The 57,671-nt window shown below is 61.1% G+C and carries 51 protein-coding genes and 5 tRNA genes (1 of these 56 running past the window's edge); 23 read left to right on the top strand and 33 right to left on the bottom strand.

Annotated elements, in window-relative coordinates:
• Nucleotides 1-1,918: DNA polymerase III subunit gamma and tau (locus GBB14_RS06805; RefSeq protein WP_151588407.1), on the bottom strand; the 1,918-nt coding region annotated here is incomplete at its 3' end.
• A gap of 147 nt (nt 1,919-2,065) precedes the next feature.
• Between GBB14_RS06805 and GBB14_RS06810 the strand changes: the two genes are divergently transcribed.
• Nucleotides 2,066-2,779 (top strand): aldose epimerase, encoded by a 714-nt coding sequence (locus GBB14_RS06810; protein WP_225976627.1) that lies wholly within the window; start codon nt 2,066-2,068, stop codon nt 2,777-2,779.
• An 88-nt stretch (nt 2,780-2,867) separates the two neighbouring features.
• Here the strand turns inward: GBB14_RS06810 and GBB14_RS06815 are convergent, their stop codons facing one another.
• On the bottom strand, nt 2,868-3,899 hold the full coding sequence (locus GBB14_RS06815) for an aspartate-semialdehyde dehydrogenase (RefSeq protein WP_151530411.1): 1,032 nt from the start codon (nt 3,897-3,899) through the stop codon (nt 2,868-2,870).
• 131 nt (nt 3,900-4,030) lie between these two features.
• Entirely contained in the window at nt 4,031-4,960 is a 930-nt protein-coding gene (locus GBB14_RS06820) for a LysR family transcriptional regulator (protein ID WP_151530410.1), read from the bottom strand.
• A 92-nt stretch (nt 4,961-5,052) separates the two neighbouring features.
• On the opposite strand from GBB14_RS06820, the gene GBB14_RS06825 reads away from it, so the two are divergent.
• The 5 genes from GBB14_RS06825 to GBB14_RS06845 all read left to right on the top strand — a co-directional run bounded on the left by GBB14_RS06825 (nt 5,053) and on the right by GBB14_RS06845 (nt 11,140).
• The gene (locus GBB14_RS06825) at nt 5,053-6,312 is read left to right on the top strand and encodes an MFS transporter (protein ID WP_151530409.1); all 1,260 of its coding nucleotides are present in this window, start codon (nt 5,053-5,055) and stop codon (nt 6,310-6,312) included.
• A 48-nt stretch (nt 6,313-6,360) separates the two neighbouring features.
• A complete protein-coding gene (locus tag GBB14_RS06830) occupies nt 6,361-8,970 on the top strand; it encodes a multicopper oxidase domain-containing protein (protein WP_151530408.1) in 2,610 nt (869 codons plus the stop codon).
• A 157-nt stretch (nt 8,971-9,127) separates the two neighbouring features.
• Nucleotides 9,128-9,760, top strand: coding sequence for a DUF6474 family protein (locus tag GBB14_RS06835; RefSeq protein WP_151530407.1), 633 nt, complete (start codon nt 9,128-9,130; stop codon nt 9,758-9,760).
• Between the two features lie 320 nt (nt 9,761-10,080).
• Nucleotides 10,081-10,428: an Lsr2 family protein gene (locus tag GBB14_RS06840; protein WP_151530406.1), complete on the top strand. Its 348-nt coding sequence runs from the start codon at nt 10,081-10,083 to the stop codon at nt 10,426-10,428.
• A gap of 115 nt (nt 10,429-10,543) precedes the next feature.
• Complete coding sequence (locus tag GBB14_RS06845; RefSeq protein ID WP_225976628.1) at nt 10,544-11,140, top strand: DUF2020 domain-containing protein; 597 nt, start codon at nt 10,544-10,546, stop codon at nt 11,138-11,140.
• A 3-nt stretch (nt 11,141-11,143) separates the two neighbouring features.
• Here GBB14_RS06845 and GBB14_RS10610 read toward each other — a convergent pair whose 3' ends face one another.
• Both GBB14_RS10610 and GBB14_RS06850 read right to left on the bottom strand, forming a co-directional pair.
• A complete protein-coding gene (locus GBB14_RS10610; RefSeq protein WP_192796170.1) occupies nt 11,144-11,296 on the bottom strand; it encodes a hypothetical protein in 153 nt (50 codons plus the stop codon).
• A complete protein-coding gene (locus GBB14_RS06850; RefSeq protein ID WP_151530404.1) occupies nt 11,297-12,130 on the bottom strand; it encodes a class E sortase in 834 nt (277 codons plus the stop codon).
• A gap of 204 nt (nt 12,131-12,334) precedes the next feature.
• Between GBB14_RS06850 and yidC the strand changes: the two genes are divergently transcribed.
• On the top strand, nt 12,335-13,915 hold the full coding sequence (gene yidC, locus GBB14_RS06855; protein ID WP_151530403.1) for a membrane protein insertase YidC: 1,581 nt from the start codon (nt 12,335-12,337) through the stop codon (nt 13,913-13,915).
• A 13-nt stretch (nt 13,916-13,928) separates the two neighbouring features.
• Here the strand turns inward: yidC and GBB14_RS06860 are convergent, their stop codons facing one another.
• From GBB14_RS06860 to GBB14_RS06870, 3 genes are all read right to left on the bottom strand, one after another.
• Nucleotides 13,929-14,567, bottom strand: a complete 639-nt coding sequence (locus GBB14_RS06860; RefSeq protein ID WP_151530402.1) for a TetR/AcrR family transcriptional regulator — start codon at nt 14,565-14,567, stop codon at nt 13,929-13,931.
• A 300-nt stretch (nt 14,568-14,867) separates the two neighbouring features.
• Nucleotides 14,868-15,125, bottom strand: coding sequence for a GlsB/YeaQ/YmgE family stress response membrane protein (locus GBB14_RS06865; protein ID WP_151530401.1), 258 nt, complete (start codon nt 15,123-15,125; stop codon nt 14,868-14,870).
• 167 nt (nt 15,126-15,292) lie between these two features.
• On the bottom strand, nt 15,293-16,195 hold the full coding sequence (locus GBB14_RS06870) for a universal stress protein (protein ID WP_151530400.1): 903 nt from the start codon (nt 16,193-16,195) through the stop codon (nt 15,293-15,295).
• A 394-nt stretch (nt 16,196-16,589) separates the two neighbouring features.
• Here GBB14_RS06870 and GBB14_RS06875 point away from each other — a divergent pair, with 394 nt between their 5' ends.
• A complete protein-coding gene (locus GBB14_RS06875; protein ID WP_151550528.1) occupies nt 16,590-17,255 on the top strand; it encodes a hypothetical protein in 666 nt (221 codons plus the stop codon).
• A gap of 336 nt (nt 17,256-17,591) precedes the next feature.
• Here GBB14_RS06875 and GBB14_RS06880 read toward each other — a convergent pair.
• From GBB14_RS06880 to GBB14_RS06895, 4 genes are all read right to left on the bottom strand, one after another.
• A tRNA-Ser gene (locus GBB14_RS06880) sits at nt 17,592-17,682 on the bottom strand.
• Nucleotides 17,683-17,814: 132 nt separating this feature from the next.
• Complete coding sequence (locus GBB14_RS06885) at nt 17,815-18,012, bottom strand: CsbD family protein (protein WP_151530398.1); 198 nt, start codon at nt 18,010-18,012, stop codon at nt 17,815-17,817.
• A gap of 94 nt (nt 18,013-18,106) precedes the next feature.
• Nucleotides 18,107-18,619: a nucleoside deaminase gene (locus GBB14_RS06890; RefSeq protein WP_151530397.1), complete on the bottom strand. Its 513-nt coding sequence runs from the start codon at nt 18,617-18,619 to the stop codon at nt 18,107-18,109.
• The gene (locus GBB14_RS06895) at nt 18,594-19,088 is read right to left on the bottom strand and encodes a tRNA adenosine deaminase-associated protein (RefSeq protein ID WP_151530396.1); all 495 of its coding nucleotides are present in this window, start codon (nt 19,086-19,088) and stop codon (nt 18,594-18,596) included. Before GBB14_RS06895 ends, GBB14_RS06890 begins: the two co-directional genes overlap by 26 nt.
• A gap of 38 nt (nt 19,089-19,126) precedes the next feature.
• Between GBB14_RS06895 and GBB14_RS06900 the strand changes: the two genes are divergently transcribed.
• Nucleotides 19,127-20,170, top strand: a complete 1,044-nt coding sequence (locus GBB14_RS06900; RefSeq protein WP_151530395.1) for a prephenate dehydrogenase — start codon at nt 19,127-19,129, stop codon at nt 20,168-20,170.
• 118 nt (nt 20,171-20,288) lie between these two features.
• On the opposite strand, the gene GBB14_RS06905 is transcribed toward GBB14_RS06900, so the two are convergent.
• From GBB14_RS06905 to GBB14_RS06945, 9 genes are all read right to left on the bottom strand, one after another.
• Nucleotides 20,289-20,364: transfer RNA gene (locus tag GBB14_RS06905), tRNA-Arg, on the bottom strand.
• 180 nt (nt 20,365-20,544) lie between these two features.
• The gene (locus GBB14_RS06910) at nt 20,545-22,131 is read right to left on the bottom strand and encodes a DASS family sodium-coupled anion symporter (protein WP_151530394.1); all 1,587 of its coding nucleotides are present in this window, start codon (nt 22,129-22,131) and stop codon (nt 20,545-20,547) included.
• Nucleotides 22,132-22,531: 400 nt separating this feature from the next.
• The gene (locus GBB14_RS06915; protein WP_151530393.1) at nt 22,532-23,011 is read right to left on the bottom strand and encodes a PTS glucose transporter subunit IIA; all 480 of its coding nucleotides are present in this window, start codon (nt 23,009-23,011) and stop codon (nt 22,532-22,534) included.
• A gap of 143 nt (nt 23,012-23,154) precedes the next feature.
• Entirely contained in the window at nt 23,155-24,747 is a 1,593-nt protein-coding gene (gene nagE / locus GBB14_RS06920) for an N-acetylglucosamine-specific PTS transporter subunit IIBC (protein WP_151530392.1), read from the bottom strand.
• A complete protein-coding gene (locus tag GBB14_RS06925) occupies nt 24,740-25,666 on the bottom strand; it encodes a PRD domain-containing protein (protein WP_151530391.1) in 927 nt (308 codons plus the stop codon). The genes nagE and GBB14_RS06925 overlap by 8 nt, the downstream gene beginning before the upstream one ends.
• 300 nt (nt 25,667-25,966) lie before the next feature.
• Nucleotides 25,967-27,031 carry a glycerophosphodiester phosphodiesterase family protein gene (locus GBB14_RS06930; protein WP_151530390.1) on the bottom strand — a complete coding sequence of 355 codons (1,065 nt, stop codon included), beginning with the start codon at nt 27,029-27,031 and terminating at the stop codon, nt 25,967-25,969.
• Nucleotides 27,032-27,183: 152 nt separating this feature from the next.
• A complete protein-coding gene (locus GBB14_RS06935) occupies nt 27,184-28,380 on the bottom strand; it encodes an MFS transporter (protein ID WP_225976629.1) in 1,197 nt (398 codons plus the stop codon).
• 216 nt (nt 28,381-28,596) lie between these two features.
• Nucleotides 28,597-28,672: transfer RNA gene (locus GBB14_RS06940), tRNA-Arg, on the bottom strand.
• A gap of 30 nt (nt 28,673-28,702) precedes the next feature.
• Nucleotides 28,703-28,791, bottom strand: a tRNA-Ser gene (locus GBB14_RS06945).
• Between the two features lie 95 nt (nt 28,792-28,886).
• On the opposite strand from GBB14_RS06945, the gene hisC reads away from it, so the two are divergent.
• The gene (hisC, locus tag GBB14_RS06950) at nt 28,887-29,909 is read left to right on the top strand and encodes a histidinol-phosphate transaminase (protein WP_151530389.1); all 1,023 of its coding nucleotides are present in this window, start codon (nt 28,887-28,889) and stop codon (nt 29,907-29,909) included.
• A gap of 109 nt (nt 29,910-30,018) precedes the next feature.
• Here hisC and GBB14_RS06955 read toward each other — a convergent pair.
• Nucleotides 30,019-30,105, bottom strand: a tRNA-Ser gene (locus GBB14_RS06955).
• A gap of 119 nt (nt 30,106-30,224) precedes the next feature.
• Between GBB14_RS06955 and GBB14_RS06960 the strand changes: the two genes are divergently transcribed.
• On the top strand, nt 30,225-31,190 hold the full coding sequence (locus GBB14_RS06960) for an NAD(P)H-quinone oxidoreductase (RefSeq protein ID WP_151530415.1): 966 nt from the start codon (nt 30,225-30,227) through the stop codon (nt 31,188-31,190).
• 186 nt (nt 31,191-31,376) lie between these two features.
• Here GBB14_RS06960 and GBB14_RS06965 read toward each other — a convergent pair whose 3' ends face one another.
• Nucleotides 31,377-32,573, bottom strand: a complete 1,197-nt coding sequence (locus tag GBB14_RS06965) for an aminotransferase class V-fold PLP-dependent enzyme (RefSeq protein ID WP_151530388.1) — start codon at nt 32,571-32,573, stop codon at nt 31,377-31,379.
• Nucleotides 32,574-32,933: 360 nt separating this feature from the next.
• Between GBB14_RS06965 and GBB14_RS06970 the strand changes: the two genes are divergently transcribed.
• The 3 genes from GBB14_RS06970 to GBB14_RS06980 all read left to right on the top strand — a co-directional run bounded on the left by GBB14_RS06970 (nt 32,934) and on the right by GBB14_RS06980 (nt 35,654).
• Nucleotides 32,934-33,827: an ABC transporter permease gene (locus tag GBB14_RS06970; protein WP_151530387.1), complete on the top strand. Its 894-nt coding sequence runs from the start codon at nt 32,934-32,936 to the stop codon at nt 33,825-33,827.
• A gap of 63 nt (nt 33,828-33,890) precedes the next feature.
• Entirely contained in the window at nt 33,891-34,691 is an 801-nt protein-coding gene (locus GBB14_RS06975; protein WP_151530386.1) for an ABC transporter ATP-binding protein, read from the top strand.
• Between the two features lie 60 nt (nt 34,692-34,751).
• Nucleotides 34,752-35,654, top strand: coding sequence for a glycosyltransferase (locus GBB14_RS06980; RefSeq protein WP_151530385.1), 903 nt, complete (start codon nt 34,752-34,754; stop codon nt 35,652-35,654).
• Between the two features lie 7 nt (nt 35,655-35,661).
• Here GBB14_RS06980 and GBB14_RS06985 read toward each other — a convergent pair whose 3' ends face one another.
• The 4 genes from GBB14_RS06985 to GBB14_RS07000 all read right to left on the bottom strand — a co-directional run bounded on the left by GBB14_RS06985 (nt 35,662) and on the right by GBB14_RS07000 (nt 38,243).
• Nucleotides 35,662-36,075, bottom strand: a complete 414-nt coding sequence (locus GBB14_RS06985) for a GtrA family protein (protein WP_151530414.1) — start codon at nt 36,073-36,075, stop codon at nt 35,662-35,664.
• A 120-nt stretch (nt 36,076-36,195) separates the two neighbouring features.
• Nucleotides 36,196-37,239, bottom strand: a complete 1,044-nt coding sequence (locus tag GBB14_RS06990; RefSeq protein ID WP_151530384.1) for a hypothetical protein — start codon at nt 37,237-37,239, stop codon at nt 36,196-36,198.
• A gap of 45 nt (nt 37,240-37,284) precedes the next feature.
• Nucleotides 37,285-37,734: a hypothetical protein gene (locus GBB14_RS06995; RefSeq protein ID WP_151530383.1), complete on the bottom strand. Its 450-nt coding sequence runs from the start codon at nt 37,732-37,734 to the stop codon at nt 37,285-37,287.
• Between the two features lie 5 nt (nt 37,735-37,739).
• A complete protein-coding gene (locus GBB14_RS07000) occupies nt 37,740-38,243 on the bottom strand; it encodes a hypothetical protein (protein WP_151530382.1) in 504 nt (167 codons plus the stop codon).
• Between the two features lie 113 nt (nt 38,244-38,356).
• Between GBB14_RS07000 and GBB14_RS10615 the strand changes: the two genes are divergently transcribed.
• Complete coding sequence (locus GBB14_RS10615; protein WP_192796172.1) at nt 38,357-38,506, top strand: hypothetical protein; 150 nt, start codon at nt 38,357-38,359, stop codon at nt 38,504-38,506.
• Between the two features lie 43 nt (nt 38,507-38,549).
• Entirely contained in the window at nt 38,550-38,795 is a 246-nt protein-coding gene (locus GBB14_RS07005; protein ID WP_151530381.1) for a hypothetical protein, read from the top strand.
• 56 nt (nt 38,796-38,851) lie between these two features.
• Here GBB14_RS07005 and GBB14_RS07010 read toward each other — a convergent pair whose 3' ends face one another.
• From GBB14_RS07010 to GBB14_RS07030, 5 genes are all read right to left on the bottom strand, one after another.
• Entirely contained in the window at nt 38,852-39,058 is a 207-nt protein-coding gene (locus GBB14_RS07010; RefSeq protein ID WP_151530380.1) for a DUF2892 domain-containing protein, read from the bottom strand.
• Between the two features lie 240 nt (nt 39,059-39,298).
• The gene (gene nagA / locus GBB14_RS07015; RefSeq protein ID WP_192796173.1) at nt 39,299-40,456 is read right to left on the bottom strand and encodes an N-acetylglucosamine-6-phosphate deacetylase; all 1,158 of its coding nucleotides are present in this window, start codon (nt 40,454-40,456) and stop codon (nt 39,299-39,301) included.
• Between the two features lie 631 nt (nt 40,457-41,087).
• Nucleotides 41,088-41,945 (bottom strand): class II fructose-bisphosphate aldolase, encoded by an 858-nt coding sequence (locus GBB14_RS07020; RefSeq protein WP_151530378.1) that lies wholly within the window; start codon nt 41,943-41,945, stop codon nt 41,088-41,090.
• Between the two features lie 56 nt (nt 41,946-42,001).
• Entirely contained in the window at nt 42,002-42,949 is a 948-nt protein-coding gene (locus GBB14_RS07025) for a 1-phosphofructokinase family hexose kinase (protein WP_151530377.1), read from the bottom strand.
• A gap of 11 nt (nt 42,950-42,960) precedes the next feature.
• Complete coding sequence (locus tag GBB14_RS07030) at nt 42,961-43,860, bottom strand: SIS domain-containing protein (RefSeq protein WP_225976630.1); 900 nt, start codon at nt 43,858-43,860, stop codon at nt 42,961-42,963.
• A gap of 441 nt (nt 43,861-44,301) precedes the next feature.
• Here GBB14_RS07030 and GBB14_RS07035 point away from each other — a divergent pair, with 441 nt between their 5' ends.
• The 5 genes from GBB14_RS07035 (at nt 44,302) to fbaA (ending at nt 48,967) form a co-directional block, all read left to right on the top strand.
• Nucleotides 44,302-44,730 (top strand): PTS sugar transporter subunit IIA, encoded by a 429-nt coding sequence (locus GBB14_RS07035; RefSeq protein WP_151530376.1) that lies wholly within the window; start codon nt 44,302-44,304, stop codon nt 44,728-44,730.
• A 55-nt stretch (nt 44,731-44,785) separates the two neighbouring features.
• The gene (locus GBB14_RS07040) at nt 44,786-45,070 is read left to right on the top strand and encodes a PTS sugar transporter subunit IIB (RefSeq protein WP_151530375.1); all 285 of its coding nucleotides are present in this window, start codon (nt 44,786-44,788) and stop codon (nt 45,068-45,070) included.
• A gap of 33 nt (nt 45,071-45,103) precedes the next feature.
• Nucleotides 45,104-46,441, top strand: coding sequence for a PTS ascorbate transporter subunit IIC (locus GBB14_RS07045; RefSeq protein ID WP_151530374.1), 1,338 nt, complete (start codon nt 45,104-45,106; stop codon nt 46,439-46,441).
• A gap of 38 nt (nt 46,442-46,479) precedes the next feature.
• Nucleotides 46,480-47,229 carry a sugar isomerase domain-containing protein gene (locus GBB14_RS07050; RefSeq protein WP_151530373.1) on the top strand — a complete coding sequence of 250 codons (750 nt, stop codon included), beginning with the start codon at nt 46,480-46,482 and terminating at the stop codon, nt 47,227-47,229.
• 703 nt (nt 47,230-47,932) lie between these two features.
• Nucleotides 47,933-48,967: a class II fructose-bisphosphate aldolase gene (gene fbaA, locus GBB14_RS07055; protein WP_151530480.1), complete on the top strand. Its 1,035-nt coding sequence runs from the start codon at nt 47,933-47,935 to the stop codon at nt 48,965-48,967.
• A 78-nt stretch (nt 48,968-49,045) separates the two neighbouring features.
• Here fbaA and GBB14_RS07060 read toward each other — a convergent pair whose 3' ends face one another.
• Entirely contained in the window at nt 49,046-49,840 is a 795-nt protein-coding gene (locus GBB14_RS07060) for a DeoR/GlpR family DNA-binding transcription regulator (protein ID WP_151529614.1), read from the bottom strand.
• Nucleotides 49,841-50,955: 1,115 nt separating this feature from the next.
• On the opposite strand from GBB14_RS07060, the gene GBB14_RS07065 reads away from it, so the two are divergent.
• Nucleotides 50,956-53,949, top strand: a complete 2,994-nt coding sequence (locus GBB14_RS07065) for a DEAD/DEAH box helicase (protein WP_151529615.1) — start codon at nt 50,956-50,958, stop codon at nt 53,947-53,949.
• Between the two features lie 14 nt (nt 53,950-53,963).
• Nucleotides 53,964-57,671: the 5' portion of a DNA methyltransferase gene (locus GBB14_RS07070; protein WP_151529616.1), read on the top strand. 876 nt of this gene lie beyond the right edge of the window; only the first 3,708 of its 4,584 coding nucleotides appear in the window; the start codon lies at nt 53,964-53,966; the stop codon falls past the right edge of the window.

Genomic DNA, 57,671 nt, shown 5'->3' on the forward strand with positions numbered 1-57,671 from the left:
TTTCCTGCCAGCGTCGCCGCGGCGGAGCTTCCTTCTTCTTCTTTTCCGGTTCCGGTTCGCGCTCCGGGGCGGAGGTGCCGGGCTCGGGAGGTAGCTGCGGGGGCACCCAGCCACCGGGCGCACGTCGGGCGGGGCGGGCCGGTTCCTCCTCGTCAGCGTCGCTGTCCTCGGACTCGGTGGGCGTGGCCGCAGGGGCCGGCGCGCGCGTCCCGATCACGCAGCTGACCGTCACCGTCGCGCCCGTCACCTGCTCGACGGCCTGGGCAATCACCGCGGCGTGCTCGGGCGCGGAGAGCCGCGCCGCCAGCGCTCCCGTGTGGTGGCCGAGCTGCAGCGTCTCTGGGGTCTCCTCCAGTACTTGGGCTTCGGCGATCATCACGCCCGTACGCGCATTGGCGCTGAAGATCGCGCTGCGAATCTCCGGCCACTGCTGGGCAATGCTCTGCTGTGTGTCCGCAGCGCTTGTCGACGCCTCCTCGCGGCGCTCCTCCCGCTCCGGCGTGGCAGTGGGCTCGGCGGCGGCTTCAGCGGCGGGCGTGGGCTCAGCGGCGGGTTCCGGTGCAGCAGGCGTGGGCTCGGGCTGCTGCGGGGCCGCAGCGGGCGCGGCTTTCTGCTGCTCTGCTTTCTGCTGCGCTTGCTGTTCGCGTTCCCGCTGCTCGCGTTCCCGTTGTTCCCGCTGCTCGCGCACGGATTTCCGCTCAAAACGCCGGGATGGCTTTTTCTCCTCACCCTCGCTCTGGCCGCCGCGCGGCATGGCAGCGGCCCCAGCCGCAGCTGTGGCCCCGCCGGCGGTGCCGAGGGCAGTTCCGGCGCTTCCTGCGGTGGCAGCAGGCAGCATGAGCTTGGCGCACATGACCTCTAGCAGGAGCCGGGCGGAGGTGGCGCCGCGCATATCGCTGAGCCCCTCGTTGGTCAGCGCGGCCATGCGGGCCAGCTGTTCCGGGCTGAAGCGTTCGGCCTGTTCGGCCAGCACCTCTTCGCGGCCAGTGGGCACATCCACCAGCCCGTGGTTCATGGCGTCGTGCACGGTGCGCACCACCATGAGATCGCGCAGGCGGTTGAGCAGGTCGAGGGCGAATTGGCGGGGCTCGAAGCCACCTTCGATCACGTCGTCGACAGTGGCAAACATGGCGGAATAATCTTCGCTGGCTAGGGCCTCCACGGCGGCGTCGAGAAGCGAATCATTGGTCACTCCTAGCAGCAGCACGGCCTGCTCATAGCTCAGTCCCTCCGGCCCGGCGCCGGCGAGTAGCTGGTCCAGGATGGACAGCGAATCGCGCGGGGAACCGCCGCCCGAGCGGATCACCAGCGGATACACGGCATCATCTACCTGGGCGTTCTCGGCCGCCACGGTGCGTTCCAGCAGCCCGCGCATCGCCATGGGGGTGAGCAGGCGGAAAGGATAGTGGTGGGTACGCGAGCGGATGGTGCTGATCACCTTTTCCGGCTCGGTGGTGGCGAAGATGAAAATGAGGTGCTCTGGCGGCTCCTCCACGATTTTCAGCAGCGCATTGGAGCCCTCGGTGGTGATCATGTGCGCCTCGTCGATGATGAACACCCGATAGCGCGACTCCGCCGGTGCGTAGTAGGCGCGATCGCGCAGCTCGCGCATATCGTCCACGCCGCGGTGGCTGGCGGCGTCGAGTTCGGTGACATCGAGGTTGCCGGGCCCACCCGGGGCCAGGGACACGCACGAAGGGCACACCCCACACGGAGTGGAGGTGGGGCCGTTTACGCAGTTTAAGGAGCGCGCCATGATGCGCGCGGAGGAGGTTTTACCGCAGCCCCGCGGCCCCGAGAACAAATAGGCATGGTTAATGCGGCCAGAGTCGAGCGCCACCGACAGCGGTTGGGTGACGTGCTCTTGGCCGACAACTTCTGCGAAGGACGCGGGACGGTACTTGCGATAGAGAGCCACGGTACGGAAGTGTACCCGTTCACCTTCTTTCCTCCCCCGCTGTGTGGCTACTCGCCGTGCGCTCGGCGCGGGCAGCTCAGGCGCTGCAGCCGCAGTGGGCGTCGGCACGCATCGGCCATGCTGGGATGGGGGCTAAACTGAGGGGTTATGAGCCTTCAGACGAGTCTGTCCATGCCGGCCGGGCACGGCCATCTTGAGTCCGCGCGTCACTCCAGCGGGGAACTGCTGTTCATGTCAGAGCTGGCGGATTTCAGCGAGAATAGTTCGATTCGGGGCGGGGTTCCGGTGATCGCGCCGTGGTTTTCGAAGGATCTGGGCCACGATGAGCTGCAGCACGGCTGGGCGCGGCGCATCCAGTGGGAGGTGCAGGACACCACCGGCGGCATCGATGCCCGCTGTACCCACGATGGCTGGGATCTGCGTTTTTCCGCGCAGCACACCGAGCAGGGTTTCGCGCTGATGCTGCGGGCGCACAATCTCACGGAGTATCGCCGCCTCATCCAGCTGGCGTTTCACCCCTATTTTTTGGTCGATGATGTCACCGGCACGGAGGTCGCAGGCGCAGAGCGCCGCTGGCTTTTCGACGGCACCGCCACGGACGAGCGCGTCGCCACCGAGCAGTATTCTCCCTTCACCATCAGCGATGGTGCGCGCACGCTGACCATCACCTCCCAGGGCACCGATCACGTGGTGGTGTGGAATCCGGGGGCGGCCGCCGATGAGAACATCGGGGATCTGCAGCAGGGCGATTGGAAGCGCTTTGTGTGCGTGGAGCCGGCGCTGCTGGGGCCGGACTCGGCGGGGCATTCGGTGGGGCCGGAGGATTGGGCCGCCATCGGTATGACGGTGAAGGTGAGCTAGCCCAGCTTTCCTACCCGCTGATACGCCACAGCCACCGACTGCCCTAGGGGCGAGTCGGTGGCTGAGCTATGCGCGGCTCTGTGGGTGTTTAGACCAACAGTTCGGCGATCTGGATGGTATTCAGTGCTGCGCCCTTGCGCAGGTTATCGCCGGAGACCACGAGGATCAGGCCCTTGTTATCGTCCACGGTCTGGTCCTGGCGGATACGACCCACGAGCGAGGGGTCGGTGCCGGCGGCGGCCAGCGGGGTGGGCACGTCTACTAGCTCCACACCGGGGGCATCGGCCAGCAGCTGCTTGGCTTCCTCCACGCTGAGAGAGTTCTCAAACTGGGCATGGATGGTCAGGGTGTGGCCGGTAAAGACGGGGATGCGCACGCAGGTGCCGGAGACGCGCAGCTCGGGGATGCCGAGGATCTTGCGGGACTCGTTGCGCAGCTTCTGCTCCTCATCGGTTTCGAGGGAGCCATCGTCGACCATATTGCCGGCCAGCGGCACGGCGTTGAAGGCGATCGGGGCCACATAGGGGCCGAGATCGGTGGGATTGAGCACGGAGCCGTCGAGAGCGAGCTGCTCGGCGGAGGCCTCCACTGCTCGGGTTTGCTCGGCCAGCGCCTGCACCCCGGCCAAGCCGGAGCCGGACACAGCCTGGTAGGAGGAGACGTGCAGCACCTTCAGCCCGGCCTTGTCATGCAGCGGCTTGAGCACCGGCATCGCGGCCATGGTGGTGCAGTTCGGGTTGGCGATGATGCCCTTGGGCACCTCGTCCTTGGCCTCCGGGTTCACCTCGGAGACGATCAGCGGCACCTCCTCGTCCTTGCGCCATGCGGAGGAGTTATCCACCACGGTGGCACCGGCCTCGGCGAAGAGCGGGGCGTACTGCTTGGAGGTGGAGCCGCCCGCAGAGAACAAGGCGATGTCGATGCCCTGCAGCGATTCCACGGTGGCCTCGGCGAGGTCCTCGACCTCCACGTCCTTACCGTCGTAGGTGAGGGTGGTGCCGGCGGAGCGCTTGGAGGCGAAGAAGCGGATAGCGTCGAGCGGGAAGTTGCGCTCTTCGAGCAGGGTGCGCATCACGCGACCGACCTGGCCGGTGGCGCCAACTACTGCGACAGTCGTCATGGGGAATCAGCCGCCCTTTCTGAAGACGGTAGAGGACATACAGTGGCTACTTATGCTACGCGCGCCCTAGCTAAGGGCCAATGAAGGGCCCGTTATTCGGGTGAAATCTCACATCCCGCCGCGGCGCTGGGCTACTCGGGCTGGCCAGCGGGCGGAATTTTCTCCAGCACCCAGCGTCGAAACTGCTCCGCCGCGGGGGTGAGTTCCCCCGTGGCGCGCCACACGAGGCCGAGCTCGCGGTAGCAGGCCGGGCGCAGCGGGCGCAGCACGAATCCCTGTTGGGCTGTCCCGCCGGTCAGATAAGGATCGTTCATCGGCAGCAGCGCCACTCCCAGCCCCGCGCTCACCAGCCCGGCCACGGTGGACAGCTCCATGGAGTCGAAGGCCACCGGCGCGGTAATCCCGGAGGCGGCCACGAGATCATCGAGCAATTGGCGGGTGCCATAGCCCAGTTTGGTGGCGATAAAGGGCTGACCGTCCACCTCCTGCATGGTGATCGGCGCCGAGCCAGGCGCGGCCAAGCGATGGCCGATGGGGCAGGCCACAGCCAAGGGCTGCCGGTAGAGCTGACGCCAGTGCAGAGCGTCGGCGGCAACCCCGCGGGGTTGCGGCCCGACCAGGGCCAGGTCGGCCTCATCGGCGTGCACCCGCTCGATCAGTCCCGAGGCGGGGCCTTGGTGCAGGGCGAAGTGCACCCCTGGGTGGGCGCGGCGATAGTCGCGGATGAGATCCGGCACCATCCACGTGCCCAGCGAGTGCATGAAGTCGAGGCGGATGGTGCCATGTTCGGGATCGAGCAGCCGTGAAATATCCAGCTGGGTGGCATCGAAGCGGGCGATGATGCTCTCCGCGGCGCGGCGCAGCGTCTCGCCGCGGGTATTGATCACGAGGGTGCGGCCGCGGCGCTCGAAGAGTTCGGCTCCCACCTCGCGTTCGACGCGCTGCAGCACGCGCGTCACGGTGGGTTGGGCCATGCCGAGTTCATCAGCGGTGGCGGTGATGTGCTGATTGCGGGCGATGGCCACAAATACCCGCAGGTCCTCGATGCTCACAGAGCTCATATGCCCTCCCCGAGGCTATATACCGAAAATGCATGGAACTTCTCTTTTTTCTACATTTTACTAATCATCGCCGTTAGCGCACCATGGTGTGCATGTCCGTCACACCTCCGAGCCGCCCCGCATCTGCGGACGGCACCAGCAGTGCCGACGCCGCCACGCTGCCGCCTGGCCTCGAGCGCACCGACCCCGACTATCGCCGCGTCTTGGGAGCGACCCTCGCGGCGGGTCTCGCGGCCTTCAACACGCTCTATTGCACGCAGGCGATGCTGCCGCGGCTGACCACCGCCTTCGAGATCACCCCCACGATCAGCGCGCTCACGGTCTCCGCGACCACCGGTGCGCTCGCGCTGTGCGTCGTACCGGCCTCGATCCTCTCGGAGCGCTTTGGGCGGGGGCGGATCATGACGATCTCGTTGATCGCCAGCATCCTCATCGGACTGCTCCTCCCCTTCTCCCCGACGGCCACCTGGCTGATTATTGGCCGCGGCCTCCAAGGGGCGATGATCGCCGGCGTGCCCGCAGTGGCCATGGCGCTGCTCTCGGAGGAACTCGCCCCCGCCGCGCTCGCGAAGGCGATCGGTGTCTATATCGCCGGTACCTCCCTCGGCGGGCTCTCCGGCCGCCTCATCCCCGCCGGCGTCCTCGAACTGTCCACGTGGCGCTGGGCGCTCGGGGCCAATCTGCTCTTCGCCGGCATCTGCGCGATCATTGCGATCATCGCTCTGCCCCCGCAGCGCCGCTTCCAACCCAAAAAGCTCCGCTTCCGCGGCGAGCTGCAGGCCATGGCCGGGCACTGGAAAAACCCGCGGCTTGCGGGGCTCTTCCTCATCGCTGGGCTGGCCATGGGCGTATTCGTCTCGCTCTATAACTATGTGGGCTTCGTCCTCATCAACGATTTCGGGCTCAGCGAGGCGCTGGTCGGCGTGGTCTTCCTCCTCTACCTAGCGGGCACCTGGTCCTCGGCCCGGGCCGGGGTGTGGAGCAGCAAATATGGCCCCGGCATCACCCTGGTGTGCGGCGCCGGCACGTCCCTGATCGCGCTATTGGTGTGCCTCGCCCCGCAATTGGGCGTGCTTCTCGCGGCGATCCTGGTCTTTACCGCCGCCTTCTTCGTCGTCCACTCCACGGCCTCGGCCTGGGTGGGCCACACCGCCGTCGAGAACCGCGCCGAAGCCTCCAGCACGTACGTGGCCTGCTACTACTTGGGTTCTTCCGTGTTCGGCTGGCTATCTGGATTGCTTTTCGATGCCACCAGCTGGACCGGGCTGATCCTCGGCTTGGCCGCGGTGAGCACACTCACCCTCGGCATTGGCGGAGCGCTCTTTCTCGCTTCACGACGCTTCTATCCATAAGCCCTCCCCTAATTGGAGGCCGCATTTTCCACGGATAAACTCGTGACTATGAATGCTGGTGTGCTCCCCCTGCCCACTCCGTCGACCCACGCCGATACTCGTAGCCGCCGCGGGCGGCAGCGAGCACTGCCCGCTACAGTGTGGCTGATCGCGCTTGTCCTGATCTCAGTGGCGCATCCCTTCATCCCCCATAACCAGTGGGTGCTCACTCACACCTTCACCCTAGGCGTGCTGAGCAACTCCATTCTCATCTGGTCCTGCCAGTTCAGCGACCAGCTGCTGCACCTGCGCCCCACACCGGCCGTCTTCCGCACTCGGGCGTGGATCATCGGTGGGTTAAACCTCGGCATCGTGGGCGTGCTGCTCGGCCAGCTGCTCACCCCGGCACTGGACTGGGACGCCCCCGCCCTAAGTCTTGGCGCCACGATCGTCGCCCTCAGTGTGCTGGCTAATGCCCTCCACCTCATCCTGCTGCGTTGCAGCACCCGCCGCCCGCAGCGCTTTCGCCCCTCCCTGTGGCTATTTGTACTGGCCCATGGCGTCTTTGCTTATGACGTGCTCGATACCGCCCTCGCGCAGTTCAGCACGATCAGCGCCAAAACTGGCTCCACTGCGATCCTCGGGCACGTGATCACCAATGTCTTTGGCTTCGTCGGCCTGACCGCGGCCGGCGCAGCCGCACTGCTTTTCCCCACCATCTGGCGCGCCCAAGGCTCCTTTCGTTTCGATGGGCCCATCGCCGGTGCCCTCGGTAGCGGTATCGTGGTTGCCCTCTGTGGTCTGCGCCTGCAGCTTCTGCCGCTCGTCGGCGTGGGCCTGACCATCTACACCCTCGGCTGGCTGGGGCGTTGGCTCAGCTGGATTCCCGTGATGCGCGCAGTCCTCGCCGCCCCGCGCGATCGCATTACCTTCTCCTCACTGGCATTGGCCACCGCTCCCCTCTGGCTCATCGGCTCCACTGGCCTCCTCAGCGCCACTCTGCTGCGCGACCAGTCCCCCGACCTGCCCGTTCTAGCACTCCTGGTGGGCTTCGCCGCCCAGTTGCTGATCGGTACCCTCTCCTTCCTGCTTCCCAGCATGCTGGGCGGCGGCCCAGCCGCAGTCCGCGCTGGGCTGTATCGCCTCCAGACCGCGGGGCTGCTGCGCTGGACCATGCTCAATGGCGGCCTGCTGATCTGGCTGCTGCCGCTGGGCTCTAGCTGGTTGAAGGTGGCGGCCTCCATCCTGGCCACCGGTGCTCTCGCGGCCTTTTTGCCGCTGCTGCTGAGTTCCCGGCGCGCCCAACGGGCGGTGCTGGCCGGCACCCGCGAGGGCCCGACCCCACGCACCCACACCCCGGTGCACCAGATCACGGCGGGAATCGCCGTGCTGGCACTGCTGTGCAGCCTCTTCGCGCTCTCCTCCGCGGCAACGCCCGCACCGCCGTCCGGTATGGGCGCCACCGAGCAGAGCGGCACCACTGAGCTCACCGTGGAGGCACACGATATGCGCTTTAGCCCAGCGACACTCGCGGTACCGCGCGGACACCGCCTACTCCTGACGGTGCACAACACCGATAGCTCCCAGGTCCACGATCTGGTGCTCGCCACCGGGCAGGCCACCGGCCGCATCCCAGCGGGCGAGTCGGTACAGCTGGACGCTGGGGTGATCACGGGGCCGGTGGAAGGCTGGTGCTCGATCGCTGGACATAGGTTGCAGGGCATGACCCTACAGATCACCGTCGACGGCGATGCGCTCCCCGACGACGCTCCCACACCCCAGGCCGCCCCGTCGTCGGCGGCGGCGGTCACCCCGCCGGAGAAGATCGACCCCGCCATGGTTGCCGACCCAGAACTCGCCCCTGCGCCGTCCTCCACGGTGCACCGCCACACCATCGAGGTCAGCGAAACAGAGTTCCGCATTAATGACCGCACCCGCGGGCGCTGGACGTTCGATGGCGGGCTGAGCGGGCCAACTCTGCGCGGCCGTGTCGGCGACATCTTCGAAATCACCCTGATTAACAACGGCTCGATGAGCCACTCTGTGGACTTTCATGCCGGCATGGTCAGCCCCGATGAGGTGATGCGCGATATCGCCCCAGGAGAACAGCTGCTCTACCGTTTCCGCGCCGAACACGCGGGGGCGTGGCTCTATCACTGCGGTACCGCGCCGATGTCGCTGCATCTTGCGGCCGGAATGTTCGGCGCCGTCATCATCGACCCACCCGATCTAGCGCCCGTGGATCACGAGTACATTCTGGTCCAGTCCGAGGTCTATGGCCTCGACACCACCGCGGAGCATCCGGTAGACGAGGCCGCACTCCGCGACCTGCGGCCCGACGCCACGGTGTTTAATGGCCTCGAGTTCGGATATATGGCCGCGCCCTTGACCATGCGCCCCGGCCAGACTGCGCGCTTCTGGGTGGTTAATGCGGGGCCAAATATCGCCAGTAGCTTCCATATTGTGGGCACTCAGTTTCACACGATGTACAAGGAAGGCGCCTACCAGCTGCGCGACGCCGCGGGCAGTGGCGGCGGCCAGGCGCTCGGGCTCTTGGCCGCCCAAGGTGGATTTGTGGAGGCCCGCTTCCCAGAGGCCGGAACCTATACTTTTGTGAATCACCAGTTCATCGACGCAGAGCGCGGCGCCAAGGGGCGCATTATCGTCAGCGATCGCTAAGCAGGGGCGCATCCGCGCCCACCTGCCGCCGGCACCGTTCGAGGAATCTGAGAATCCACACTGTAGACTTGGGCGCAGAATAGAGAGACACGGTATTCTCAACCGGCAGAAGACAACGCCCCACACCTGTGGGGCTCAATGCAGCAAGGAGTGCAGCATGGGTTTGTTTCGCAAAATCCGAAAGGCACGCTTAAAGTCCAAGGCCGAAATCAAGGCCGCTAAGGCGCGCGCCAAGAAGGAAGCCAAGGAGGCCGCAAAGCTGGAGTACAAGCGCAATAAGCTCCTCGCTAAGCAGGAAAAGAACCTGCTCAAGGCGGATCATAAGGGCATGAAGAACAAGCGCAAGCACGAGCGTAAGCGCGCCCAACAAGAGCTGGATAAGATCAAGGCCGGCAAGTTCAATAAAAAGAACGCGAAGCGTTATGCTGGTTTCGCCCGCACCTTGGCGCCACTTTTGCTGCCGCTGGTCTATCGGGGTATCACTTGGGTCAAGGAACAGCGCATTCAGCGGCGCTCCCGCAAGCTCGGAGTCGCGCCGGATCAGCTGGCACAGTTCAACGGCCACGGCGCAGCCGTCAAGGCCCGTATCGCGGGTATCAGCGCCAACATGGAGAAGTCCTCGTTGCCCCGTGGTTTTGTGATGGATGTCGAGGATCGGCTAAAGGAGCTGGACGCCGCCGTGGATAACGCGGAATTTATGACCGTCGAGCAGCGCCGTCGCTCCCACTCCTCCATTAATCGCGATCTCGACCAGATCATGCACGAGATCAATTCCAAGCTGAAGTCTTAACCGCCCGTCTCGCGGCTCCTCACCTCCCCGTAGACCGCCCACTCTGCCTCCCCCACACCGAGGAGTGCCAGCGTGGGCGATTTTTTCGCCCGGACAATTGCAGGGCCTTTAGGTTTTGCTCAGTAATTATGGATAGCGTTCTCATATAAAATATATACGCAAAGTGTTTTCCCGGCGAAATTAATTGCAGAAAGCAATTCTTCTTGTATTATTGTCTTTAGGTAGCACGCGGTGTCAGATATGCCCTATACATAGTGCACCGCACACAGCTACAACAAAGACAGCGAACGAAGAATCGTTTGAGGAGAGGTAGAAACATCATGGCCCGTAGAGAAGTCACCCAGTATTTTGATGATCTCGATCAGACCCCGCTGGAAGAGGACGCCGTCCATATCGTCCACTTCGCCGTCGAGGGTCGCGAGTATGTGCTGGATTTGTCGGCAGAAAACGCCGCCAAGTTCCGCCAGGACATGCAGCCGTACATGACTGCCGGCCGCGCCGTGAGCACCGCAGGTCGCGGCCGCCGCAAGGCCGCTGCTGCGACCGGGCGGAATAACCAGTCCCGCGAAATCCGCAAGTGGGCGCAAGACAATGGTTACAAGGTCGCCGCGCGCGGAAAAATCCCCCAAGAGGTCTACGACGCCTACTATGAGGCCCATGCCAAGTAGAGTTTAAGGTGGATTTTCCTCTCTGAGCCCAACTCAGCCCCCTCACCGTACTGATCCCAGTAATGTGGAGGGCTGAGTTTTTTTATTCGCACTCTCTAGTCGAAGGATGGACCCCGTGACTATTCGCCGCCTCCGCCAGCTCCCGCTACTTTTCGGCACCGTTGTGGCCCTTGGTCTGGCAGGATGCACCGACTCCTCCCCCGCCCCGAGCCCAGAAACCGACGCGGCGGAAGATAGCAGCGAGGAGGCGTCGACAAGCGATGTGCAGCCCGCCCTAGCAGTGGACACCATCCCCGAGGCGCCCCGTGGTACTGGCGAGCAATGCCCCTATCTGGATACGCAATTTGTGGCCAATACCAATGGCCAGCGCGTGCTCGACCAGGGCCTAGATACCCGTTTTGATCCCCCGGCCTGCGTTTTTTGGTCCTATGGGGATAATCCGCAGATGCTGGTGAGTGTGCGCCATAACGAAAATGAGGCCATCGCCCGCCAGGTGGTGGATTGGGCGGCGCCAGTGGGCTCCACCGAGCCAGCCGAACGGCCCGCCGGTTTTCAGGGCGGGCGCGGCAGCCTCGGCTCATCCGGGCTGGAGGGCTACTCGGTGTACGCGGTAGCGAAGGGCACCACCAGCGTGGTGGTGTTCAGCGATCAGGAACAAACCATCAAGCCCGAGTCGATCGCGGAGGATGTCATCTCCAACCTCGGGCTCTAGGGCCTAGACGGATACGTCGTTATAGGGCAGCAGCGGCGAGATCATTGGGAACACCAGGTCCATCAAGAGGAAGAACACGCCGACCAAAAGAGCGATGAGCAAAATGAGCTTCACCGGCCACGGGCCGGGCAGCAAGCGCCAGATCCATCCATACATTTAGCGTTCCTCCAGCTCCGGCGGGGTGAATCCGCCCTGTTTATCGTAGTGGGCCACCTGCATGGCGTGAATAATCATGCGCTCCGCATTAGAGAATTGCGGGTGGCAGGTGGTCATGGTCATCAGCGCCTCAGCGTTGAGGGCAGCTGGGTCATCATCCGTCACCCCGGGGATGGTCTCCAGAACGGAGACGTTCGTCGGCGTCGTGATGGTGCGGCCATAGACCGAGTGATAGTCGCCCGAGGCGATGCGCTGGCGCTGCTCCGGGGTGAAGCAGTCGGTGCGCTGATCGCCGTCATCCATCGGCAGCACCCGATAGATCTCCCAGGTGTCCTGGGTCTCCACCACCACGGCATCACAGGTATTGAGCTTGCCGAGATCATTAAAGGGCGCGCCCTTACCCACGCGGTGGCCCGCGATGGCGAAGTTACCGGCCTCACCGGGCATCTCGGTCTCGGTATAGCGGCCAGGCCCCGAGAGCAGCGTGTGATCGTCGGTGCCCTCCAGAATGGCGAAATGATAGTCCGAGCCGAAACTCGGCACATACATGCGCGCGAAGGCATCGCCCAGCTCGGGCACCTTCTTCTGACGCGGATTCGACCACTGGTGATCGAGCTCTTCATTGGCAGCGGCCTGCTTCTTGCCCGCCTCGAGATTCGTCCAATAGGCCTCGTAGTAGGCAAAGAGCAGGATCAGGACACCGATGGTCAGTAGCAGCTCACCAAGGATCTGCACGACACCGGGGCCATGAGAGCTCGGGGCACGGTGACAACCAGGGCGGGGCCGGCGGGAAGCCCGCACCGGCCTTCCAGATTTAGGGACAGGGGCACTCATAGATGGACATTTTAAGCCAGAGTGTCAAGGAGAGCACTATTCATACCGCGCCTCTCTGAGTGGTAGAGGCCGGCTGAGCAGCAGACATGGGATGTGTTTTCAGACAACTCATCGGCCTCAGCCGCAGCCCAGGGGTGGGAACACGCGGGCAAACCTATAGAGTTATGGGGGAGATTTTATACTTATTATCAGTAGGAGAATTCGATGGTTGATGCTCTCGTATTCCCCGTCTCTGGGGTAATGAAGCTCTGGCATATCCTGCTTCATGATGGGCTCGGGTTGAACGAATCCCGCGCCTGGCTATTCACCATCTTCGGTCTGATTATCACCGTCCGACTCTCCATCTTCCCCTTCTTCTGGAAACAACAGAAGAACAGCCGCATGTCCTATAAGCTGCGCCCCCAGCTCGCGGCGCTGCGCAAGGAATACGGTCTGGTAACCGACCCCGTCACACTCAAAGAGCAGAAACGCAAACGCAAGCAGCTCTACAAGGAGAATCAGTACTCGGCCACGGCCGGTTGCGTGCCGGCGCTCATCCAGATCCCCGTATTCATTGGTCTCTACCGGCTCATGCTGCGCATGGCGCGGCCCTCCGATGGCATCGAATCCGCCCACCACCCGCCTATCGGCATGCTTAGCTCCGAGGAGATGGCGAGCTTTTTGCAGGTGCGCATCCGCGATGTGCCAATCGCCTCCTACGTGGCTATGTCTGATGAGCAGTTTTCCCTGCTCAACACCAGCCACGACCAAGTGTTTCGCTTTGTTCTGCCGCTGGTGATCTGCGCCTCCGTGTTCACCACGATCAACATGGTCACCGCCTCGATCCGCAACTACTTCACCTTGGACTTCAACTCCCCGAGCGCGGTGAAGATGCAGAAGCTCATGCTGCCCTTCATGTTTATGGCGGCCATCTTCCCCATCTACTTCGGACTGCTCGGCCCCTTCCCCGTGGCCATCGCCATCTACTGGTTTGGCAATAACCTGTGGACGCTCACCCAGTCCATGACCACCATGGCGATCATGCACTACCGCTACCCGCTGAGCGAGGAGTTCATCGCCCACCGCGACCAGGGGCGCGAGAACTATCGCAAGAAGAAAGCCTTCTTCCGGCAGCGGAAATGGGGCGTGCGACGACGCCGCCTGCAGTGCATCACCGCCGGTGCATCCAAGCGGGAGCAGCTCCGCAAAGAGATCGCCATGATCGAAGAGCGGGGAAAAGCCTATGACGAGGCGGTAGCCAAAGCCAAGGCCCAAGCCAAGCAGGCCTCCAAGGCGCTGCGCACCGCGAAGAAAGAACACAAGCGGGCCCTCAAGCGCGGCGAGCCGCTACCCCAGCCGGCAACCACCACCGCAGACGCTGGACAGCAGGAGCAGGAGAAGCAGAAGCCGGCTCCCACCCAGAAGCCGAAGCCCCGAATGATCACGCTGCGGCTCGACGAGGAAACGATGGGCGCCCCCACTGCCAGCACGCGCCGGCAGACCCCGCGCACAGTACCCGCCATGGCGGAGATCACCCGCGCTGCGGATACGCCCGCACAGTCCGCGGCACCGCAGCCGGCACAGCCAGCACGGGCGCCGCAGCAGGCGCAGCAGCAGCGAAACACTAGCACCCCGGCACAGCCGGCGCAGCGCCCCACGCGGCGCACAGAGCCCTCCTCGCATGTGCTGCGGCGTAAGGATACGGCCACCGGCCCCAAGCAGCGCGTGATGCGGCACCTGAAGCCCCACCACGGGCGGCACCGTATGGCTGATGTGAATAAGCCGCGGCGACCGCGGCAGAGCTAGGCGTCGATAAGCGCTAAATGGCGTAGTCGGCGGGCGGTGCGCCGAGCAATTGCTTCGCTAGGTCGCGGGCGGTGAGCAGCGGCGCAATATCGTGGGTGAGCTTCGCCCCGGCGAGGCCGCCGTCGAGGAAGATGAGCAATTGATTGGCCAAGGACTCGCTGGGGTAGCCGTTTTTCTCGGTCAATAGCGCCGTCATGGTTTCATGCATCCATGCCCGATGGGTTAGAGCGGCGTTGATGATGCCCTGCTCGGATTCGTTTTCGGGGCGGGGATACTCGCTGGCGGCGTTTTGAAAGTGGGAGCCGCGGAAGTCTTTTTCCGGTTCATCCTCGATGGCCTTGGTGAAGAATGCGAGGATTTTCTTCTCGGGGTCCTCGTAATCGGCGACGCGCTCTTCCCAATCATTCCGCCAGTCCTGGTCCAGGGCCTCGAGATAAGCGATCACGAGGGCGTCTTTAGAGCCGAAAAGTGAATAAAGACTTGCCTTGGCCACATCGGCTTCACGGAGGACGCGATCAATGCCGATGACGCGGATACCCTCGGTGGTGAACAGCGCGGTGGCGCTGGCGAGGAGCCGCTCCCGTGGGCTCGGGCGATTCTTGCGTCGTGCCCGACCAGGCTTCTTGGTTCCTGCACCCTTTGCTGCTGCCATCGCTTTCTCCGCTCACCCTTCCTTACTGTGTGCCACACCAGAGGTTCTAGTGCGCTGAGCGCCACCCCTGCGCGATATAGACGCACCGGTCTGTTTTATGTCTCTCCTAGCAGCATATCGTGTTTGCGGCGGGCCGTGGTAGCGAATCGGCGCCAGCGTGAATCCACCCCGCGCCGGGCGCGCTCTACGGCGTGTATCTTCAACCTTCAGCGCATGAAAAAGCCGCCGGGTTCTTCCCCGACGGCTTTAAACATGATCTCGCTGTCACATCCTCAGGAAGGAGGCTGTAAGAGGGATCAACTAGTTCTTCTTGACCTTGCCCACAACCCACAGGAGGAGCACAGCGCCCAGCAAGCAGGTGATAAAGCTGCCCCACTTACCAGCTGGCTCAGCGCCTAGAATAAGACGGAGAATCAACCCGCCGATGAAACCGCCGGCAACACCGACGAGGATGTTCATGCCGATGCCCATCTGAGCATCGGTGCCCATGATCTTAGAGGCAATCCAGCCTGCGAGGCCACCGATAATGATCCATCCAATGAATCCAAGTTCGAGCATGTTATGTCCTTTCTTAGCGATGCCCGCCTTGTGCGAACATCAATACTTTTTAGTCATACATGGGTTGTATGGTGCTCCTACCCGTTTTACAGAGCAGAAACTCTAAAAGCTAGCCACAGGACATTCCGCACTCAAATCGTGTCCAAACCTTAATCTTAGGTTTGGCTTTATTCAGGATCGGAATCCGGGCGGACCACCATCATCGGGCACGGGGCGGACTGCAGCAGGGCTCGCGAGGTGGAGCCGAGCAGCATGCCCTTGAAGCCGCCGCGGCCATGGGAGCCCACTACGAGCAGCTGGGCGCCTTCGGCGGCGTCCACCAGCGCGCGTACCGGGCGATCGCGGGTGACGATCTTGTTCACCTTCACGTTCGGGTAGCGCTCGATGAAGGGAGCCAGACGCTCGTCCAGCATTTCTGCCTGCTCTCGCTCCACGCTCGCCCACTGCTGCTGAGCAGCGGCGAGTCCAGCAAGGGAGGTTTGCACCTGCATATCCATCCAAGTGTGCACCGCGTTCAGCTCAGCGCCGCGGGCATCCGCCTCAGCGAAAGCGTAGGCGGTGGCCTTTTCTGAAACTCCCGAGCCGTCCACACCGACGACCACGGGGCCGTACTTGGTGGAATCCAGCACCTGGCTGTCCTCACGGACCACCACGACCGGGTTATAGGAGTGGCTGACCACCGCGGCAGAGACCGAACCCATCACCATGCCGGACAGCCCACCCAAGCCGCGGGAACCCATGACGATCATGGTGACGTCCTTGGACATCTCCAGCAGCATGTCAATGGGCGAACCCTCAGCGATGGTGTGCCCGATCTTGATATCAGGTGCTACCTCGTGCGCGATCGCGCGGGCTTCTTCGATCTTCTCGAGAGTTTCCTTTTGCAGGTCGTCGAAAAGCTCCTGCGGCGGCACCATACCCTCTGCGTAGAGGAACTGAGGCATGGCATAGCTTGCGGCCAAACGAAGGGGCTCGCCGCGCTTCATAGCGGTGTTAGCGGCCCAGCGCACGGCGGTCTTGGAGGCCTCCGAGCCATCTACGGCAGCAACAATAATTTGCTCTTTGCTCATCGTGTATCGCCTTCCCAATCACGTGGCTTAATGTCACCTTCCAGCCTACCTGGATATAGCCCGTGGGGATAGTGTTTATAACCAGTTAGAGCCGGGTGGGGCCAATATCACCCACACACGGGCGTTAAGCGATCCACCCCGCCTTCCAAGCTGCCACCGGCCACCCTCAGCAGCGCCGTGGCACCCGCTTCGAGCGAATGCGTGGCGAGAGAGAATAGCTCCCGAACTCTCGAGCGAAGTCTGAGACTCACTACTATGCAGCGTTCTGAGATAGGAGCCATGGGCAGCGCGCTCGAAGTGGACCCCCTCCCCAACCTCCCCTCAGCCTTCAATGGAAGCCCCCCCCACAGCGCTCCGCCGCAACCACACACCTCAACCAGCTAGATTCACAAACATGAGCTGCAAACCAACACGTTCCCCAATCAGCGACATTGACCGCATCTTGCTATTCGAATGGCACGCTGCGCACTTGGAATCTTGGTACGAGACTATGTTTCCCAAAGAGTCCTCGATCAAATTTCCGGCTGGTATGAACACCAAAGAATTCCATGAGGTTTCGATGCTTTTTGCCCTGCTCAGAAAGTTCTACGGCGGAGACGACGCGGTCCGCATTGGAGCTGTCATCGAATCCATGTTGAAGGAGTTGCCAGGTAGCGAGCACACGCTCAGATCCAACTTGAAAAGGAAGCAGCACGAGTACCGGGAGTATATCGAGTTGTCAGCGGTAGACGTTGATCCGTCGACTCGAAGGCCCGAGGACATCATGTACGACATCACCTACGGGCTTTTAATCCACTCCGACCCCGAGCGCCAAGCAAGCCTGCTCAAGTCGCAGCGCGCCTATGTACATCTGGTAGCTGTGCTGAACAAGGGAAACGAACCCGTTATTGAGCTCCTGCGGACCATCCAACGGGCGCGAAAGGAGGGCACGCTCAAGCTTCCAGCCCCACATGAAGCCATTTGGGAACCATCCACGCCGACTCTGTATACGGCAGAAGAAATCGACGAGATTATCATGGGTACAGCGACCAGAGAGGTACAAGACCCTACGGAGAAATAATCCGACTCTCATACGTCTAACCACAAGGGCCACCGATGCCACCAACTATTCACGCAGCAATGCGATCTAGGACGTGGATGGCCGTCGAGAACCTGGTACACGATCAGGAGAGGCACTTCGTCGCAGCTACTGGGCAGGCCCCAAGCCGTGGGCTGCCCCTACGTACGCTGCATTACATAGATTCGCGATAAAGCGAACCAATGAAGGTACTGGTGCCTGACCTTGCCTAGCGATCTGAGACGCGTGTGAGCGCGACATAGGCAAAAGCAAGGATTCTACAACTAATCCTCACATAGAAAAGTCCCCCTACCCTGAAATAACAGGTAGGGGGACAGCTGGCGGTGGCGGAGGGATTTGAACCCTCGGTAGGGGATTACCCTACACTCGCTTTCGAGGCGAGCACCTTCGGCCGCTCGGACACGCCACCGCGTAATAGGTTACGGGCGGGTGCGTAGATACACCAAATCCGCTGGCGCAGCACCGTTGTGCAGTGGCCGCGCGCAGCGGATCTAGCTGATCATCATGGCGCTACTGATTCAGTGGCGCCGGTGCGATCTTTTTAGTTCTTGAACTTACCGAAAACCTCGTTGGCCTTGTCCTTGATGGCCTCGCCGGCTTCCTCAACCTTGTCCTTGACCTCGGACTTGACCTGATCGGCCTTGCCCTCGTTCTTGACATCATCGTTGCCGGTAGCCTCGCCGAAGCCTTCCTTGGCCTTGCCTACGAGGTCGTCCTTTGCGTTTTCAAAATCAGACATAGAGTCTCCTTCCGTCGGTGAACGTTTATCAATCACCGACAATAGGTGTGAAACCCCCTCCGCGCCACGTCGGGTTGCTTTTGAGACCCAATTGTTACCCACCACTGCGTAGGTTACGGAAAAACCCCTGCATAAGCCCCTCGCATTCTTCTCGCAAGACGCCGCCAATAAGCTCCGGATGGTGCACGGTGAGCGGATCTAAAGGGATGTCATAGACGGATCCGCAGGCCCCGGTTTTGGGCTCATAGGCCCCGAAGATAATGCGCCCCACCCTGGCGCCGATGGCCGCGCCGGCGCACATGGCACAGGGCTCAAGAGTGACGACGAGGGTGCAGTCCTCGAGCCGCCAGCCATCGCCGAGCTGCTGTACGGCGGCGCGGATAGCGAGCACCTCGGCGTGGGCAGTGGGATCGGCATCGGCTTCTCGACGATTCGTTGCCCGCGCCACCTCGCGGCCCCGCGGATCGACAATCACCGCACCCACGGGTACGTCCCCGGCGGGTGTATCCGCTGCCACCGCGAGGGCGCGGCGCATGAGCGCGCGGGCCTGCTCAAGGTACTGCGGCTCGGGCAGCACGCCCTTAGGAGAGCTCGAGGCCGGTGGCATCGGCGAGTTGTTCCTCGAAACCGAGCTCTTCTGCGATCTTCATCACCGCTTCGGAGGGCCAGAGCTCATCATCGTCGAGGATCACGTCCATCACCTGCTCGGACAGGCCGACATCCTCCAAAATGGTGAAGTCGCCTTCGGCCCATGGGTCGACGTCATCGAGCTCGTCCTCGTCCAGATCAGGCAGGTCGATGCCGAGCTCATTGAGCACGTCCTCGGCAAGGTCATCGTCGAGGGCGTAGGTGGCGTCGGACAGCAGGGCGAACACTCGCGACGGAGTGGGCCGGACGATGATGAAATAATCATCCTCGCTGCACAGCAGGGCGAAGGCTGGGCCTTCCGCGCGGAGGCTGCGCACGGCGGCGATGGAGGTGTCTAGGCTTTCAAAGTCATCTTTGTAGCGCTGCACCTGCCATTGGCCGTTGTTGAGGGTAACCACCACAGAAAAGTCGACGCGATCGGCACTCATACCACGTAACCGTAGTCGTTTTGTGCCACACTTGTCGGATGATCCCGCATAACATTTCTCGTCCCGTCTGCATTCTCGGGCTCGGGCTGATTGGCGGCTCCTTGCTGCGCGATCTGCACCGCGCCGGCCACGCCTGCTTTGGCTTTAACCGCTCCCCCTCCGCCGTGTCTACGGCCCAAGATGAGGGCTATGACGTCTCCTCGCAGCTCGAGCCCACTCTTGAGCGCGCGGAACAGGAAGGCGCCTTGATTGTGTTGGCGGTGCCGATGCCGGCGATCGGCACCATGCTCGATGCCATCGCCAGCTATGCCCCGTCCTGCGGCATCACCGATGTGGTGAGTGTGAAATCGGCGGTACTCGCCGAGGTGCGCGCCCGCGGCATGGAGGGCCGCTATGTCGGCGGGCACCCCATGGCTGGGACCGCCGATTCCGGCTGGTCGGCCGCCCTCGATGACCTCTTCAAGGGGGCCGCGTGGGTGATTACCTTCGACTACGCAGCAGAGCACCCCGAGGCTGTGGATGAGGATTGGCTGCGGCTGTGGGTGGATTGCGTGCGCATGGCCAGCAAGGTGGGGGCGGAGGTGATCCCGGCGCGGAGCGATCACCACGATTCCGCGGTGGCACGCATCTCGCATGTGCCCCACCTACTCGCCGAGGCCCTCGCCGTGGTCGGCGATAATGGCGGCCCGCTCGCCCTATCGCTGGCCGCCGGCTCCTTCCGCGATGGCACCCGTGTGGCCAGCTCGGCGCCCTCGCTGGTGCGCGCCATGTGCGAGACCAACCACGAGGCGGTACTCACCGCCTTGGATGAGGCGCTGGAGTTGCTTAACGACGCCCGCACGCATCTCACCACCTCCGCGCCGAATATTGGCGAGCTAGTGGATTTCGGGTATCGCTCCCGCGTCCGCTTTGAGGCGCGCAGCAATTCCTCCCCGAATAACTCCACGCAGATTAGTTCCCGCCCAGTGCTGCGCGTCCAGCCGGGTAGCGCCGCTTGGGTGCAGCAGCTCATTCATGCCGAAAACCTCGGTGCCCGCATCGAGCTGCTCGAGGCCCCCGCACCGCTGCCGAGCGAGGACTAGCGGCCATGGCGGGGCCCATAGGACACTGTGGGCCCGCCGGGCCCGCGATGCGCTCACCCGCGACCGCCCTGAAACGCCAGAAAACCCAGTCCATCAAGTGGATGAACTGGGTTTCCGTTGGTGCGCCCGAAGGGATTCGAACCCCTAACCTTCTGATCCGTAGTCAGATGCTCTATCCGTTGAGCTACGGGCGCAATCCACGTCACAGAGATTTCTCTCGGTGCTGTGCAACGAGAAAATACATTACACTCCCAGCAAAGAAACCGGCAAGTTACCTGCTCATGAGGCTTTTTGCCGGTTTCTTTCTGGCTAATGGGCGCGCTGCACGGGGCATCCAACGCTGTGCAGCCGCAGCCGTGGACTATCCCCGCTAGCTAGGGCAGCACGAGGTTGAACACGGGCACCGCGAGGAGATACACGGTGGCGGTGATCAGGAAGAGACCAATGATGTTCAGCCCGATACCACCCTTGACCATCTCGCCGATGCGCACATAGCCGGAACCGAAGGCGATAGCGTTCGGCGGGGTCGCCACCGGCAGCATGAAGGCACAGGTGGCGGCCAGTGCCACCGGGATGGTGAGCAGCAGGACGTTCTCTTCGCCGCCGAGGCTGGTGAGGCCGATACCCACGGCCACACCGCCCAGGATGGGCAGGAAGGCCGCAGCGGTAGCGGTGTTCGAGGTGAACTCGGTGAGGATGAGCACCACGGCGGCAATGACGAAGATGAACAGGATGGTGGGCAGCACATCGAGGCCGCGGGCGAGCTCACCAATCCACAGCGACAGTCCGGAGACGGAGAACATCTTGGACAGTGCGAGGCCACCGCCGAAGAGCAGCAGCACATCCCAGGGGAGTTCCTTGGCGGTCTCCCAGTCGATGAGGCGCACGCCGGTTTTTGCATTGGCGGGGATGATGAACAGTAGAAGCGCTGCGGTCATGCCGATGGCGGCGTCGGCAATGTTGAGCGCGGAGCCGCTGATGCGGATGATGATGGGGATGAAGATCCAGGACAGGGCGGTCAGCAGGAAGATCAGGCCCACATACTTTTCGCCGCGGCACATCGGGCCCATGGCTTTGATCTCGTCACGGATCAGCTCACGCCCGCCGGGAATGTCCTTGATCTCCGGCTTGAACACGCTGATGAGCACGAACCAAGCGATGGCCGAGAACACGGCGGCCAGCGGCACGCCGACCATCATCCACTGCCCGAAGCCGATGTGCACGTCGTGGTTATCGGACATGTAGCCGACCAGCAGAGCGTTCGGCGGGGTGCCGATGATGGTGCCCAAGGAACCAATCGAAGCCGAGTAGGCGATGGCGAGCATCAGCGCCGTCGCGAACTTCTTCTGCTTGTCTTGGCCGCCGACCTGTTCGGCGGTAAGCGCCAGCACGGATACACCGATGGGCAACATCACCACGGCGGTGGCGGTATTGGACACCCACATGGAGAGGAAGCCGGTGGCGATCATGAAGCCGGCGATGAGCTGCTTGGGCTTGGTGCCCACCAGCAGCACCACGCTGAGCGCGAGGCGCCGGTGCAAATTCCAGCGCTGCATGCCGAGCGCCAGGATGAATCCACCCATAAACAGGAAGATGGTGGGGTTGCCGTATTGGCCGGAGACATCACCGAAGTCCACCAGCTGCGCCAGGGGGAACAGCGCGAGCGGCACCAAAGCGGTGGCGGCCAGCGGGATGGCTTCCGTCATCCACCATGCACCCATGAGCACGGCACCAGCAGCGGTCGTGCGGAGCGCCTGGTAGGTGTAGGGCTCCTCGGTGTCCGGATAGGCCTTGTTCACGGTATCGGCCGCGGATTCCGGGAAGAGATAATAAACGATTAGCGCAAGCACGACGCCCAAAATGAGGCCGAAGGCCTGGCGGCGCCATGCTGAGGCGGGGGGAGCCTCGGCGTCGGCTGCCGGTGCGTGGGCGCTCGACTCGTGAGTAACTGGGGTAGACACAGCGGTACCAGCTTTCCATGTGTGAGTGAAGAAAAACGGGCGTGAAGCCGCTCGCCAACACCTCATGGGCTCTCTGCGGTGATGTCCGTCCTCGCACTTCCCCATGTCAATGGGGCCGAGGGCGGCGCAAGGCAGCTTCTATGAAGCATTTTCTGCGAAAGGAAATACTTACCCTACTTAGAGTAGTTCTCAAGAGGGTTGTTATGAGTTATTTCGCCCGAAATGCCCACAGAACCTGAGAGGATTACCCCTAAAAGGATGGGTACTGTCCGTATGTCACCTGCTGTGAATGTCAGACGGTTCATTAAAGAAAAAGGGCCGGCCGCCGCTGCTGCATAGCGCAGGCGACGTCCGGCCCCATCCTCCACTGGAGGTGGCACGGGCGCGCGGGGACCATGCCCTAGTTCATGGACACCTCGCAGGCCACATCGGCCGGGGTGGCGGCCTGTGCCGTGTGTACCTCTGCGTCCTTGACTTGCTTCTTGTTAGTGAACACCACGGGGATGATCGTGGAGAGGCCTTCCTTCTCGATCTCGCTAAAGTCCACCCGCACGATCGGGGTTCCTTGGCTCACGCTCTGGCCCTTTTCCACGAGGCGCTCGAAGCCGCGGCCCTTCATGTTCACGGTGTCAATGCCCACGTGCACGAGCACTTCGAGGCCCTTATCGCTCTTGAGGGCGAAGGCGTGGCCGGTGGGAAAGACCGTCACGAGGGTGCCGTCGATAGGTGCGGTTACCTCGAGTACTCCGCCGACGGGCTTGAGCGCGAATCCTTGACCCATCATGCCATCAGCGAATACGGGGTCATCTACCTCGGACATGGCGCATACCTCACCCTCGCAGGGAGCGTGGACCTTGGTTTTCTTGCCGAATCCGAACATTGTTTCTCCTTTTATTCTTCTACTCGTCCTGTGCGGGAACACGGCCCCGCACGTCACGAGCGAGTCTAATCCCGTGGTGAGGCCACGGCACACACCGCGGCCTCACTCATCCCATGACCTGCTGCGCAGGTGACATGGACAGGTTATTCCTCAGCTTCCCCGGTGGCGCTGACGCTGCTCGGGGTTTGGCGCACTACTTCGTCGTAGACGAACTGCACCTGGGGGCCGATGATGATCTGCACCGAGTTCTTGGAGGGCTTGATCACACCGAGTACCTTGTTCTGCGGCAGCTTGGGCTCGTCGAACTTGCTGCCATCTTTGACCACCACGCGCAGGCGGGTGGCGCAGTAATCGAGGGAGTCGATGTTCTCAGCCCCACCGAGAGCGGTGATGATCTTCGCGGCGGTGGCACGGGTGTCATCATCGCCAGCGTCCTCGTCTTCGTCGCTGTCTACCTCGGCGTCCTTACCGCGGCCCGGGGTGGACATGTTGAAGGCGCCGATGAGGAAGTAGAAGATCACGAAGTACAGAGCGAAGTAGACCACGCCGAGTAGCAGCAGCATCCACCACTGGTTTGCCAGCGGGTTGCGGGCAGAGAGCACCATGTCCACGAAACCGGCGGAGAAGCCGAAGCCTGCGGTCCAGTGGAAGGTAGCGGCAATCGCCAGGGAGATACCGGTGAGCAGGGCGTGCACCACGTAGAGCACCGGGGCGACGAACATGAAGGAGAACTCGAGCGGCTCGGTCACACCGGTGAAGAAGGCGGCCAGGGCGCCAGCCAGCATCAGCGAGCCGATAACCTTGCGGCGCTTGCTCTCGGCGCGCAGGTAGATGGCCAGTGCGGCACCGGGCAGACCGAACATCATGATCGGGAAGAAGCCGGCCTGGTATTGGCCGATCACGCCCACGACCTCACAGGTGCTGCCGTCCCAGATACCGGGGCAGGTGGCGGCGTCGGTGGCTGCAGAAGCGTCCGCGATGGTGGATGCGCCACCCTGGAACTTGCCGATGTCATTAATGCCGATCACATCGAACCAGAAGATGGAGTTCAGCGCGTGGTGCAGACCGGTGGGAATGAGCAGACGGTTGAAGAAGCCGTACACGCCCGCGCCGCCGGCGCCGAGGCCCTGAATCCAGGTACCGAAGTTGAAGAGCACTCCGTAGATCACCGGCCACACGAAGTAGAAGATGCCGGAGAGAATGATCGAGAAGAAGGAGGTGAGAATCGGCACCAGGCGACGGCCAGAGAAGAAGGCCAGGAAGTCGGGCAGCTTCACCCCGCTGAATCGGTTGTACACCCAGGCGGCTAGCACACCGATGACGATGCCGAAGAGCACGTTCTTGCTGCCCACGGCAGCCCAGCCCTCAGCAGCCCAGTCGCGGGCGGCCTGGCCGGTGAGTTCCTCGGGATCGCCGATGCCACGGTAGCCGGCCACGGCGTCCTCGCCCAGCAGCTTCGTGAGCGTAGCGAAGCCGATGAAGCCGGAGAGCGCCGCAGCACCATTGGAGTCCTTGGCCAAGCCAAAAGCAATAGCGATGGCGAAGATCAGGCCCAGGTTGTCCAGAATGGCACTACCGGAGGAGATGAGGATGGAGGCGAAGGCGTTATCAGCGCCCCACCCGGTGGGATCGATCCAATAACCGATACCCATGAGAATTGCCGCCACTGGCAGGACGGCCACAGCGCCCATGAGGGCCTTGCCCAGACGCTGTAGTGAAGTCATTACTTTATTCATGACCTGCACTCACCCCTTCTTGTATGGAAATAGTTGTGTTTTCTTGTGCGTATCCGTGCAGATACACCGCGAGAAAAGCGGTCTCTCCGCGAAGTTTTTTATCTAAGGTGTCCGTGCCCGCAAGGTCCCGTATCACGTCCTCGGCCAGTTCCCATTCCTCCGGTAATTGCCGAGAAATAGTGCTGGCAAGGGCATTGCTGCGATAGTTCTGCTCCCGCAGTCGTGTGAGGAGATAACGGAGCCGAATAGGCAAGGAATCATCTGCTGCGTCGCGCTTATCGACGCTCACCGCACCGCCCGCGCCCGCCTCGGCGATGTGGAGCCGCCGGTGAATGAGCTGCTCCGCCCGAGAAATGGCATTGGCCGTGGCCAAGGGTTTTTTCACGGTGTCGCCAGTGCGGGCGGCGGTGAGGTGGAGGGTGATAAACGCGGCTTCATCAAGCGGCAGATCTCGGGTGTCGAGGTTGGCGTTGAGGTAGTGCACCACTACTTCCGCGGCGGAAAAGGCCTCGGGGAATACCGCTTTGATCTCGTTGACGAGGGTGTTTTCAATGAGCTCGCCACGATCGACGCGTTCAACTGCTGCCGAGAGATGCTCGGTGAGAATCACATAGATTGAGGGATGCAATTCCCCCAGCACATCCACGGCTAAGTCTATGGCGGCACTAATAACAGCCAGCTGGGCGGCGTTGATACGGCCGAGGCTGGTGAGGATTTCTTCCTGCTCCGCGGTGAGCTCCACATATTCTTGCCGATTTTCTGCGGCAGTGACCTCAGCGCGAGACATGGTGTCTCCGATGGATGCGCCGAAGCCAAGTCCTTTCCCCACAATCACTTTGGACTGGGGGGCTGGGCCCTCGGAATCGCGCACCACCACGGCGTTATTGCTCAGCACACGAGCTATACGAAGCTCTGTCATGCTTGCTCACCTCCGGTGTGTCAAGGGGATCAACTCCCACGTCGTGAATCTCACCGATCCAGCAGCAGTGGCTGGTCGGCGGTGATCGTCACTATGGGAGTATCCAGTGCGCGGTGATGCCTGATCGAATCAGTGACACCCGAGGGCTGTGATACATCCCAAAGTGTATCTGGTTATAACGTCAGATGAGTATGGAATGTGGACAAAGACACAACGAGGCATCCGCACATGTGGGGGTAGCGATAAGGAAACCCCTGCGCACCAGCGGCAACAGGGGTGTGGGTAAAAGATGTGGGGCTCTTAGTTGTGCTGCGGCTTCCAGCCATAATCTTGAGCCACCTGCACCAATAGCGTGGGATAGTCGGTGATGATCCCATCTACCCCAGCCTCGATCTGATCGCGCATCGTGGGCTCATCGTTAACCGTCCACGGGATCACCTTCAGTCCCAGGTCATGGGCGCGCTTCACATACTCGGCGGTGGCCACGGGGTGGTAGTCTTCGTCCCCAGCCGTGGCCCCATAGGGCACCGCATAACCCGGGCTCACCACATCGGCCCCGAGCTGCTGCACCGCGGCCAGCACATCGCCGTCTGTGTCCTCGTAGCTCACCGATCCCAGCCAGGGGGAGTTCTCGGTCCAGGTGGTCTCATCGTAGAGCGCCACCGTGGGCACTTCGGGGGCGATATCCTGCACGATCTCGAGGCTGGACCAGTCAAAACTCTGAATGGTGATCTTCTCTCGCAGCCCTGTCTCATCAGCGGCGGCGAGAATAGCGTCCACGAACTCCCGTGGCGGGGCGGACTCGGCGGGATTCTCGGCCTCGATCTTGGTCTCGATATTGTAGCTGACCTCGGGGTTCTTCTCCTTGGCTAGCGCGAATACCTCGGAGAGCTGGGCGATCCTATTGTCCGTGGCCGGGGTGGCGTCTGGGAAATCCTCCAGCGTCTTATCGCAGCGTAGCGTCTCGAGCTGGGCGTAGCTGAGCTCGTGGACAAGCGCGCCCACATAGGGAAAGCGCTCATCGTCGGCGGTGGCAGGGGCGGTATCGGCGCACTTTGTGTCCTCGATGCGCGGATCGTGCCACACCATGGGCACCCCGTCGGCGCTCATCACGATGTCCAGCTCGAGGGTATCCACCCCGAGATCAAGGGCGTGGGAAAACGCCGTGAGGGATTCCTCGGTGTGTTCTCCCCTACCGCCGCGATGCGCCTGCACATCGAGGCCGGCGGCATCCACCGTGGCGGTCTCGGAAGGGGTGGTATCGGCGGTGGATTCGGAGCCGGAGCGGTCCGAGGAGCCGGAGGAGCATCCAGCAAGTAGCAGCGATCCGGCGGCAAGCACGCAGAGACTCTGGCGTAGTGTCATCTCATCTCCTTAGAGGTTGTTCACTCACGATCAGGCGGGACCTGGCTGGAGGGAGGCGTCGATAAGCACAGCACTACCCCGCACTCACCGCCCACTCTAAGGCGAAGATGTTCCCCTTCGCGCGCTAACCTACGATTACGTACCCACGCTCGCTACCCCCGCCCAGCGCCATAGACTCGGCGCGAGGCCCACACGGCGAGCAGGAGCAGCACCACCGCCACTGCAGCGCCGAAGCCGAGCATCTGCGGATACCCGAAACGGCCCGAGAGCGCTGTCAGCACCGCGGGGAAAATCATGCCGGTATAGGTGAGCGAGTAGTACACGCCGGAGAGACTTCCCAGCTCATTGGGTGCGGCGACCTCGATCGTCTCAGACAGGCCGGTGTACATGCAGGAGCCATAGGAGATACCCAGCAGCACGCAGGCACAGGTGACCCACACCAAGCTCAGGTGCTCCACCACATACACCGCGGTGCTCATCGACAGCACCACGGCGCCCAAGCTGAGCGCGGGGCGCAAGTGGGCCGGCACCAGCGGCATGCCGCGCTGCACCACGAAGCCGGTGATGAGCACGATGGTGATGAACATGCCGGTCAGAGCAATGGGATGCTCCATCTCAGGTTGGAAGCGCTGCGGCAGAATGGCGTTGCCCACAAAGGCGGTGCCGAATACCCAGGGCGCCACGGCCGCGGCGAGGAAGATGAAGCGGAAGCTGAACACGGCGCGCAGGGGAAATATGCCGCTGCGGCCATAATTGCCGAGTCCAAGACGCGGGGATTGGCGGGTTTCCTGCACCCCGAAGAGCAGCGGCTGGAAGGCGAGAGTGAGCAGGATATGAAAGACGAAGGGCAGCTGCCCCGGCAGCGGCGCCCACTGCCCGATCAACCCAGAGGCGCCCGCGCCCAGGCCGAAGCCGGCGCTGAGCGACATCGCCACGCGCATCGCCCCCGAGGAGGGCGCGGCGCTGGGATCGAAGCGCGGAGAGGAGAGCTCTTTGATCCAGCTGCCACCCGCGGTCATGGCCATGCCCACGGCAGTACCAGCGCAGAAACGCCCGAGCCCCATGAGCCAGGCGGTGTGCTCGCCGCTGGCAATGAGCGCAGAACCCAGCAGCGCCACGATGGGGGCGGGCAGCATCAACGCCCGCCGACCATAGCGATCCGAGAGTGAGCCGGTGGCCAACAGCCCAATCGCCACGCCGATGGCGTAATACACCAGCATGAGGTCCACGACCACGGCGGCCAGCACACCCTGCCCGCGGTAGTACACCAGCATCGGCGTGAAGCCATTTCCTCCCCACGCCACCCCGAACACGGGAAGCGCGACCCGAAGCCACTGCTTATCCTTCATGATTGTGAACTGTATTACATGCATGGCTGTTGTGGGGGCGAGTTCGGGGAGCGTATCGACGCTCAGAGCCAGGCGCTCAACCCCGACGGCGCTAAGCACAACGGGCGGGCTTTCCATGGACATCGCCTGCTGTGGGGCGCGGGATCCCTGGCGGTGGAACAGAGCCCACACATGCGATAACCCCAGCTCATCATGGCGATGAACTGGGGTTATCTGTGGTGCGCCCGAAGGGATTCGAACCCCTAACCTTCTGATCCGTAGTCAGATGCTCTATCCGTTGAGCTACGGGCGCATTCTCACACCCTCCGAAGAGAGGTGAGAGCGGAGACGAGAGGATTTGAACCTCCGGCCCTCCGTTAAGAGGGCAACTCATTAGCAGTGAGCCCCATTCGGCCGCTCTGGCACGTCTCCACGCGCATACGCAATGCGCTCAGGCCATAATAGCAATCATTTGTGGGGGCGCAAAAACCGTGGGTGAGAGGCGACGAGTGCTAGTGTTAGGCACCATGATTCGCCCTGATCTTGCTTCTTTGCCGACCTATGTTCCGGGCAAGCGCAACCCGCACGCCCTCAAGCTATCCAGTAATGAAGTGGCGAGTGGCCCGCTGCCGGCCGTGCTCACCGCCATGGAGCAGGCCACCTCCCAGGCGAACCGCTATCCAGACATGGCAGCACTGGATATCCGAGAGCAGCTCGCCGCTCACCTCGGCCTGACGGTAGATCAGGTGGCCGTGGGCTGCGGCTCCTCCGCGCTGTGCCAGCAGCTGGTGCAGATCGCCTGCGATCGCGGCGAAGAGGTGGTGTTCCCGTGGCGCTCCTTCGAGGCCTATCCCATCTTCGCCCAGGTGGCCAACGCCACCGGCGTGCCGGTGCCGCTGACTGAGGATCATCGCCTCGACCTGCCCACCATGGCTGCGGCAATCACCGACGCCACCCGCCTGGTATTCGTGTGCAATCCGAATAACCCCACCGGCACCACTATCACCGCCGCCGAGTTTGCTGAGTTCATGCAGGCCGTGCCGCGGGATGTGATCGTGGCCCTCGATGAGGCCTACTTCGAGTACATGCGCGCCACAGACACCCCCATCGGGCACACGGCGATCCACGAGTACCCGAACCTCGTCGCCCTGCGCACCTTCTCGAAGGCCTATGGCTTGGCCGCCATGCGCATTGGTTATGCCTTCGGCGCCCCTGAGATCATCGAGGCGCTGAACAAGGTGGCCATTCCCTTCGGCGTGAATGCCGTGGCCCAGGCCGCCGCGAGTGCCTCGTTGGCCGAGTCCGCGCAGCTGCTGCAGCGCACCGATGAGGTGGTGGAGCAGCGGCAGCGGGTGTGCCAAGAGCTGCAGGCGGTGCCCTCCGAGGCGAACTTTGTGTGGGTTCCGCGCGCTGATGCGCTCGAGGTGGCGTCGGCACTAGCAGATAAGGATGTGCTGGTGCGCGCCTTCCCAGAGGGGCTGCGCGTGACCGTGACCAACGCCGCGGAGATGGATCGTCTGCTGAGCGTGTGGCGGGAGCTGGGACTCTAGCTTCCTAGGCCGCTTAGGCCGCTGCGCCGCCCCCATGGCGCAGCCTGTACCAGCAAAAAAATGTAGCGCGGCACTGAAAATAACCAGTGTCGCGCTACATCTATATATGCGGAGGCGGAGGGATTTGAACCCCCGGACCGTTTCACGGGTCGCTCGCTTTCAAGGCGAGTGCATTCGGCCGCTCTGCCACGCCTCCCTGCCTGCGTGGACCGCACTCGCAGGGGCGGGTGGGCCACAGACTCCAGTCATCCTAGCCGATTCGCCCCGCGTTCACCTACTGTGGAGGCTATGACTGAACACACAAAGAACGACACAATGAAAGCTATCACTCTCGTTGAATCCGATAACCCCAAGCGCCCGGATCTGGTGTGGGATGAGGTAGAGCGCCCCAGCCTCGCCGCGGGCGAAGTGTTGGTGGAGGTCAAGGCCGCGGGCGTCAATCGTGCCGATCTGGCGCAGCGCGCTGGCGCCTATCCGCCGCCGGAGGGTGCCTCCGAGATCCTCGGCCTCGAGATTGCGGGCGTGGTGGCCGATCCGGGCGATAGCGACTACGCAGTGGGCGATAAGGTGTGTGCCCTGCTCGCGGGCGGCGGCTATGCCGAATACGCCGCGGTGCCGGCGGGCCAGCTGCTGCCCGTCCCTGACGGCTGGAGCTTCACCGAGGCCGCGTCCATCGTGGAGGTAGCCACCACGGTGTGGTCCAATATTGTGATGACCGCCCACCTAGAGAAGGGCCAAACGCTGCTGGTGCATGGCGGTGGCGGCGGCATCGGCACCTTCGCTATTCAGCTCGGCAAAGCCTTGGGCTGCACGGTGGCGGGTACGGCCGGTTCCGCCGAGAAGGTGGAGCTGATGACTCAGCTGGGCGCCGATGTGGCTATTAACTATAAGGAGCAGGACTTCGCCGAGGTCATGCGCAATAAGTGCAATGTGATCCTCGATGTGGTCGGCGGCTCCTACTTGGATTCCAATGTGAAGGCGCTGGCCATGGATGGCACGGTGACCATCATTGGTTTGATCGGTGGCCCCAAGGGCGAGCTGAATGTGGGCCGGCTGCTCTCGAAGCGCGGCACTCTCGCCGCCACCACCCTGCGTAATCGTTCCATCGAGGACAAGGCAGAGATCGTGCGCCAAACCCAGCAGGGTGTGTGGCCGCTGCTGGAATCCGGCGAGATCAGCCACCAGATCTCCACCGTGCTGCCGATTACTGAGGCCGCGGAGGCGCACCGAATCATGGCCAAGGGCGAGATGACCGGAAAGATCATCCTCGAGATCTCCTAAGAGCACCCCTCCCCCGCCGGCGCAGCCAAAGCCCTACCCGAAGTGCACCGCGGCGGGCATGGCTGCCGCCGCATATACACAACACCGCCGCGCAGCGACGAGAAGAAACTCGGCTGCGCGGCGGTGAGTTCTGCCCTGAAGGCTTCTTATATGACGCCAGCGAGGCTGGTAACAACAGCGGCGCGGCTATGCCAGCGAGGCCAGCACCCGGGCGAGTTGGTCGATATCGTATTCGGAGTTATAGGGTGCCAACCCGATGGTCACTGCACCGCCGGCGTCGGTGACGCCCATCTCGTCCAGCAGCGGCGAGGCGGGCGGGAGCACGGTGGCAATGCCATTGGAGGCGAGCCGCTCCTGCACGGTGGCGGCAGGAACATCCGGCAGCACCACGGAGATGCGCGGAATACGATCTAGGTCCAGGGCCCCGAGGTCGGTGGCATCACCGGATACGCCCACGATATGCACCCCGTGCAGGGTAAGTGATTCGAGCAGGTGATGATACACCTTGCTCAGGTGGCTGGACATGTCCTCGAAGGCCATTTCAAGGCGACGCCGGCGGTTACCGCTGGCGTTTTCGTTGAGGTCTGCGTAGTGGTCGATGATCGGCGGCACACCGCCGAGTAGCCCTGGGGAGACGGCGGGAAATTCCAGCGGCCGCTGCAACCGGCCCAGCATGCTTGCGGAGCGGAACACGAGGGCGGAGACATCGGGGCCGCCCATGCCGGAAATGTCCAGTACTGCGATGTCGATGCCGAGCTCATCCATAGAGCTCAAGCGATAGGGCACCACATCGCTGAGATCGGCCAGCACCCAGGCGCGGGCGCGACTGTGGGTGGCCTCGGCGATGCTGGTGATATCGTGCACCACGCCCAGCAGGCCATCGGCCGCGGGCAGCGCCACCAGGCGGGTGGCGCCCGTGACGAGCTCACTGAACTGTTCGGCGGGAATGGAGCCGAGCGTGAGATCGTATTGGGCGTAGATGGTGTTGCTGGCCTCGCGAGCAAAGGGCTCGAAGAGCGGGTCTGGACTGAGCACTACATCGGAGCGACGCAGCCGCGAGGAAATAGAGCGCGCCAGCGCGATGAGGAGGTCTTGGCGGTTGGGGCCTAGAACCACGCAGTCGGCGCGGGTACCCAAAAGGTCAGCAACGGCTCGACGTGCCGCATCCTCGGTATCCTGCGCCCCGGTGCGCCCCACACTATAGCTACGCGAATGGTGCCCAGTAGTGGGCTCGGGGCGCATCATACTGCGACTGGTGCGGAAAGCATTGGAGAGGCCGGCGTAGACCTTTTCCGGTATTTGGGTCTGCGGGGCGTTGAGATAGATCCAACCATCACTCAACGAGACGTAGAGTCCACGTACACGTGGGGCATCGAAGACCATCGTGTGTTGAACGCTCCTTTACTTCTCGTGGTACCCCGCCGGATTGCACGGCACGCCGGCCGCTGGTGTCGCTGCGTACAGCCTTACCAACGGTAGTACACAGCTTACCCACCGCCCTAAGGTTTCCTGCAAGGCAAGCATCTAGCTCACAGAATGCTCACTCTAACCCCACCGCAGTGCTTCGCTCGCCTGTCTCCTGCGTCGCAGGGACCACGTGCGTCGCACCTTGGATGCCCCAATGCAACCCCACGTCGCACCGTGCACGTCGGCGCACTGCGCCCCAGCTAGCACACCCCATGCGCGCCACCCCGCCGCCGGTCTAGTCCACTTTTAGCGGCTGAACCTATAGGGTTATTTACTGTGTCAGACAGCCAATCACGCAACTTAGAGGCCACGATCGAGCGGATTACCCGCACGGACGAGACCACGGCGCCGCCTTCGCGTTCCCAGACGTTCGCGGCCGCGTGGTCGGATTTGGTGCGGGGCGCACAGCAGCACGAGCTATGGCTACAGCTCGGCTGGCAGGACATTAAGCAGCGCTATCGCCGCTCGGTGCTGGGCCCGCTGTGGATCACGATCGCTACGGGCGTGATGGCCCTCGCTTTGGGTCTGCTCTATTCGGTTCTCTTCCGCATTCCTTTGGCGGAGTTCCTGCCGCATGTGACGGTGGGGTTGATCATGTGGAACTTCATCTCGGGCTGTATCCGCGAGGGCTCGGAGGTGTTCATCGCCAATGAGGGTTTGATTAAGCAGTTGCCCTCGGCGCTATCGGTGCATGTGTATCGCTTGGTGTGGAAGCAGACTCTGTTTTTGGCCCATAACTTGGTTATTTGGGTGATTCTGATTCTGATTTTCCCGCGCAGTTTGGGCTGGGAGCTGCTGCTGGCTATCCCCGCGATGGTGCTCTTGCTGCTCAACGGCGTGTGGGTGGCTATGTTCTTTGGCATTGTGTCCACCCGTTTCCGCGATATTTCTCCGCTGCTGGAGGCTTTGACCCAGCTGCTGTTTTATGTGACGCCGATTGTGTGGACCACCCAAACTCTGAAGGATCAGGGCGGCCAGGTTGAGGGCCGTGCCCGGCTGGCTGAGTTGAATCCGCTGTATCACTACATGGAGGTTATTCGCGCTCCCTTGATCGGCGCGCCGCTGCCGGTTTATCACTGGTGGGTGGTGCTGGGCTTCACCGCTGCCGGTCTGATTCTGGCGCTGCTGGCGATGCGCACGTGGCGCTATCGCGTCAGCTATTGGGTGTAGTGCTTTTCGCTTATCGACGCCGCCCTCCACTTTCACTTCCACATAAAGGTGCACAACGATCCCATGGTCTCTATCGATACCTACAATGCTTGCGTTGATTTCCCGATCTTCGACGCCAAAACCCGCTCGCTCAAGAAGGCGGCGCTGGGCGCTGCCGGCGGCATCATTGGCAAGAATGACTCCAATGTGGTGGTCGTGGAGGCGCTGCGCGATATCAATCTGCATCTGCAGGAGGGCGACCGCGTCGGCTTGGTAGGCCACAATGGCGCGGGTAAGTCCACGCTGCTGCGGCTGCTCTCTGGGATCTATGAGCCCACCCGTGGCTCGGCTCATGTGCGCGGCCGGGTGGCGCCCGTCTTTGATTTGGGCGTGGGCATGGATCCGGAGATCTCCGGCTACGAGAACATCATCATTCGCGGCTTGTTCTTGGGCCAGACGCGCCAGCAGATGAAAAAGAAGATGGATGAGATCGCCGATTTCACCGATCTTGGCGATTATTTGGCCATGCCGCTGCGCACCTACTCCACCGGTATGCGTATCCGCCTCGCACTGGGTGTGGTCACCTCTATCGAGCCGGAGATTCTGCTGCTGGATGAGGGCATCGGCGCGGTGGATGCGGAGTTTATGGCGAAGGCGCGCAAGCGCCTCCAGGAGTTGGTGCAGCGCTCCGGCATCTTGGTGTTTGCCTCTCACTCGAATGACTTTTTGGCCCAGCTCTGCGATACGGCACTGTGGATTGATCATGGCACGATCAAGCAGGCCGGCACGGTACCGGATGTGGTGGAGGCCTATGAGGGCAAGGGCGCGGCCGATCATGTGCGTCGCCTGCTTGCTCATATCGATGAACCCGAGGAGCACAACTAGCACGCGCGCTCGCCTCGAGCACAGCCGACGCCGCTGCTGCGGTATGAGAAGATAAAAGCTATGCCGCTGCACACTACGGATTCCATTGCCGCTGTTATCGTCACCCACCACCGCGCTGAGTTGCTGCGCCACTCGCTCGAGATTGTGGCCACCCAGACTCACCCGGTCGAGCACATCATTGTGGTCGATAATGGCGCCGAAGACGCGGTACGGCAGCTGGTAGAGGAGGTTGCCGGAGAGCGTGGCGTCTATCTGCCGAGCCGCACCAACCTTGGGGGTGCGGGCGGTTTCGCCTATGGCTTCCTCACGGCCCTTGCCCTCGGCGTGGATGCTATCTGGTGCGCGGATGATGATGGCCGCCCAGAGGATACCGAGGTGCTCGCCACCTTGGTGCGCTGCGCCGAGGCTCACGGGCTCGACGAGGTCTCCCCTGTGGTGTGCAACCTGCAGCAGCCCGATAAGCTCGCCTTCCCGCTGCGCCGCGGAGTGGAGTGGCGGCGCTACCGCTCGGAGTTGGGAGAGGAGGAGCTACTCGAGAACATCGCATCGCTGTTTAATGGGGCGCTGATGTCGCGGACCGCTACCGAGCGCATCGGTGTGCCGGATCTGCGGCTGTTCATCCGCGGCGACGAGGTGGAATATCATCGCCGCTTGGCGCGCTCGGGCCTGCGCTTCGGAACCTGCTTGCAGACGGCCTATCTGCACCCCGATGGTTCGGAGGAGTTTAAGCCGATCTTGGGCGGGCGCATGCACACCCAATACCCGGATAATGAGGGCAAGCGCTTTTTCACCTATCGCAATCGCGGCTATCTGATGAATCAGCCCGGTATGCGCAAGCTCCTACCGCAGGAATATGCCCGCTTCGGATGGTTCTTTTTGGTGCAGCGCAAGGATCCGCGTGGTTTCCTCGAGTGGTTCAAGCTGCACCAGCAGGGCCGCCGAGAGCGCTTCGAGCGCCCCTAACCAGCCGCTAGCGCACTTTGAAGATCCACAGGCGCTGCACGATGAAGTTGATCACGGTGGCGGTGCCTTGGGCGATCACGAAGGCCGCCACGGTAGACAGCCGCTCGCCCCAGCCCCAGTCATAGAAGATGTTGTAGCCCACGGCGAAGAAGCCGAGGTTCACCACTGCGGTGATGGTGTAGAGAATCGCCACCGCGCTAAAGCGCTTGGCCGAAGGCTCGGCTTGGAAGGTCCAGCGGCGGTTGATCATGTAGGCGGTGAGCGTGCCAAAGATGAATCCCACGAGACGCCCGAGGTTTTTGTCCACGCCAAAGACGATGTGCAGCAGATAGGTCAGGCCGAGGTCCACCACGGCCGATAGACCACCGGAGACGATGAACTTGAAGGCCTGCACGTGCAGCGACTTATCCTTGGACGCCATCGCGCCGGCGTCGAGGCCCTCCACGGAGGGCAGCGGTCCGGTGTATTCGGGCTTGGTCGAGTTCGCATCCACGTGGGGGATACTAGCACCCCTGGGCCTAAGTTCTGCCCCACGAGCGCTTTAGTCAGTGATGATTGCGCGCAGCAGGTCGATGCGCGCATTGTGCAGCGGCCCGCCCACCACGAGCAGATCGTTGGCGATAATCCCGAGCATCTCCAGTACCGAGAGCGTGCGCGAGGCCAGGGAGCGGATGTCATCGGTGACTAACACGGTGGAGTCGATCCCGCGGTGGCCGGCCCACACCATGCCTTGCATCACGAAGGCCTCGGTGGTGCCGCGCGGCATCCCGGCAATATAGCTGAGCAGCAGCAGCCAGGCGGCGTCGTTGCTCACCACTTCCCGCTCAACCGGCAAGGTTCGGGTTAGCTGCACCCACAGGGCCGCGGGGTCGCTGAGTGCGTGCCGGCCCGCGGCGGTGAGCCCGCCCTCGCCATCGGCTAAACCCAACGCCCGCAGCAGAGGATCGCCGGGGATGGTGTCGTGACGGTCGTGGATATAGTGCACCAGCGGTTCGAGCAGGCTGTGCCGCTCCGCTGCGGTGGCGCGCTGCCGGGTGTCCATGCCGAGCGCCACCAGCTGGGTGGCCTCCCAGAGCCCAGCGCGGTTGATTACGTCCTTCAGTGAGCTTTTCGCTCGGCTGAGCGTGGCCTCCACCCAGCGTTCGGAGTCCAGTTCACGGTTGATCACGTCCACGGAAAATTCCGGCTCGTCCAGCCGTCCTTCGCCGTCGATGCATTGCGTGTCGGAGCCGCAGATGCCGCTGAGGGTGGTGATCAGCCGCAGATTCACCGATAGGTGATCGTTGAAGCGGAAGCGGAAGCTCTCCTCGCCGAGGGAGCCCAGGGTGATGGCCTCGGCCGCCCATTGATCCAGTTCAGTGCTGGTTTTCGCGCCCGGTTTGATGGTGGCGGTGGGAGTGAAAAAGCAGTAGTCACCGGCTTCTTGCTGGTCCAGTACCACGCGCATGATGCGGGCGAAGCGATCCATGGGGATGCCGGCGGGAACACGGATGCGCCGCCACGCCCCAGAGGCGGGTTCTTCCACGTGGTAGAGCAGCGCGTAGTCGTAATCGTCGACCTCGAAGCTGGGATGGGACTGGTTCACACGGGCTAATCTAAACCAAGCCTGGCAGCCTCGCAGGGCGAGCGCCTAGCCCGCAGGCAGCGGGCGGTAGTTGGGGTCGGCGTCCTTTAATGCTTTACGACGCAACCTCGCACGCTCCATGCCGTGCCAGACCTCGATGAGATCCACCACGGCCCGCACCCGCACCCAACACTCGCGGGCGATGGGCTCGCCACTGAAGGCGTCCTCATAGGATTCCCAGTCGGGATCCGTGATCGCCGGCAGGCGCAGGTTCTTGGTGGAGGCTTTGAGCTCCTCGGCGGCGGTGCGCATGCGCTCGACGAGGGCGCTAATCGCCTCGCGGGAATCCAGCACGGCATCAACCTGCAGTAGGTCCTTTTCGCGCTCGCGACCCACGGGATAATCGCCGCCGAGGATCCAGGCGCCTGCGGTCACACCGGTGGCGGTGTCGAAGTCATCGTCCACGTGCCAGATCACGTGGTGCTGCTCATCGGGGCGGTCGGTCACTGCAAGCATGGCGCTTACTTTCCTTCCTGTGCGGCGAGCTCAGCGCGCTGCGTGGCCTCGCCGAGGGCGTAGACGGCAGCACCGAGGCCGAAGCCAATATAGGTGCGGGGTTTGGATACGCCAGCGGCGCTCAGGGCCGCGGAGGAGGCGTCGATAAGCGCGCTCTGGGCCTTGAATCCCGCCCAGAGGCCGGCGCCAGCGAGCGCGGCCTTGGTCCAAAAACCGCGGGGGCTGTCGACGGGGCGTTGATCGTCGGCATCGAGGGTGGCGCGGATCTTGGCGAGGGCCACCTCGGGGTCATTATCGGGGTTATCGTCCTGGGTGGTGGCCCACACGCTCACCCCGAAAGCGCTGGTGAAGAGCGCGGTCGTGAGCACGCCGCGGGCGAGGCGACAGGGCACATACTCCGGCATGGCCACGGACACGGCGGTGGCCACGGCGGGGGCGAGTCGACCCACGAGGGTGTCGTCGAGGGTGTAGGTGAACACGGGGGTGTCGTGGGGCTGTGGAGATGTCATAGTCGTTTAGCTTAGTCGCCACCCACGCACGCGGGTATGGACCCTTGTCGGGGCGCAGGGCAGGACATACACTACGGAGATATCCGCGTGTTCAGGGACGAGGAGGCACTGACATGGCACGTGAACTCATTGGGCTCATCAAAGTGGAAAATGGCGAGATAGACACCGATGCCGTCAACAAGGTGCTGCAGGCAGCCAGAGCCGCGCAGGAACGAAGCGCAGCAGATAAGGACAACGACGAGGGCGCCGAGGACGCCGACTAACGTCCGGTGCTGGTCGTTTGGCGCCAGCCTCTACGATGGGGGCATGGCGCTATTTGATCTGTTTAAAAAGAAGAAGCCCGTCGATCCGAAGAAGGAAACCTATATCGCGGCGGAGCATACGCAGCTGCCGCTGGATGGGTTCATGACTCGTCTCATGGCCGAGGAGTTGCCGCTGCTCGATAGCGCGGCGCGGGGACGGGTGTATGAGATTCTGCGCAACTACGACGGCCCCACCATCACCTCCCAGGAAGAACTCCCCGAGGAGATTCGCTCTCTCATGGATCTGTAGGGATCCCGTACAGAGCAGGTGGGGCCGCGCAGGGTGTGCGGCGACACTACCGCGGGCTAGGCGGCGGAGTTGACGCCGAGGAAACTGTAGAGCGGGCAGCTACCCACATAGGCCGTGGCGCCGATGCCAGCTGCGGCACCGAGCAGGCCTGCCTTGGCCCCCTTTCCCTTCACAGCGAGGCCGGCGAGAGCCAGGACGCCAGCGACCCCATAACGAACCTTGCGGTCTTCTTCACCAACGTTTTTCTTGCCATATTTACTCATAGGCCCCAGTGTAGTCCTCCCCACCCCATAAGCTACGGTTCCGTAGGGTGAAGCTGCTCACGCAGTGCAGCCTGCGTTTATAGGGCCGCCAGGCGGGGCGCGAAGGAAGGAAAACGGCCCATCGGATCGACAGCTTTCCTTTTGTCAAACCTAGTACTAGTGCCGCTGTGCGCGAGGTGCAACGCCAGCACAACTGCGCTATCCCACAACGCATTAGGAAAACCGGAGCTTTGGAGACCGCTACGCCGTGGAGTGTTCAACGCCCCCTTCAAATACCCTCTGAGGCAGCAAACTCATTGGGTCGAGCAACACAATATCTGCGGGGAAGCCAGGACTAATCTGCCCAAAGCAGTCCCCCAAACCAATAGCCTGAGCAGCGTGGCTCGTAGCTGCAGCAACTGCTACGTCAAGGGGCACATCCACGTTATGCACCGCGTTGGCTACGGCGCGATCCATAGTCAATGTGGATCCCGCTAGGGATCCACCACTGGCCAGCCTCGCCACACCATCAGTGACCACTACCTCAAGCTCACCGAGCATATAGTGGCCGTCAGGATTGCATGTAGCGCTCATAGCATCAGTCACTAAAACGGTGCGATTCGGCGCTTCCAAGAACAAGGATTTCACCACATTTGGGTCCACGTGAATGCCATCATTGATGACCTCCAGCCACACACGTTCATCCCGGAGAGCAGCAATAACTGGACCAGGATTGCGGTGGTGTATGCCTTCCATGCCATTGAACGTGTGGGTCAAGATCGTCGCACCGGCATCAAAAGCAGCACGGGCTGTATCGAAGTCACACGCAGTGTGACCAACTGCCGCTCTCGCACCAGAGTCGACAATTTGCTGTACAGCATTAATCCCGTTCTCCCGCTCTGGGGCTAGCGTGACCTGTAATAGACGCCCATGAGCGGAGTCGATGACTTTCTGCACCTTGTCAGGGAGAGGATCAACAAGCCGATTTTCAGGATGGGCCCCCTTGTGGGCGGGCGATAGGAACGGGCCCTCGGCATGGAAACCGAGAACGTGACCGCTGCGATCCTCCACTAGCGGCATGAGAGCATCCATACGGGCACTAAGATCGTCCAACGATGCCGTGACGAAAGAAGCCACACAACGGGTGGTGCCATGCTTGCGGTGCTCCGCTACCGCAATATGTCCCGCATCTAGACCCTCGTCGTATGCTGCGCCACCGGCACCATGATGGTGGATATCAATATACCCAGGGACTACCGGCGCCCCTTCCGCATCGATAACGCTGTCCGCTCCCCAACCTGAAGGATCTAATCCAACGTTTGTGATGTGGCCATTCTCGAACCGCACTGCGCCGCCGCGAAGGTGCCCCCCAATAACGCCAGTATAGAGTTGAGCGTTAGTAATAATAGTTGAAGCCACGTATCTCATCTCTCTTTCAGAAGTAAAAACTATCGCTTCATAGATGTTCTAGTTGTGTGGTTACCAAGTGGACCAAATTGCGCCCCATGAGATGAGGCACCCCACCTCAGCTGTGCGTTTCATGCGGTAACCGCGGCACTCTTGCAGGTCGCTTACAACGTTGCTGTACAGAAGCTCGGCTACCGACGTCGAAATACAAGCGAGATCGCTTCTTTAGCGGCGCTAGAACCATCACGCCGAGGGATTTCCCCGTACGCGAGAAAAGGAAGAAGCGACAGGAGGCTCAGCCTGTAGGCCTGAAGGCATCCCGTCTCAGTCACTTAGTGAGGCACATCGTACAAGCCACAACTCAGATTTGACGTAGCTCCCAGCTCTCTTCAGCCAGCGAAGTGGCTATTTCACTCCACAACAACCAAGAACGGGAAGGAGCAGCGAAGCACGCCAACTGTGCCTGCCGTCAGCAGGAATTAGTTTTAGACAAAACTAGTTGACGCGCCACGCTACCCATTGCGTACTGATCTATTAGGCCTTCAAGAACAAGACTGTGCCGATAGCAAACATAGAGCTTCTTCCGTCAATCTCGTCATGAGCAGGAGGGACAAGTCTGACTCGTCCCGTAGACCAGCAACGGCTAGCTACGAGGAGAGTCCTGAACGCAATGGAATACCTTGAGCAGACGTTCAGCCTCTGCCGAAAGAGCATCTCGTCCAGCGGATACGTACTTGCGCGAGTCTGTGACTTCCGGCGAGGCATCCAGGTAGCTGCGAATAGCCCGCGTGAAGTGACCATTAAGGTGAGTTGAGACGTTGATCTTGGTCATACCATGGCGGATACCCTTCTGGATCTCTTCATCCGCCACCCCGGACGAGCCGTGCAGGACAAGAGGGACTCCCGCGGCATCTTTCAATTTAGCGATAAGGTCGTGATCAAGACGCGCGGTACGCTCCTGCATAGCGTGCTCACTGCCCACCGCAACGGCAAGCAGATCAACGCCTGTGTCTGACACAAACTGCTTGGCCTCGGCAGGATCAGTACGCACACCTGGTGTATGCGCGCCTTTCTTACCTCCGATTTCGCCAAGCTCAGCCTCTACATTTGCCCCTCGGGCATGCGCATATGACACGACATCTTGGGTCGATGCGATATTTTCCTCGATCGGAAGAGTGGAGCCGTCGTACATCACTGAGGTGAAGCCTAAATCTACAGCTCGCTTAGCAAGATCGACCGATTCACAGTGGTCAAGATGGACAGCAACTTGTGCCGTGGATCCCTTAGCAAGAGCAAGCATCGCCGATCCAAGGGGCGTGATATCTCCATTGTGATACTTGATGCAATTGTGAGAAAGCTGGAGGATGACTGGCAGGTCAGCGCGTTCAGCAGCACTGACAAGACCTTCAGCTGTTTCCAGATGAATCACATTGAAAGCGCCAATTCCTGTACCGCGCTGCGCAGCTTGCGATACCAAATCAAGAGTAGAAACTAGGGACATGAGAATAACTCCTCTGAGCGTTGGGTGTGAGAATGAATAGATATGCGGCAGTGCTGTTACAGTTCTGTGATAATTGGGACAATCTCCTTCCAGCGGTCGCCGATTGTCCCAGCAGCGGGATTGAGGACCGCCGCAGCCGAATAGCGCACTGCTCGCTCAAGCAGCTCTCGCACATCCAAAGAATCGAGTACGCCAGTGGCGAGTGCTGCCACTAATGCATCGCCAGCCCCCGTAGGGTTTCCCCGCAGCGGACGATCCGTGCGAGCACGGAAGCTGCCGCGCCCGCGATAGGCCAAACCTTCTGCGCCCATCGACACCACCACCGCACCTGCGCCCAGCTCTTGTAATTGCTGGGCGCTCGTAAATGGGTCGTCGGCCGCGGCACCACCGAGGGCCTCGATCAACTCGGCCAGGTTGGGTTTGAGAAGGTCCGCCCCAGCCTTAGCGGCGGTGAGAAGCTGGGGTCCACCACAATCCACCACCACAGTGCTATCGGCTTCATGGGCAATGCGGATCAGAGCAGGCAAAATGCTCTCTGGCGTTGAAGGCGGCCACGATCCAGAGATCGTAAGCACGCTGCCGCGGCGTGCTGAAAGCTCTTCTTTGACGGCGGCGCACAGCCCGTGCCACGTTTCCTCTGAATGCGAATCACCTGCCTCATTCACCATGGAAACATCGCCCACCTCTGTTTCGACCAGCGCGAAAGTGCTCCGTAGAGCAACAGATGTATCTGTCCAATGTTGCTGAACGCCTGCGGCGTCTAGGTGCTTTAACCAGCGCCGAGCAGCGGCATAATCGTGATCCCGGTCGGACAACGGGCCCAGCGCTACAGCGTCATACCCCTGCTCCGACGCAACCGTTGCGACATTGACTCCTTTACCCGCTAGTTGATACTTGCCCTGGCTGACGCGATGAGTACAACCGCTCTTCAAGCGGGGAAGGGTGAGAGTTACATCGAGGGCCGGATTCGGGGTTAAGGCAACCACCGCGGGAGAGGTATACATGACGAGCTGTCCTACTTGAGAATGACGGAGCGAGTGAGGTTGCGCGGATGGTCGGCATCGAGCCCACGAGCACGGGACGTTGCTAGCGCGATTTGGTGAATACGGACCAAATCCGCCATAGGGTCATTGCCGGTGTGGATGTACGTTGCCCCGGTCGCAGCAACCTGGTCCGCTAGGCCTTCGGGACGTTCACCGAACTGCCACGTGATGCGACCTGGACCAGCGATGGCAATAGGTCCGTGACGGTATTCCATCGAGTTGTAGGATTCAGTCCACGCTTGGCAGGATTCCCGCATTTTCAAACCAGCCTCGGTGGCCACACCCAAAGCCCAGTCCGCTCCAAGGAATGTGTATTGCTCGGCATCTACGAACTCATCTTCCAAGTCGGTCGCGAGATAGTTCTCCGCCTGATCGGCGGCCTTGTTCACAACGCTGCTTCCCTGAATGCTGGCCCGCAGGAAAGCGAGCACAGTGGTGGCGAAGCGGGTTTGAACAACCGACTGCTCATCAGCAAAGGACAAGTTGACAATGTGGTCAGCTAGCTCCGCAACGGGAGTATCTTGAGCGCCGAGCAAGGCGATCGTTCGCATAGGGTTCTCTGCAGCTTTATTGTGCTTCAGGAACTCAATGACCTCGCTGGTAGTGCCCGAACGGGTAATAACGATAGCCACGTCATAGGGACGATTCGTGCGCACCTCCGTAGCCGTGTACGCGTCGGTAATTCCCTTACCAGCACTTTCGCGAAGGGCAGCATAGGCCTGGGCCATGAACCAGCTGGTGCCACAGCCAATAACGACCGCGCGTTCTCCATTGCTCGGCAGGAATGAGTTCTCCAACTCCAAGGCTCGACGCCAACACTGTGGTTGGCTAACCAGCTCCTCTTCCATGTGGAAACCGGGAACAGTACTCACTGCATGATCCTTCCTTAGGGGTTCACGCCGCACCGCAGCCTCTACGCGAGGCGGGCCGCGTGTCGAATAAACACACCTTCATGATTGCACATGATTGTTTAGCTGTCTAGAAAATCATCTAGAATCACTCAGATGCACTCATGTCCCGCTTAGCGCTAGGGCGCACCCCCGCCCTGCAGCTGCATCATGCGCCGAACCGCAGCCGCCCGAGAAGCAAATACCCCCTTGTAGGCGCCCTATTTTCCCAATTACCAGCGGATTCACACCAGCAGTGCCCCCACTCAAGAGAAATGATCGAAAAGCATACCCGAGATGATTGAAAATGCTTGACCATGATCGTTTTGGGGGCTAAGCTGAGCGGAGAGAGAGTTGCTATGCTCACTCCAATAATTTCAGTGTTATCCAAGCAACAGTGCATACAGCGCTGGGAAAGGGGCCTCAATGGGATTCGTTCCTGACGTAGTGGCAGCACGAAAGACTGTCGCCGACTGGGAGGAAGCCATCCGAGAGGTCGGCAAACTCTACGAGGATAGCGGCATAGCTACAGCAGAATATGCCCAAGCCATGATCGATGGCGTCAAGAAGTTCGGGCCATACATGGTTTTGACGCCTGGGGTAGCCATGCCCCACGCGAAGAACGCCCGTGGCGTTCTCAAAAAAGGCACTGCGGTTGTCACCTTGGCTGAGCCGGTCAATTTCGGCAGCCCAGCTAACGATCCAGTGGACGTGCTCATCTCCTTCGCTGCCGGCGACAAGAAAGGGCACATGGCAATGATCCAGTCCTTGGCAGCTGTCCTAGGGGATCAAGACTTACTCGCTGCAGCACGTGCAGCGAAAACCGACGAAGAATTAGCTCGAGTATTCGAGTAGGGAAACACACACGTAACCCTCACACACACTCACTACATCCATAAGGAGATCCACAATGATCAACATCGCAACCGTCTGCGGCATGGGCCTCGGCACTTCTATGATGCTCGCCGGACAAGTTCGGACAATGCTCCAAGAGGCCAACGTCGATGCCAAGGTGCAAGCCATCGATCTAGGGTCTTTCAAGTCCCAACCTTCTGACATCGTCGTCACGACGACGGGTATGCGCAGCAATGTTGAAGGCACGAAAGCAATCGTCGTCCTCATCGACAACCTCATCGACAAGAACGAAGTCAAGACCAAGGTCATGGCTGCAGTCGAGGAATTCCAGAACAAGTAAGCGGCTTCCCGCTCTCGAAAATGAGGAGTACTCATGAGCACCTTTGTTGATTTCATGGTGCAGCTGTTCCAGATTCCAGCGATTATCGTCGGATCAATCGCCTTGATCGGCCTCTTGGTCCAAAGGAAGCCTGCTGGCGAGGTCGTCACCGGAACTGTGAAGACAGCATTGTCTTTGCTGATCATTGGTGGCGGAGCGACCATCCTGGTCAACGGTCTGTCGCCCATCCAATCAATGTTCGAGATGGCGTTCCCAGCCGGGAATGTCCAGACCTTCGTCACCTTCGACGAAGCGGTGGTGTCAGCTGTTCAAACTGGGCCAATAACGGCGTTGGGCTCCGAAATCGGCCTGACCATGCTGTTTGGCTATATGTTCCACCTGCTACTCGCCCGAATCACCCCGTGGCACTATGTGTATCTCACCGGACACATGATTTGGGTTCACGCGGGCGCCTTCACCATAGCCATTTACCAGTTCGGCTGGAGCCCGTGGCTAACAGTACTAATCTCGTCCATCTTGGTCGGCTTCTACTACACCTTGGCTCCGGCCCTGGCCCAACCTTTCGTCCGCCGTGTTACTGGTGGAAATGACGTTGGCTTCGCGCATGGACAGACTCTGCTCAACGTACTTGCTGGTTACATCGGTATGGTCATCGGCAACAAGGAAAAGTCCACAGAAGAAACGAAACTACCTGAAAAACTATCGTTCTTCCGTGACGTCGCAGTGTCTACGACCATTGTGATGACGATCGTATCTTTCGTCTCCGCAAGCCTGGCCGTCGCAACCGCAGGTGTATCTGCTTTCGAGGCGCCGGCTGACAATGGCGGTATCTCCGATGGCCAAAACTGGATCGTCTTCTCTCTCGTGATGGCCCTGACCTTCACGGCTGGCATGTTGGTCCTGCTCTACGGCGTTCGCATGCTGATCGGCGAGATTGTGCCCGCTTTCGAAGGTATTTCCAAGAAGGTCATCCCTGACGCTATTCCGGCGCTCGACGCCCCCGTTCTCTTCGCTTTCGCTCCTAACGCCCTACTCGTCGGCCTAATTTCGGGCCTCATCGGCCAGATTGCCGGTATGGCTCTCTGTGGAGCAATGGGGTGGCCCGTGCCTATCCCGTCAATGATCGTGGCGTTCTTCGCTTCCGGTACCGCGGCTATCTTTGCCAACTCGACCGGTGGCCGAGTTGCCGCATGGCTAGGTGGCTTCCTGTGGGGCTTCCTTGGATGGATCCTCATCTCGTTCGCCTACCAGGCACAGGTCTTTGGAGACCTCGCTGGTCTCGGCGCGGAAGGCCTTGGCTTCACCGTGCCAGACGCAATCGTGCCCGCAATCATCATCCACTTTATCGGCATGCTCTTCGGCGCCGCTTAAGCACGGAACATTGTTTCTAGAAAGGAAACTACATCGTTATGTCTCAGCTGACGAACAACTATTTCGACCAGATAATCAGCCTGCTTGAGAAAGTTCGGTCGACCCAACTCGAGAGCATTGATGAAGCAGCACATGTCATTGCTGACAAGGTAGCCTCCGGTGGACGCATATTTGCCTTTGGCGCTTCTCACTCCAGCCTCCCAGTACAGGATATTGTTTATCGCGCCGGCGGCCTGATGCTCATCAATCCCCTATATGGTCCCGGAATCGAAGCTCTCACCACGCGGCCGACCACGCTGGGATCGCAAATGGAGCAGATGCCCGGCTACGGTGAGGTCCTCCTAAACAATTCGCCTCTGCGCGAAGGTGACGTCCTCATTGTGGTCTCTGTATCTGGCCGTAACGCAGTTCCTGTCGAAATTGCGCGCGAGGCTCGAGCTCGTGGCATTTACGTTGTAGGTTTAACTTCTTCCAAATACACCGATGCAGTTACCTCTCGTGTGCCTGACGGTACGAAGTTGAAGGATCACGCCGATATCTTGCTGGACAACCAGGTGGATGCAGGTGACGCTGTCCTCTCGCTCGAAGGTGTGCCACAAAAGTTTACGCCCGCATCCGGCGTGACTTCGACGGCTATCCTTCACTCGCTCTCCGCTGCCATTATTGAGCATCTCATCGAGCGCGGTATCGAAGCACCGGTGTTTCTAGCTGCTAACCTCGACGGCGGCGCCGAATGGAACGCGAAGCACATGGAAGAAAATCGCGACCGCATCTTCTACCTCAATTAACAGCTAGGCCTGCGGGGTTCCACAGCCAAACTGACACTCCCCAGAAGACAAAGTGATCCTTGGACTCAACCCAGGAGCTCAATAGCTGGGGGGAACTCCGAAACGGCCATCTGTCAGTGACTAAACTGGGCATGCTTTGCCCAGAAGATACTAGGGGTCAACGGCTTCAGGCTGTTGACCCCTTTGGTGTCCTGCAAACTTGAGTGGCACCTTGATCAATTAGAAGATGATGGCGAGGACCGCGGTCCCGCCCGTCGATACATTTTCAGATCAAGCACACTATCGAAAATGCTATACGAACTAAAAAGAATCTCCGACCTCAAGCGCGTAAGACACACCAGAGCGTTGCAGATTATTTTGCGATTCAACCACGCGACAACCACCGACGGTTTGTTTCCTCGGCCAAAATCGAATGAGACGCTCCGTTTGACTGTTGGATCTGCGCGAAACCATGCAGGTAGCAGACACTTTGGGCCCGTAGCAACTACCATCCGCTAACCGGCTATATAAATAAAGCCAATGGCGTGACAAATTTCACTAGTTTTTTACTCCCGTGAGGATATACCCCTAGCCAGCGGTTTTTGAAACTCATCTTCAATCCGGTGGTGAATTTTAGTGTTGGCACCACGGAAATTATGCCAGAATTTGGCATAATAAAAGAGAATAAGTTCTAACCCCGTTCCAGTCTTATAAGGAGAGTTTTATGCCAATTGCAACCCCCGAGGTCTACAACGAGATGCTGAACAAGGCCAAGGAGGGCGGCTTCGCCTATCCGGCTATCAACTGCACCTCTTCCGAGACCATCAACGCCGCGCTCAAGGGCTTCGCTGACGCTGAGTCTGATGGCATCATTCAGTTCTCCACTGGCGGCGCTGAGTTCGGTTCCGGTCTCAATGTGAAGAACAAGGTTGCTGGCGCGTGCGCACTGGCCGCTTTCGCGCACGAGGCAGCCAAGCACTACGGCATCAACGTTGCCCTGCACACCGATCACTGCCAGAAGGAAGTTCTGGACGAGTACGTGCGTCCGCTGATCGCGATCTCTCAGGAGCGCGTGGATCGCGGTGAGTTGCCGTTGTTCCAGTCCCACATGTGGGATGGTTCCGCTGTGCCGATCGACGAGAACCTTGAGATCGCCCAGGAACTGCTGGAAAAGGCCCGTAACGCCAATATCGTTCTCGAGGTAGAGATCGGTGTCGTCGGCGGCGAGGAGGACGGCGTGGAGGCCAAGGCTGGCGCTAACCTCTACACCTCTGAGGAAGACTTCGCTAAGACCATTGATGCTCTCGGTACCGGTGAGAACGGCCGCTACCTGCTGGCCGCTACCTTCGGTAACGTTCACGGCGTGTACAAGCCGGGCAACGTCAAGCTGCGCCCCGAGGTTTTGGACATGGGCCAGAAGGTGGCAGAAAAGAAGCTCGGCCTGGATGCCGGTTCTAACCCCTTCGATTTCGTCTTCCACGGCGGTTCCGGCTCTGAGAAGGAAAAGATCGAAGAGTCCCTGCGCTACGGCGTGATCAAGATGAATGTGGACACCGACACCCAGTACGCGTTTACTAACCCGGTCGCCCGCCACATGTTCGCTAACTACGATGGCGTGTTCAAGATCGACGGCGAGGTCGGAAACAAGAAGGTCTACGATCCCCGCTCCTACATGAAGAAGGCTGAGACCGGCATGGCCGAGCGCATCGTGGAGGCCTGCCAGGACCTCCACTCCGCCGGCACCTCCGTGTCCAAGTAACACCCCCCTTCACACCCTCCCCACAGCACACCACGCAACGGGGAGGGTTAAGCTTTGCTCCAAGCAAGATTACGGACGTCAGCCGGCAACCACCACGTCATAGCCACGTTCCTGCAAAGAGCAAATAACTTTGCTGTCGATGTCCGAATCGGTTACCACAGTTCGGATCGCCTCTGGGCCCCCTACCGAAGAGAATGAACGTTTTCCGAACTTGGAGGAGTCCGCAACCACGACTGGTTTCACCGCCCGCGAAGCCATAGCACGGTTAGTGAAAGCTTCAAATTCGTCAGTAGTACCCGGTCCACTGGAATCAAAACCATTCACACCGATAAAGGCCAAATCCATATTGATCTGCTCTAATACCTGAGTACTAAAAGGGCCTGTTAGCTCGCAGGAGTGCGAATTCATCACTCCCCCAACCACGACAATCCGCAGCTCTGGCCTTCCACTGAGACGGTAGGCAACGCTCACAGCATTTGTCACTACTGTCAAAACCGGAAGCGTCACCGGAGACTTTTCGGCATGCTTGGCCGCCCATCGAGCGATCTCTAAGGCCACCTCACTAACTGTGGTTCCGCCAGATAATCCAATAACTTGCCCAGGCTCTATAAAACGCATGCACTCCAAGGCTATTTGCCGCTTTTGCGCTGAATATGGAGACGTTGAAAGAAGCGAAAAGGTTGGCAAGCCACTATCGATAGCCGTTGCCCCGCCATGTGTCCGTAAAGCTTGACCCTTCTCTGCGAGAAGATCTAGATCACGGCGCGCGGTTGCCGCAGAGATTCCAAGCGTGTTTATTATTTGATCTACCGTCACTGTGCCATTACTATTAAGCATTTCCACGATAGATTGAAGCCGTTCCGTTCGAATCACTGGCCGAAGTCCTTCCGAGCTATTTTGCCCTCCGTTAGCCTCTGCCGATTAGGGCCATCCCTCTATCTTAGTATGCTTCCCTTCATAGTCCTAGGTTGGATTCGGTTACCCGCCTACAGACGCTTGATCATCCGACAGACTGAAACCTCTTTTCGGACGAGTTCATCGCATCACGATCTGTGCTTCCACGCGCCGGCGCACACCGAGGGGCTACCGACTCTGCTTCGCAACAAGTCTGATGTTGATGCCTTAAGCAGGCCATGAGCAGGTCTGGAGGCCGCTCCCCCTTCGCGGCACTACGTCGAAATCTTGTGTGTGAAAGCGAAGGACTCTCATACACCCTGTGTGCATACGCTGCACCATGCCCTTCGATAGGTAAACATATACAGCGCTGGATCGGACGGAACTTGTACCGGACAATAGTGAATCCAGGAACGGATCGGCGTAGTTGACTCAACTATATAGAGACACCGAAAAAGGATCAGTCCAGGAGGATTGTTCGGCGTGCCATCACATTTTTAACAGACGTCCACAATCAAAGCCCCGCTAAGCCACTTAGTTCCGCATCGCTTGTGTCGAGCTTTATGTTCGAATGTGAAAAATATCCACCCTTGCCCGCTCGGCGCCATTGATTCATGAATCGTATCTAGAGGCCATGCACCTACGACGAAACTTTAACGCTCGAATCTACATTCCACATTCTCCGCTTAAGCCTTATTCGGTTGTCGATTATTTAACTTCAGTGTGGTTTTCGTCGTCCTCAATAAGGAACCTCTATCTGATTTTGCCAGAAAGGAGACTTATCATAAATTCCGAGATAAGAATCGAAGACACTCCTCACTCTCCTACTCACTGATCTAGCAACGTGAGCTGTATCGTTGTGGATTTCTCTCGCACCGTAGATTGCGTTTTGATCCATGCCGGCACCATCTCTGTTCGCGCAGCCCCCCCATAGTTGAGAGTCTTGCGGTGGAGATCGCGCACCTCCCAGGTAGCGATTCCGCTCGGCGCCTCGGCGCGCGCCTCGACGAGTACATCCCCCGCGACCACCCACCCCAACACGGCGTAGTCATATCGGCCCACCGTGAGCGCTGACTAATTAAACTTAAAAAACTATGACTCAGCCCTCCGCAGCGGCCTCATCTGCTACCGCCAGCCCCCGCGACCCCAGCTACTTCGATCAGCTCGCGCCCGGCGTCACCGTGGAGGTGCGCAATGAGTCGTGGCTGGTCACCCACGTGACCCGCTCCACCGATGGCTTCCGCATCAAGGTTCGCGGCCTCAGCGACTATGTGCGCGATACCACCGCTACTTTCTTCACCGCCCTGGACGATGTCCGCATCTTCGACCCCGCCGCGGTCACTCCCGTACCGGATCATTCCCCGCGCTATCGCCACTCGAAGCTGTGGCTGGAGTCCACGATGCGCCAAACCCCGGTGCCGCTGCGGCAGCAGGAGCTCGACGTGGCCACCCGTATGCTCGCGGACCCGCTCGATTATCAGCTCGCCGCCGTACGCATGGCGCTCGACCCCCGGCGGGTACAGCCCCGGCTGTTGCTTGCCGACGCCGTCGGCCTGGGCAAGACCCTCGAAATCGGCATGATTGCCGCCGAGTTGATCCGGCGTGGCCGCGGAGAGCGCATTCTGGTGGTCACCCCGAAGCATGTGCTGGAGCAGTTCCAGCAGGAGCTGTGGACGCGCTTTTCCATTCCGCTGGTGCGTCTCGATTCGATCGGTATTCAAAAGGTGCGCCAGAAGCTGCCGGCCAGCAAGAATCCCTTCACGTACTTCCCGCGCGTGATCGTGTCCATGGATACCTTGAAGTCGCCTAAGTATCTCGCCCAGCTGGAAAAGGTGAACTGGGACATCGTGATTGTGGATGAGATCCACAACGCCACCAATGCCGGCACGCATAATAACCGCTTGGTGCGCACGCTCGCGCCGCGCACGGACGCACTGATTCTCGCCTCGGCCACCCCGCACAATGGCGACCCAGACTCGTTTAAGGAGATCCTGCGCCTGCTCGATCCTCTGGCCGTGAGCCCGAGCGGGGTGATTGATGAGGTCGCCGCCAAGGATCTCATTATCCGGCGCCATCGCAACTCCAAGGAGGTCGCCTCGGTGGTGGGCGATAAGTGGGCGATTCGCGCGGAGCCCACCAATATCCTCATTGAGGCCTCGGCGGAGGAAAATGCCGTGGCCCGCGAGCTCAGCGAGACGTGGGTGAGTACGAAACTGGCCGGCGATCTTTTCCCGTGGACCTTGGTCAAAGCCTATCTCTCCTCCCCCGCCGCCCTGCTGGAGACCATCGATAACCGCCTGCGTACTCTGGCTGCGGATTCCGCCTCCACCAGCAGCGGCGCCCAAGTGCAGGCCCTGCACCGGCTGCGGGAGTTAGCCGAGCGCATCACCCCCGATAATTCCAATAAGTACTTCCAGCTCGTGGACTATCTGCGCAATGAGGTGGGCATTAAGAAGCGCTCCTCGCACCGAGTGGTGATCTTCTCTGAGCGTGTCGCCACCTTGCACTTCCTCGAGACCAACCTGAGCAAGGACCTCAAGCTGGGCAAGGGCGCGGTGAAGGTCATGCACGGCGGCATGTCCGATGTGGAGCAGATGGAGCTGATCGACGAGTTCAAGCGCGCCGATTCCAAGCTCCGGGTGCTCATTACCGGCGATGTGGCCAGCGAGGGCGTGAACCTGCACAGCCAATGTCACCACTTGGTGCACTATGACATTCCGTGGTCGCTCATCCGTATCCAGCAGCGCAATGGCCGTATTGATCGCTATGGCCAGACCAACCCGCCGCAGATCGCGACGCTGCTTCTGGATCCCGAGGAGGGCATCGGCGAGACCCACGTATTAGAAAAGCTCGTCGAGCGTGAGCACGCCGCCCACCAATTCCTCGGTGATGCCTCCTTGCTCATGGGCAAGCATTCCATCCGCAGCGAGGAAGATAGCGTCCGCGATATTCTTCGGGGCCGCCGTGATCTCGAATCCACTATCCGCACCGCGGAAGAGGTGGTGCGTGACGCCCGCGACCGCGCCGCCCGCCACGCCGAAGAGGGCCTCGGCGCCGACGCGGACGCTCCAGCGGCGGATGCTCCCTCGGCCGAGAGCAGTGCAGACGAGCGGGCCGTGGATGATCTCTGGGCCATGCTCAACAGCGGCACCCTGATCCTCGACGAGGAACCGGAGCAGCCACTTACCTCCTCGGCGGCCCATAGCCTGTTCTCCAGCGAGCAGGACTATCTCGTGCAGGCCCTCGCGGAGGCGTTTCATGATGTGGCCTCGGAGTCCCCGGCGCGCGGCGGGGTGTCGATGGAGCTGCACGATAATGACACGATGGAGCTGACTCCCCCACCGGATCTGCAGCGCCGTTTCGATCTGCTGCCCCAGGACTATGTGGACTATCGCCAGGTCAAGAAGCGCCTCATGCTGGCTACCTCCACCGCCCGCGGCGAGTCGCAGCTGCAGGCGGCCCGCGATAACGATTCCAAGACCTGGCCGAAGGCACACTATCTGGGCCCTCTGCACCCGGTATCGGATTGGGCCGCCGATCGCGCTCTGTCCTCGATGGCAAAGTCCGAGATTCCCGCGTTCACCGGCGCCGTGGAGGAGCTCACGGTGCTGCTCATGGCCACGCTCACCAGCTCCCGCGGCCAGGTGGTCACCCGTTCCTTCCTGCTGGCCACCCCGGGCCAGTTCGGCTTGGATGTGCCCGAGGGTATTCCTGCGGCCACGGTGGATACCGTCACCGATCCCATCGCCATGCTGCGCGAGATCGGTTTGAATGAGCAGGCGATTTCCACGGGCTCGCTCAGCGTTCCGCCGGAGACGAACCGGCTGATCCGCGCGGCACTTGCCGCCGCGGAGACGCATGTGGACGCCATCCAGAGCGCCGGCATCGCCGAGGCCGAAAGCCGCGCCGCGGCATGGTCGGAGCGCGCCACCGAATGGGAAAGCGCCATCGGCCACAGCTCCGGCCGGGCGCCCCGCTCTCGTGCCGTGGTGGACAAGCAGCGTGAGATGCTCGTGGCCACCCGCCCGCAGCGTTCCCTTATCCGTCCCCTCGCGGTCATCATTCCCGCCACCACCCCCAGCGCATAACAAGGATCTCCCCCATGGCTTCTTTCGATTCCATCGCCAACGTTGACGAGTGGATCAGCGACTACTACCTGACCAACGATGAGAACACCAAGGGTGCGTCCTTTGGCAAGCGCGCTGAGGACGCAGTGAAGGTGTGGAAGGCCGACGATAAGGATTCCGCGTCCTCCACCTCCCCGTGGGGTCGGCTCACCGCCCAGCGCAATGAGCTGCAGACGGCGCTATCCACCATTGACCCCGCCACTCCTTCCTCGGTGGAGGCCGCCGCCGCGGCCATCGAATCCGCCTGTGGCTATCCGCATCCGGCAGCGCAGGAGGTGCAGAGCAGCGCCGGTACTCTTTCCTTCACCGGATCGCTGCAGCACAAGGCCGCTACCCTTCGTGTTTCTCCTATCACCAATATTGAAGAGCTGGTGGAGGCCACCCCGCTAAGCTCGCCGAGCCTAGATGGCGCCGAGCTGGAGTGGTCAGCCACCAAGCTAGTGACGGAGCTATTCCTCAGCGAGGAACAACCGGCCTTCATCGTGCTAGTCGCCGGCTCTTGGGTGATTCTCGCCGAACGCGATTCCTGGCCTCTCGGTCGGTATTTCGGCGTGGATGTGGCCCTTGCCGCCGAGCGCAATAACACGAAGAATCGCGGCGAGCTACAGCAGGTGTGCGCCGCCCTGGCGTGGGAGAACATCACCTGCGCTCCCGATGGCAGCACCTGGTGGCTTGAGACGCTCGCCGAATCCCGCGACCATGCCGTGAAGGTGAGCGAAAGCCTCCGCCAGGCCATTAAGGAATCCATCGAAATCATCGGCAATGATGTGCTGGATCGCCACCGCGAGCAGCGCCTGCCGATTGATCTTGACGGCAATGAGCTGGCCAAACAATCGCTGCGCTATCTCTATCGCATCCTCTTCCTACTCTTCGCCGAGGCCTCCCCGGAGCTGCAGATCCTGCCCACCGGGGTGCCCGAATATGACGAGGGCTATGGTCTGTCGAACTTGCGCGACCAAATCCTCATCGAACCTCCCAGCGAGCGGGCCGCCCGCGGCACCTACCTCTACGACAGCCTCGATCTCCTCTTCTCCTTGGTGGATCAGGGCCATGATCCCTTGGACCCCACCGCCGAGCTTTTCGACGCCAACGCCGGCGCCGATGGGCTCCGCTTCCGGAATCTCGCCGCGGATCTCTTCAAGCCGGATGCCACCGCGTATATCTCGCGCGTCAAACTTTCCAATGCCGCCCTCCACACGGTGCTGCAAAACTTGCTGCTCACCCCCGAAACCTCGGGCCGTGAGCGCGGCTTCGTCTCCTATGCCACCCTCGGTGTCACCCAGCTCGGCCAGGTGTACGAGGGCCTGATGTCCTATACCGGCTTCATCGCCACCCAAGAGCTGCTGGAGGTCGCACCCCACGGCGATCCCTCCAAGGGATCATGGGTTGTGCCCGAGTCGCTGGCCGCCACTCTGCCCACGGACAGCTTCGTCCAAGAGCGGATTGACGACGCCATCTCCGGCACCCGCACCCGCAATCGTCGCCATAAAGCCGGCTCCTTTGTGTATCGCCAATCCTCCCGGGATCGAGAGCGCTCGGCCTCCTTCTATTCCCCACCGGTGATCACCGAGTTCACCGTGGGACAGGCCATCGAGGAGCTGCGCAGCTCGGGGCGTATCAGCTGCGCCGATGATGTACTGAACCTGAGTATCTGCGAGCCGGCGATGGGCTCCGGCGCCTTCGCCGTGGAGGCCGTGAACCAGCTGGCAGAGCTCTATACCACGCTGAAACAAGAAGAGCTCGATGAGCAGATTCCGGCAGAGTCCCTCACCGAGGAACTACAAAAAGTAAAGGCCTCCATCGCCCTGCACCAGGTGTATGGCGTAGACCTCAACCGCACCGCCGTGGAGCTCGCCGAGATCTCGCTGTGGCTAAACACCATGACCGCCGATTTGAAGGCCCCGTGGTTCGGCCTGCACCTGCGCCACGGCAACTCGCTTATCGGGGCAACGCGTTCCACGCTGAGCACAGACGCTCTCACCACCAAGCAGTATCTTTCGGAGCGCCCGCGGCACCACAGCGTACAGACGGTCTCGGAAGCCATTATCACGCAGAGGCCCGATCCGAAGGTCTCCTCGCGGGTGCATCACTTCCTCGTTCCCGCCCTTGGCTGGGGCGCGGCCAGCGAATCCAAGGACCTCAAAGCCATGGCGCCCGAGCAGATCGCAGCCATGAAGACGTGGCGAAAGTCGGTGCAGAAGGGCTTTAGCAAGACACACGCCCGCGAGCTCGCGGAGCTGTCTGAGCGGGTCGAGGTGCTATGGCGCTTTGCTCTGGTGCGCCTGCGCATCGCAGAACAGCAGGCCCGGCGCACCATTAACCTATGGGGCCAGCCGGAGCAGCATAGCGCCGGCGCGGTCACCCGCGCACAGATTGAGCAGGAGCTCTTCGCTAATCTCAACGGCTCCTATCAGCGCCTGCGGCTGATCATGAACGCCTGGAACGCCCTGTGGTTCTGGCCGCTGAATGAAACGGAGCTGCTCCCCAGCCGTGAGGAGTGGCTGCGCATGCTTCACCACGCCTTGGGCCGGGCCAATGACGCCCTGAAATCTGGGAAGAAGCAGGCCGAGGGCTTCGGCTTCGCCATGGACTGGGAGGACTTGGACTTTATCGAGGATCTCGAGTTCAAGGCCTCCGGCGCCCTGAAGTACGAGGAGCTGCTGGAGGCTCACCCGTGGCTGGCCATTGTGGAGCGCGTCAGTGCCGAGCAGAGTTTCTTCCACTGGGATCTGGACTTCGCCGCCGTGATGGCCGAGGGCGGCTTCGACTTCCAAGTGGGTAACCCGCCGTGGGTGCGGCCCGACGTGGACGTGGACGGGCTCCTCGCTGAGCACGACCCGTGGTTCAAACTTGCCACCAAACCAACCCAAAAGGAGAAGCAGGCCCGCCGCGAATCCCTGGTGGACAATGGCGCTGTTCTTGCAACGATGTCGCGCGGTATATCCGATTCAGTAGTCGTTGCCGCTGTGCTTGGCGATATCACCCGCTACCCCCATCTCAAAGATCAGCGACCTGATCTCTACCGGGGCTTCATAGAGCGCACCTGGGCCAATGCCAGCAACACTGGTGTGATCTCTTTGATCCACCCCGAATCACACTTCACAGAGAAGAAGGCTGCACCCCTACGCATAGGTGCATATCGTCGTCTGCGCCGCCACTGGCAGTTCATCAACGAGCTCAAGCTCTTCGATGTGGATAATCACGTCACGTACGGCGTTCATGTTTATTCCATTGCCGTAGACGACCCCAGATTCCTTTCTGCGAACTCTCTCTACCACCCCACGAGCGTGAGCGATTCTTTTAAGCACGATGGAAGCGGCATACTCCCCGGTTTCAGGGACGAGAACGATAACTGGGATCTGCGGCCCCACCGTGATCGAATTGCCACCGTGGATAAGAACACCCTCGAGCTGTGGAAGTCCGTTCTCGAGGATCCCGACACGCCGCTGCTGGAAACGCGCATGGTCTATACCGTGAACACCGCTGCTGCCGCCGTTCTGGAAAAGCTCGCTGCCGCAGATCGTATTGGTTCGCTGGGGCTACAGTTCTCCAGTGGTTGGAATGAAACCACAGACAAGAAGAAGGGGTACTTCGACACCTCGTGGCAGCATCCAGATTCCTGGGCCGAGGCGATTCTGCAAGGCCCACATCTGGGCGTATCCACGCCCATGATCAAGCAGCCC

Origin of the sequence: Corynebacterium sp. 51B, from assembly GCF_008930785.1 — a bacterium.
Lineage (GTDB): Bacteria > Actinomycetota > Actinomycetes > Mycobacteriales > Mycobacteriaceae > Corynebacterium > Corynebacterium megadyptis.

Bases quoted from the DNA above. Each gene is read 5' to 3' on its own strand.
- GBB14_RS06810 (WP_225976627.1), top strand. From the start codon at position 2,066: ATGAGCCTTCAGACGAGTCTGTCCATGCCGGCCGGGCACGGCCATCTT.
- GBB14_RS06815 (WP_151530411.1), bottom strand. From the start codon at position 3,899: ATGACGACTGTCGCAGTAGTTGGCGCCACCGGCCAGGTCGGTCGCGTG.
- GBB14_RS06820 (WP_151530410.1), bottom strand. From the start codon at position 4,960: ATGAGCTCTGTGAGCATCGAGGACCTGCGGGTATTTGTGGCCATCGCC.
- GBB14_RS06825 (WP_151530409.1), top strand. From the start codon at position 5,053: ATGTCCGTCACACCTCCGAGCCGCCCCGCATCTGCGGACGGCACCAGC.
- GBB14_RS06830 (WP_151530408.1), top strand. From the start codon at position 6,361: ATGAATGCTGGTGTGCTCCCCCTGCCCACTCCGTCGACCCACGCCGAT.
- GBB14_RS06835 (WP_151530407.1), top strand. From the start codon at position 9,128: ATGGGTTTGTTTCGCAAAATCCGAAAGGCACGCTTAAAGTCCAAGGCC.
- GBB14_RS06840 (WP_151530406.1), top strand. From the start codon at position 10,081: ATGGCCCGTAGAGAAGTCACCCAGTATTTTGATGATCTCGATCAGACC.
- GBB14_RS10610 (WP_192796170.1), bottom strand. From the start codon at position 11,296: ATGTATGGATGGATCTGGCGCTTGCTGCCCGGCCCGTGGCCGGTGAAG.
- GBB14_RS06850 (WP_151530404.1), bottom strand. From the start codon at position 12,130: ATGAGTGCCCCTGTCCCTAAATCTGGAAGGCCGGTGCGGGCTTCCCGC.
- yidC (WP_151530403.1), top strand. From the start codon at position 12,335: ATGGTTGATGCTCTCGTATTCCCCGTCTCTGGGGTAATGAAGCTCTGG.
- GBB14_RS06860 (WP_151530402.1), bottom strand. From the start codon at position 14,567: ATGGCAGCAGCAAAGGGTGCAGGAACCAAGAAGCCTGGTCGGGCACGA.
- GBB14_RS06865 (WP_151530401.1), bottom strand. From the start codon at position 15,125: ATGCTCGAACTTGGATTCATTGGATGGATCATTATCGGTGGCCTCGCA.
- GBB14_RS06870 (WP_151530400.1), bottom strand. From the start codon at position 16,195: ATGAGCAAAGAGCAAATTATTGTTGCTGCCGTAGATGGCTCGGAGGCC.
- GBB14_RS06875 (WP_151550528.1), top strand. From the start codon at position 16,590: ATGAGCTGCAAACCAACACGTTCCCCAATCAGCGACATTGACCGCATC.
- GBB14_RS06885 (WP_151530398.1), bottom strand. From the start codon at position 18,012: ATGTCTGATTTTGAAAACGCAAAGGACGACCTCGTAGGCAAGGCCAAG.
- GBB14_RS06890 (WP_151530397.1), bottom strand. From the start codon at position 18,619: ATGCCACCGGCCTCGAGCTCTCCTAAGGGCGTGCTGCCCGAGCCGCAG.
- GBB14_RS06895 (WP_151530396.1), bottom strand. From the start codon at position 19,088: ATGAGTGCCGATCGCGTCGACTTTTCTGTGGTGGTTACCCTCAACAAC.
- GBB14_RS06900 (WP_151530395.1), top strand. From the start codon at position 19,127: ATGATCCCGCATAACATTTCTCGTCCCGTCTGCATTCTCGGGCTCGGG.
- GBB14_RS06915 (WP_151530393.1), bottom strand. From the start codon at position 23,011: ATGTTCGGATTCGGCAAGAAAACCAAGGTCCACGCTCCCTGCGAGGGT.
- nagE (WP_151530392.1), bottom strand. From the start codon at position 24,747: ATGAATAAAGTAATGACTTCACTACAGCGTCTGGGCAAGGCCCTCATG.
- GBB14_RS06925 (WP_151530391.1), bottom strand. From the start codon at position 25,666: ATGACAGAGCTTCGTATAGCTCGTGTGCTGAGCAATAACGCCGTGGTG.
- GBB14_RS06930 (WP_151530390.1), bottom strand. From the start codon at position 27,031: ATGACACTACGCCAGAGTCTCTGCGTGCTTGCCGCCGGATCGCTGCTA.
- GBB14_RS06935 (WP_225976629.1), bottom strand. From the start codon at position 28,380: ATGAAGGATAAGCAGTGGCTTCGGGTCGCGCTTCCCGTGTTCGGGGTG.
- hisC (WP_151530389.1), top strand. From the start codon at position 28,887: ATGATTCGCCCTGATCTTGCTTCTTTGCCGACCTATGTTCCGGGCAAG.
- GBB14_RS06960 (WP_151530415.1), top strand. From the start codon at position 30,225: ATGAAAGCTATCACTCTCGTTGAATCCGATAACCCCAAGCGCCCGGAT.
- GBB14_RS06965 (WP_151530388.1), bottom strand. From the start codon at position 32,573: ATGGTCTTCGATGCCCCACGTGTACGTGGACTCTACGTCTCGTTGAGT.
- GBB14_RS06975 (WP_151530386.1), top strand. From the start codon at position 33,891: ATGGTCTCTATCGATACCTACAATGCTTGCGTTGATTTCCCGATCTTC.
- GBB14_RS06980 (WP_151530385.1), top strand. From the start codon at position 34,752: ATGCCGCTGCACACTACGGATTCCATTGCCGCTGTTATCGTCACCCAC.
- GBB14_RS06985 (WP_151530414.1), bottom strand. From the start codon at position 36,075: ATGGCGTCCAAGGATAAGTCGCTGCACGTGCAGGCCTTCAAGTTCATC.
- GBB14_RS06995 (WP_151530383.1), bottom strand. From the start codon at position 37,734: ATGCTTGCAGTGACCGACCGCCCCGATGAGCAGCACCACGTGATCTGG.
- GBB14_RS07000 (WP_151530382.1), bottom strand. From the start codon at position 38,243: ATGACATCTCCACAGCCCCACGACACCCCCGTGTTCACCTACACCCTC.
- GBB14_RS10615 (WP_192796172.1), top strand. From the start codon at position 38,357: ATGGCACGTGAACTCATTGGGCTCATCAAAGTGGAAAATGGCGAGATA.
- GBB14_RS07005 (WP_151530381.1), top strand. From the start codon at position 38,550: ATGGCGCTATTTGATCTGTTTAAAAAGAAGAAGCCCGTCGATCCGAAG.
- GBB14_RS07010 (WP_151530380.1), bottom strand. From the start codon at position 39,058: ATGAGTAAATATGGCAAGAAAAACGTTGGTGAAGAAGACCGCAAGGTT.
- GBB14_RS07020 (WP_151530378.1), bottom strand. From the start codon at position 41,945: ATGTCCCTAGTTTCTACTCTTGATTTGGTATCGCAAGCTGCGCAGCGC.
- GBB14_RS07025 (WP_151530377.1), bottom strand. From the start codon at position 42,949: ATGTATACCTCTCCCGCGGTGGTTGCCTTAACCCCGAATCCGGCCCTC.
- GBB14_RS07035 (WP_151530376.1), top strand. From the start codon at position 44,302: ATGGGATTCGTTCCTGACGTAGTGGCAGCACGAAAGACTGTCGCCGAC.
- GBB14_RS07040 (WP_151530375.1), top strand. From the start codon at position 44,786: ATGATCAACATCGCAACCGTCTGCGGCATGGGCCTCGGCACTTCTATG.
- GBB14_RS07045 (WP_151530374.1), top strand. From the start codon at position 45,104: ATGAGCACCTTTGTTGATTTCATGGTGCAGCTGTTCCAGATTCCAGCG.
- GBB14_RS07050 (WP_151530373.1), top strand. From the start codon at position 46,480: ATGTCTCAGCTGACGAACAACTATTTCGACCAGATAATCAGCCTGCTT.
- fbaA (WP_151530480.1), top strand. From the start codon at position 47,933: ATGCCAATTGCAACCCCCGAGGTCTACAACGAGATGCTGAACAAGGCC.
- GBB14_RS07065 (WP_151529615.1), top strand. From the start codon at position 50,956: ATGACTCAGCCCTCCGCAGCGGCCTCATCTGCTACCGCCAGCCCCCGC.